General features: G+C 50.8%; 55 protein-coding genes (1 of these 55 running past the window's edge). 21 read left to right on the plus strand and 34 right to left on the minus strand.

Translation table 11 applies throughout. The features are described 5' to 3' along the window. Positions 1-206: 206 nt before the first annotated feature. The 3 genes from GOM71_RS13185 to GOM71_RS13195 all read right to left on the minus strand — a co-directional run bounded on the left by GOM71_RS13185 (position 207) and on the right by GOM71_RS13195 (position 2,404). Complete coding sequence (locus GOM71_RS13185; RefSeq protein ID WP_156281797.1) at positions 207-1,115, minus strand: hypothetical protein; 909 nt, start codon at positions 1,113-1,115, stop codon at positions 207-209. Then, positions 1,102-1,614: an RNA polymerase sigma factor gene (locus tag GOM71_RS13190; RefSeq protein WP_156281993.1), complete on the minus strand. Its 513-nt coding sequence runs from the start codon at positions 1,612-1,614 to the stop codon at positions 1,102-1,104. The genes GOM71_RS13185 and GOM71_RS13190 overlap by 14 nt, the downstream gene beginning before the upstream one ends. Positions 1,615-1,771: 157 nt before the next feature. Further along, positions 1,772-2,404, minus strand: a complete 633-nt coding sequence (locus tag GOM71_RS13195) for an O-methyltransferase (protein ID WP_156281995.1) — start codon at positions 2,402-2,404, stop codon at positions 1,772-1,774. A 127-nt stretch (positions 2,405-2,531) separates the two neighbouring features. Here GOM71_RS13195 and GOM71_RS13200 point away from each other — a divergent pair, with 127 nt between their 5' ends. Next, the gene (locus GOM71_RS13200; protein WP_156281799.1) at positions 2,532-3,668 is read left to right on the plus strand and encodes a THUMP domain-containing class I SAM-dependent RNA methyltransferase; all 1,137 of its coding nucleotides are present in this window, start codon (positions 2,532-2,534) and stop codon (positions 3,666-3,668) included. A 32-nt stretch (positions 3,669-3,700) separates the two neighbouring features. Then, on the plus strand, positions 3,701-5,749 hold the full coding sequence (locus tag GOM71_RS13205; RefSeq protein ID WP_156281801.1) for an LTA synthase family protein: 2,049 nt from the start codon (positions 3,701-3,703) through the stop codon (positions 5,747-5,749). Positions 5,750-5,837: 88 nt separating this feature from the next. Here GOM71_RS13205 and GOM71_RS13210 read toward each other — a convergent pair whose 3' ends face one another. The 11 genes from GOM71_RS13210 to GOM71_RS13260 all read right to left on the minus strand — a co-directional run bounded on the left by GOM71_RS13210 (position 5,838) and on the right by GOM71_RS13260 (position 13,354). After that, positions 5,838-6,533 (minus strand): DUF559 domain-containing protein, encoded by a 696-nt coding sequence (locus tag GOM71_RS13210; protein WP_253944831.1) that lies wholly within the window; start codon positions 6,531-6,533, stop codon positions 5,838-5,840. Between the two features lie 321 nt (positions 6,534-6,854). After that, entirely contained in the window at positions 6,855-8,303 is a 1,449-nt protein-coding gene (locus GOM71_RS13215) for a PDZ domain-containing protein (RefSeq protein WP_173275584.1), read from the minus strand. A 101-nt stretch (positions 8,304-8,404) separates the two neighbouring features. Continuing rightward, a complete protein-coding gene (locus tag GOM71_RS13220; protein ID WP_156281805.1) occupies positions 8,405-8,629 on the minus strand; it encodes a YuzB family protein in 225 nt (74 codons plus the stop codon). Between the two features lie 26 nt (positions 8,630-8,655). After that, entirely contained in the window at positions 8,656-8,958 is a 303-nt protein-coding gene (locus tag GOM71_RS13225) for an iron-sulfur cluster assembly accessory protein (RefSeq protein WP_156281807.1), read from the minus strand. 50 nt (positions 8,959-9,008) lie between these two features. Further along, positions 9,009-9,245, minus strand: a complete 237-nt coding sequence (locus GOM71_RS13230) for a hypothetical protein (RefSeq protein WP_367649594.1) — start codon at positions 9,243-9,245, stop codon at positions 9,009-9,011. Positions 9,246-9,385: 140 nt separating this feature from the next. Beyond that, entirely contained in the window at positions 9,386-10,333 is a 948-nt protein-coding gene (locus GOM71_RS13235) for a M14 family metallopeptidase (protein WP_253944832.1), read from the minus strand. 133 nt (positions 10,334-10,466) lie between these two features. Continuing rightward, entirely contained in the window at positions 10,467-11,276 is an 810-nt protein-coding gene (gene racE, locus GOM71_RS13240) for a glutamate racemase (protein ID WP_367649595.1), read from the minus strand. A gap of 180 nt (positions 11,277-11,456) precedes the next feature. Then, on the minus strand, positions 11,457-11,813 hold the full coding sequence (locus GOM71_RS13245) for a YtxH domain-containing protein (protein ID WP_156281813.1): 357 nt from the start codon (positions 11,811-11,813) through the stop codon (positions 11,457-11,459). A gap of 28 nt (positions 11,814-11,841) precedes the next feature. Continuing rightward, a complete protein-coding gene (locus tag GOM71_RS13250) occupies positions 11,842-12,306 on the minus strand; it encodes a hypothetical protein (protein ID WP_156281815.1) in 465 nt (154 codons plus the stop codon). A 190-nt stretch (positions 12,307-12,496) separates the two neighbouring features. Continuing rightward, on the minus strand, positions 12,497-12,922 hold the full coding sequence (locus tag GOM71_RS13255) for a DUF86 domain-containing protein (RefSeq protein WP_156281817.1): 426 nt from the start codon (positions 12,920-12,922) through the stop codon (positions 12,497-12,499). Between the two features lie 144 nt (positions 12,923-13,066). After that, a complete protein-coding gene (locus tag GOM71_RS13260) occupies positions 13,067-13,354 on the minus strand; it encodes a Dabb family protein (RefSeq protein ID WP_156281819.1) in 288 nt (95 codons plus the stop codon). 133 nt (positions 13,355-13,487) lie between these two features. Between GOM71_RS13260 and GOM71_RS13265 the strand changes: the two genes are divergently transcribed. Next, complete coding sequence (locus GOM71_RS13265) at positions 13,488-13,751, plus strand: hypothetical protein (protein ID WP_156281821.1); 264 nt, start codon at positions 13,488-13,490, stop codon at positions 13,749-13,751. A gap of 71 nt (positions 13,752-13,822) precedes the next feature. On the opposite strand, the gene GOM71_RS13270 is transcribed toward GOM71_RS13265, so the two are convergent. The 3 genes from GOM71_RS13270 to GOM71_RS13280 form a co-directional block, all read right to left on the minus strand. Beyond that, complete coding sequence (locus GOM71_RS13270; RefSeq protein WP_156281823.1) at positions 13,823-14,212, minus strand: cytochrome C oxidase subunit II; 390 nt, start codon at positions 14,210-14,212, stop codon at positions 13,823-13,825. A gap of 189 nt (positions 14,213-14,401) precedes the next feature. Further along, positions 14,402-14,797, minus strand: a complete 396-nt coding sequence (locus GOM71_RS13275) for a phage holin family protein (protein ID WP_156281825.1) — start codon at positions 14,795-14,797, stop codon at positions 14,402-14,404. Between the two features lie 103 nt (positions 14,798-14,900). Further along, entirely contained in the window at positions 14,901-15,734 is an 834-nt protein-coding gene (locus tag GOM71_RS13280) for a helix-turn-helix transcriptional regulator (RefSeq protein WP_156281827.1), read from the minus strand. 150 nt (positions 15,735-15,884) lie between these two features. On the opposite strand from GOM71_RS13280, the gene GOM71_RS13285 reads away from it, so the two are divergent. After that, a complete protein-coding gene (locus tag GOM71_RS13285) occupies positions 15,885-17,948 on the plus strand; it encodes a beta-galactosidase (RefSeq protein ID WP_156281829.1) in 2,064 nt (687 codons plus the stop codon). Here the strand turns inward: GOM71_RS13285 and GOM71_RS13290 are convergent. The 5 genes from GOM71_RS13290 to GOM71_RS13310 form a co-directional block, all read right to left on the minus strand. Further along, positions 17,945-18,169, minus strand: a complete 225-nt coding sequence (locus GOM71_RS13290; RefSeq protein WP_156281831.1) for a hypothetical protein — start codon at positions 18,167-18,169, stop codon at positions 17,945-17,947. The two genes, GOM71_RS13285 and GOM71_RS13290, sit on opposite strands and share 4 nt — an antisense overlap. Beyond that, positions 18,166-18,447: a DUF6171 family protein gene (locus GOM71_RS13295; protein WP_156281833.1), complete on the minus strand. Its 282-nt coding sequence runs from the start codon at positions 18,445-18,447 to the stop codon at positions 18,166-18,168. The genes GOM71_RS13290 and GOM71_RS13295 overlap by 4 nt, the downstream gene beginning before the upstream one ends. A 7-nt stretch (positions 18,448-18,454) precedes the next feature. Further along, entirely contained in the window at positions 18,455-19,945 is a 1,491-nt protein-coding gene (locus GOM71_RS13300) for an alpha-N-arabinofuranosidase (protein WP_367649596.1), read from the minus strand. 248 nt (positions 19,946-20,193) lie between these two features. Further along, positions 20,194-22,089, minus strand: coding sequence for an ABC transporter ATP-binding protein (locus GOM71_RS13305; protein WP_483311043.1), 1,896 nt, complete (start codon positions 22,087-22,089; stop codon positions 20,194-20,196). Continuing rightward, positions 22,086-23,813, minus strand: coding sequence for an ABC transporter ATP-binding protein (locus tag GOM71_RS13310; protein ID WP_367649597.1), 1,728 nt, complete (start codon positions 23,811-23,813; stop codon positions 22,086-22,088). The genes GOM71_RS13305 and GOM71_RS13310 overlap by 4 nt, the downstream gene beginning before the upstream one ends. Before the next feature lie 327 nt (positions 23,814-24,140). On the opposite strand from GOM71_RS13310, the gene GOM71_RS13315 reads away from it, so the two are divergent. Then, the gene (locus tag GOM71_RS13315; RefSeq protein WP_253944833.1) at positions 24,141-24,596 is read left to right on the plus strand and encodes a C40 family peptidase; all 456 of its coding nucleotides are present in this window, start codon (positions 24,141-24,143) and stop codon (positions 24,594-24,596) included. Positions 24,597-24,907: 311 nt separating this feature from the next. Here GOM71_RS13315 and GOM71_RS13320 read toward each other — a convergent pair whose 3' ends face one another. After that, complete coding sequence (locus tag GOM71_RS13320; protein WP_156281839.1) at positions 24,908-25,840, minus strand: manganese-dependent inorganic pyrophosphatase; 933 nt, start codon at positions 25,838-25,840, stop codon at positions 24,908-24,910. Between the two features lie 259 nt (positions 25,841-26,099). Here GOM71_RS13320 and GOM71_RS13325 point away from each other — a divergent pair, with 259 nt between their 5' ends. The 5 genes from GOM71_RS13325 to GOM71_RS13345 all read left to right on the plus strand — a co-directional run bounded on the left by GOM71_RS13325 (position 26,100) and on the right by GOM71_RS13345 (position 30,900). Continuing rightward, a complete protein-coding gene (locus tag GOM71_RS13325) occupies positions 26,100-26,876 on the plus strand; it encodes a Cof-type HAD-IIB family hydrolase (RefSeq protein ID WP_156281841.1) in 777 nt (258 codons plus the stop codon). A 147-nt stretch (positions 26,877-27,023) separates the two neighbouring features. Beyond that, positions 27,024-27,890 (plus strand): VOC family protein, encoded by an 867-nt coding sequence (locus GOM71_RS13330; protein ID WP_156281843.1) that lies wholly within the window; start codon positions 27,024-27,026, stop codon positions 27,888-27,890. A gap of 41 nt (positions 27,891-27,931) precedes the next feature. After that, the gene (locus GOM71_RS13335; protein ID WP_156281845.1) at positions 27,932-28,621 is read left to right on the plus strand and encodes a metal-dependent hydrolase; all 690 of its coding nucleotides are present in this window, start codon (positions 27,932-27,934) and stop codon (positions 28,619-28,621) included. A 24-nt stretch (positions 28,622-28,645) separates the two neighbouring features. Beyond that, positions 28,646-29,338 (plus strand): response regulator transcription factor, encoded by a 693-nt coding sequence (locus GOM71_RS13340; protein ID WP_367649598.1) that lies wholly within the window; start codon positions 28,646-28,648, stop codon positions 29,336-29,338. Continuing rightward, a complete protein-coding gene (locus tag GOM71_RS13345) occupies positions 29,335-30,900 on the plus strand; it encodes a sensor histidine kinase (protein ID WP_156281847.1) in 1,566 nt (521 codons plus the stop codon). The genes GOM71_RS13340 and GOM71_RS13345 overlap by 4 nt, the downstream gene beginning before the upstream one ends. A gap of 78 nt (positions 30,901-30,978) precedes the next feature. On the opposite strand, the gene GOM71_RS13350 is transcribed toward GOM71_RS13345, so the two are convergent. Then, the gene (locus GOM71_RS13350; protein WP_156281849.1) at positions 30,979-32,208 is read right to left on the minus strand and encodes a purple acid phosphatase family protein; all 1,230 of its coding nucleotides are present in this window, start codon (positions 32,206-32,208) and stop codon (positions 30,979-30,981) included. A gap of 242 nt (positions 32,209-32,450) precedes the next feature. Here GOM71_RS13350 and GOM71_RS13355 point away from each other — a divergent pair, with 242 nt between their 5' ends. Genes GOM71_RS13355 through GOM71_RS13365 form a run of 3 tightly spaced genes read left to right on the plus strand, consistent with a single transcriptional unit; the run spans position 32,451 to position 35,829 of the window. Continuing rightward, positions 32,451-33,164 (plus strand): polyphosphate polymerase domain-containing protein, encoded by a 714-nt coding sequence (locus tag GOM71_RS13355; RefSeq protein ID WP_156281851.1) that lies wholly within the window; start codon positions 32,451-32,453, stop codon positions 33,162-33,164. Positions 33,165-33,167: 3 nt separating this feature from the next. Continuing rightward, complete coding sequence (locus GOM71_RS13360; protein ID WP_156281853.1) at positions 33,168-33,878, plus strand: DUF4956 domain-containing protein; 711 nt, start codon at positions 33,168-33,170, stop codon at positions 33,876-33,878. Positions 33,879-33,897: 19 nt separating this feature from the next. Then, positions 33,898-35,829: a CotH kinase family protein gene (locus tag GOM71_RS13365; protein ID WP_156281855.1), complete on the plus strand. Its 1,932-nt coding sequence runs from the start codon at positions 33,898-33,900 to the stop codon at positions 35,827-35,829. A gap of 634 nt (positions 35,830-36,463) precedes the next feature. On the opposite strand, the gene GOM71_RS13370 is transcribed toward GOM71_RS13365, so the two are convergent. The 4 genes from GOM71_RS13370 to GOM71_RS13385 all read right to left on the minus strand — a co-directional run bounded on the left by GOM71_RS13370 (position 36,464) and on the right by GOM71_RS13385 (position 40,216). Then, positions 36,464-37,102, minus strand: a complete 639-nt coding sequence (locus GOM71_RS13370; protein ID WP_156281857.1) for an NAD(P)-dependent oxidoreductase — start codon at positions 37,100-37,102, stop codon at positions 36,464-36,466. 83 nt (positions 37,103-37,185) lie between these two features. Further along, positions 37,186-38,856, minus strand: coding sequence for an ABC1 kinase family protein (locus tag GOM71_RS13375; RefSeq protein ID WP_156281859.1), 1,671 nt, complete (start codon positions 38,854-38,856; stop codon positions 37,186-37,188). A 10-nt stretch (positions 38,857-38,866) separates the two neighbouring features. Beyond that, positions 38,867-39,169, minus strand: a complete 303-nt coding sequence (locus GOM71_RS13380; protein ID WP_156281861.1) for a phasin family protein — start codon at positions 39,167-39,169, stop codon at positions 38,867-38,869. A gap of 138 nt (positions 39,170-39,307) precedes the next feature. Beyond that, the gene (locus tag GOM71_RS13385) at positions 39,308-40,216 is read right to left on the minus strand and encodes an ATP-dependent DNA ligase (protein WP_156281863.1); all 909 of its coding nucleotides are present in this window, start codon (positions 40,214-40,216) and stop codon (positions 39,308-39,310) included. A 135-nt stretch (positions 40,217-40,351) separates the two neighbouring features. Here GOM71_RS13385 and GOM71_RS13390 point away from each other — a divergent pair, with 135 nt between their 5' ends. Both GOM71_RS13390 and fabV read left to right on the plus strand, forming a co-directional pair. Continuing rightward, the gene (locus GOM71_RS13390) at positions 40,352-40,561 is read left to right on the plus strand and encodes an alpha/beta-type small acid-soluble spore protein (protein ID WP_156281865.1); all 210 of its coding nucleotides are present in this window, start codon (positions 40,352-40,354) and stop codon (positions 40,559-40,561) included. A 238-nt stretch (positions 40,562-40,799) separates the two neighbouring features. Then, the gene (gene fabV, locus GOM71_RS13395) at positions 40,800-41,990 is read left to right on the plus strand and encodes an enoyl-ACP reductase FabV (RefSeq protein WP_156281867.1); all 1,191 of its coding nucleotides are present in this window, start codon (positions 40,800-40,802) and stop codon (positions 41,988-41,990) included. Positions 41,991-42,052: 62 nt separating this feature from the next. Here the strand turns inward: fabV and GOM71_RS13400 are convergent, their stop codons facing one another. Continuing rightward, on the minus strand, positions 42,053-44,392 hold the full coding sequence (locus tag GOM71_RS13400; RefSeq protein WP_156281869.1) for a glycoside hydrolase family 95 protein: 2,340 nt from the start codon (positions 44,390-44,392) through the stop codon (positions 42,053-42,055). Between the two features lie 84 nt (positions 44,393-44,476). On the opposite strand from GOM71_RS13400, the gene GOM71_RS13405 reads away from it, so the two are divergent. Then, positions 44,477-45,325: a helix-turn-helix domain-containing protein gene (locus tag GOM71_RS13405; protein WP_173275590.1), complete on the plus strand. Its 849-nt coding sequence runs from the start codon at positions 44,477-44,479 to the stop codon at positions 45,323-45,325. A gap of 248 nt (positions 45,326-45,573) precedes the next feature. Here the strand turns inward: GOM71_RS13405 and GOM71_RS13410 are convergent, their stop codons facing one another. From GOM71_RS13410 to GOM71_RS13420, 3 genes are all read right to left on the minus strand, one after another. Further along, positions 45,574-46,599, minus strand: coding sequence for an LLM class flavin-dependent oxidoreductase (locus GOM71_RS13410; RefSeq protein WP_156281873.1), 1,026 nt, complete (start codon positions 46,597-46,599; stop codon positions 45,574-45,576). Positions 46,600-46,709: 110 nt separating this feature from the next. Then, positions 46,710-47,030, minus strand: a complete 321-nt coding sequence (locus tag GOM71_RS13415) for an ArsR/SmtB family transcription factor (RefSeq protein WP_156281875.1) — start codon at positions 47,028-47,030, stop codon at positions 46,710-46,712. A gap of 354 nt (positions 47,031-47,384) precedes the next feature. Beyond that, positions 47,385-49,196, minus strand: coding sequence for a stalk domain-containing protein (locus GOM71_RS13420; RefSeq protein WP_156281877.1), 1,812 nt, complete (start codon positions 49,194-49,196; stop codon positions 47,385-47,387). Positions 49,197-49,450: 254 nt separating this feature from the next. Here GOM71_RS13420 and GOM71_RS13425 point away from each other — a divergent pair, with 254 nt between their 5' ends. Next, complete coding sequence (locus GOM71_RS13425; RefSeq protein ID WP_253944834.1) at positions 49,451-49,819, plus strand: globin domain-containing protein; 369 nt, start codon at positions 49,451-49,453, stop codon at positions 49,817-49,819. Positions 49,820-49,961: 142 nt separating this feature from the next. Continuing rightward, the gene (gene acnA, locus GOM71_RS13430; RefSeq protein WP_156281879.1) at positions 49,962-52,670 is read left to right on the plus strand and encodes an aconitate hydratase AcnA; all 2,709 of its coding nucleotides are present in this window, start codon (positions 49,962-49,964) and stop codon (positions 52,668-52,670) included. Positions 52,671-53,038: 368 nt separating this feature from the next. Here acnA and GOM71_RS13435 read toward each other — a convergent pair whose 3' ends face one another. Further along, positions 53,039-53,743, minus strand: a complete 705-nt coding sequence (locus GOM71_RS13435; RefSeq protein ID WP_156281881.1) for a TerC family protein — start codon at positions 53,741-53,743, stop codon at positions 53,039-53,041. Positions 53,744-53,814: 71 nt separating this feature from the next. Beyond that, positions 53,815-54,873 carry a chorismate synthase gene (aroC, locus tag GOM71_RS13440; protein WP_156281883.1) on the minus strand — a complete coding sequence of 353 codons (1,059 nt, stop codon included), beginning with the start codon at positions 54,871-54,873 and terminating at the stop codon, positions 53,815-53,817. Between the two features lie 116 nt (positions 54,874-54,989). Here aroC and GOM71_RS13445 point away from each other — a divergent pair, with 116 nt between their 5' ends. The 3 genes from GOM71_RS13445 to trhO all read left to right on the plus strand — a co-directional run. Continuing rightward, positions 54,990-55,871: a LysR family transcriptional regulator gene (locus tag GOM71_RS13445; protein ID WP_156281885.1), complete on the plus strand. Its 882-nt coding sequence runs from the start codon at positions 54,990-54,992 to the stop codon at positions 55,869-55,871. 81 nt (positions 55,872-55,952) lie between these two features. Further along, positions 55,953-56,585, plus strand: a complete 633-nt coding sequence (locus tag GOM71_RS13450; RefSeq protein ID WP_367649599.1) for a helix-turn-helix transcriptional regulator — start codon at positions 55,953-55,955, stop codon at positions 56,583-56,585. A gap of 154 nt (positions 56,586-56,739) precedes the next feature. Further along, on the plus strand, positions 56,740-57,671 hold the 5' portion of the coding sequence (trhO, locus tag GOM71_RS13455; protein WP_156281887.1) for an oxygen-dependent tRNA uridine(34) hydroxylase TrhO. Its footprint extends 1 nt past the window's final position; 932 of the gene's 933 nt are visible here — the first part of the coding sequence; it begins with the start codon at positions 56,740-56,742; its stop codon straddles the right edge of the window (only 2 of its three bases are visible, at positions 57,670-57,671).

The raw sequence follows: 57,671 nt of genomic DNA on the forward strand, positions 1-57,671 counted from the left end.
AGGGTAGACGGAGCATTTAAATGATTCTGGAGAAGCGTCAGCGTTCGTTTTTGTGAAGGGATCCCAACCTTACCTCGTTGATTCAAAGGAATCCCTGAGCAATGGCGATCGGAAGAACATTTAAATGAGCAGTTTACTGTTTAACCCAGATAAAAAAAGGGGTATCCCATCGTCATTTTCATGACTTATGGGACAGCCCCTTATTGTTAATCGATATCGGTATACAGCCCGCTGGAAAATGATTTAATCTCGGAGTAAATTACCTTTCCATCCGCATTCAGACCCTCAACGGTATAATCGTTCTGACGGATCAATTCAGCAAAGCAATACACATAACCGTACTCGTCTGTTACGAATTCCGCTGTCTTCATCGCGCCGTTCTCATCTACAATTCGAATCGAGGCAATTTGCGGATCATTGACAACGCCAAAATAAAACGAATTCGGATCAATATCATACCATTGTCCTTGAAGCGGCTGCTTGGACTCCCGCGGCTCGCCGATCGAATACGACAGCGATTGGCTCCATACCCATTGATTTTGCATATCGTCGAACCCGTCGACGCTTAACGAGATGCTTCTGTATCCATTCGACTCGTACAGCTTCCGGTAAAAGAGAAGCATTTTACTGTCGTCTATGCTTTTCTTTTCGATGATTGCAGTATCGGCATCCGGATATTTTAACTCCAGCACCTGCTCCCAGCTTCCATACGCCAACAGCTCAACCATTTGACCTTGTTCATTCAGCTGAGAATACGATTGGATATCAAACGCATTAACCTTGTTCCCGGAAGAAGGCATCAACAGCCATTCTTCTAGCGGAATGGCCGCAGAACCCCGATGCTTGGATTGATCTTCATTCGCCGCAGCTTGCATCGACTGGGCCTCATTTTCACTTATATTGTCATTTATCTTATGAGCCGCAAATAAACCGAATATAACCAGTACCGCCACGCTTGCGAACATTCCAATTGCAATTCGCCAATTCAAATGCGAACGACTGGATTTATGGAATGCTTGTTGTTTAATGCCAGCCCTAAGCTCATCCGTAAAACCTTGCCTGTTCAACGGATTCCCTCTCAGCGCATCATACCAAATCGGTTCAGATGATTTCATAGGCAATCCTCTCCTCCAGTAGTTTTGAAAGCTTTTTGCGCGCGCCGAACAGCCGCGATTTCACCGTTCCTACCGGCATCTGCAGCACATCGGCTATCTCTTGCAGCGAAAGCTCGTATTTCGCATGAAGAACAATGACTTCGCGCTGTTTAGTCCGCAAGCGGAACACTTGCCGCCATACCTCATTGCTTGCCTCCGTCTCCATAAAATCCTGTTCGGCCGATTGGCCCCAGCGCCCCGGATCTATTTCATTGACAAGCCATACTCTGCGAAAAAAAGCCGACCTCCGGTAGTTGATGCTAACATTTCGCGTAATTCTGAGCAGCCACGTCTTTACCGTCGACTCCCCCCGAAACGAATCGATGTGCTTAAACGCCTGTAAAAATACATCCTGCGAAATGTCATCGGAAAGGGTCCGATTTTGTGTCAGCGAATATGCGAAATTCCATACATCCTGGCCGAACTTTTTCATTAAGTCGTCAAGCACGTGTTCATCCATGTTCGTTAAATGTCGCAAATAGTCATCACTCAATTTGATCACCCCGAATTAATAGACAAAGGACAATTCATATAGGTTCAATAAATTGCACAAAAAAACCTCCTCTGCTGAATGTCATACATTCAAGCCCGAGGAGGCTAGTCATTTATTCCGTCTTTTACGATGACTTCACAATCGCTATAGCCAATCCGTCATAGCCCGGCAGCACCGTGCTCATAAGCCGCGGATCGTCGGCAATTTGCTGATTGAAAGCGCGCACCGCCTGCACTGCAGGACCTGCCTTATCCAGATTCGTCGTTCGGCCGCGCAGCAGCACATTGTCGCCGATGATGACGGCTCCCGGATTTGCAAGCGCAATCGCATAGTTGAGGTAAATCGGATAGCCTTCTTTGTCCGCATCGATAAAAAAGAAATCGAACCGGCGTCCCGCTTCCTTAAGCCGAGCCAAGCTTTCTCTCGCGTCGCCGATCATATAGTCTACCTTCTCGCCTAATCCGGCTGCTGTCATATGTAATTTCGCCAAGTCCGCATACTCCGCCTTCAGCTCCAGTGACGTTAACCGGCCGCCTTCAGCAAGGCCCCTTGCCAGGCAAATGCCGCTATAGCCGCCAAGCGCGCCAACCTCCAGAGCTTCCTTCGCTCCGTTCATTCGAACGAGCATCGTCAGCAGCCGTCCATAGCCGTCCGCAACAGAAATATCAGGCATACCTTGAGCTGCAATCCCCTGCTTCGCGCGCATTAAATCGGCATCCTCGCCGTAAAGGCTGTCCACATATTGCTCATCTATCATAATCATGCTATTCTCTCCAATTTTACAATTTGTAAAAGCATCCTGCTTTGCCCTATACTTGATTGTATGATTTTGTCCGTGAGGAAACAACTTTGTTTTTGACGAATTAAAGGGAGAATGAAAATCTATGACCAAGATTAACCTGATCGCGACTGCGCCGATGGGCCTTGAGGCCGTCGTTGCCCGCGAGCTGAAAGACCTCGGCTACGAAGACCTGCGAGTGGAGAACGGCCGCGTCCGTTTCACCGGAGAGCCGATCGATATTTGCCGCACCAATCTGTGGCTGCGTTCCGCCGGACGTATTCTCGTCAATATGGGAGAGTTCCGCGCGACTACGTTTGATGAGCTGTTTGAAGGCACGAAAGCGCTGGACTGGCCGGAATGGATTCCGGAGGACGGCGAATTCCCGGTGAACGGCCGTTCCCAGAAGTCGCAATTGACTAGCGTACCTGCATGCCAAGGCATCGTAAAAAAAGCGGTCGTCGAAAAAATGAAGGAACGTTACGGCACCGAATGGTTTCATGAGGACGGCGGAAAATATGTAATCGAAGTAACGCTGATGAACGACGAAGCGATGCTGACGCTCGATACGACAGGCTGGGGCCTGCATCAGCGCGGCTACCGTAAAGTATCGACCGAAGCGCCGCTGCGCGAGACGCTTGCCGCTTCGCTCGTACAGCTTAGCCGATGGCGCCCTGACCGTCCGCTTTACGATCCGTTTTGCGGATCCGGCACGATTCTGATCGAAGCGGCGATGATCGGCTGGAACATTGCGCCGGGGCTGCGCCGCAGCTTTAACAGCGAAGGCTGGCCGCTTGTGCAAGGCGAGCTGTGGGATAAAGCGCGCGAGGAAGCTTTTGACGCGGTGAAGGATGATATTCCACTGCAAATCGCAGGCTCCGACATCGATCCGTACGCGATCGAAATTGCTTCGGCGGCGGTTAAAAAGGCCGGCTTCGGCAAAGAAATAAAGCTCGAAGTGCTGCCGGTAGCCAAAATGAAACCGCAAGGCGACTACGGCGTCATCATCACGAATCCGCCATACGGCGAGCGGCTTGGCGACGACAAAGAAGCCGAAGCAGCCATTCGCCAGTTCGGTTTGGCATCGCTCCATTTGCCGACTTGGTCGTTTTTTGCGATTACGCCGACGAAGTCGCTCGAGCACTATTTTACCCGCCCTGCGGACAAAAAACGGAAGCTGTTCAATGGCCGAATCCAGACTGATTTCTATCAGTACTTCGGACCGCTTCCTCCGCGTAAATAGGACGGCAAGTTAGAAAGGGATGTAAGCAGGTTATGATTTCTAGACAAAGCGCCGCACGGCGCGGCATGCGACAAACGCTCGAATGGCTCGAGCGTTTGAAAGCCGCGGACGTGCTGTTGTTTTTTATCGGAATGCTTGGAAAAGTATTTTTATTCGATGCCATTATTAACGTACCGAATATCGACATGAACGGGTATGACCTCGTCGTAGCGATTGGCACGCTCGGACTCGTCTGTTTCTGGACCGTTTGGCTGCCTGCCCGCGGCCGGATCGTCGCACTCATATCATTAAACGTCCTGTTGTCTTCCATCATGTATGCGGACGTCGTATACTATCGTTATTTTCAAGATTTAATTTCCGTACCTGTTCTGATGCAGGCCAATCAAGTCGATTCGCTCGGCGCCAGCATCGGCACGCTGCTGCAAGCTCGCGATTTCATTTTGTTGGCCGATTGGATCGTCGTTATTCCGTTCGCCTTCTATACGCTGATCTACGGCGGTGCGGATTTGCGGGAGACGTTTGGCGAAAGACAACGCTTCGGCTATCGTGTTGGCAGACGATGGCCGCGTTTCGTTGCCCGCGTCGTTACTGGCATCGCGATTGCGCTCATCGGCCTATCCATGTCTGTCGGCAGCATAAATGAAGCGAGCCGCACCTGGGCGCAAGGGCTTTTCGTCAACAACTGGTGGAGCTTGTCGCTGTATAACGTTACCGGAGTCGTTGGCTTTCATGGTTATGACGTCTACCGGTACGCGAAAGAAAACTGGCTCGACTCCGGACAAGTATCCGCCGAAGCAGCAGCCGACATATACAATTGGACTTCGGAGCGCTCGAACAGCCGCAAGCTGCTTGAAGAAGACGAAACATTCGGCGCATACAAGGACAGCAATGTGCTGATGGTGCAAGTGGAAGCTTTGCAAAACTTTATGATCGGCAAGTCGATTGGCGGAGAGGAAATTACGCCGAACTTAAACAAGCTCATTCAAGAGAGCGCCTATTTCAGCCAGTTTTATCATCAAACCTCGCAAGGGCGGACATCCGACGCCGACTTCCTTGCGAACTGCTCGCTGCAGCCTATGGTCAGCGGTTCGGTCTTTATCCAATACGCCGGTCATACGTTTAATTGCTTGCCGCAAACGCTAAGCGATAATGGGTATACGACCGATGCTTTCCATGCGTATGACGGAGGTTTCTGGAACCGGAATACGATGTACGCGAACATGGGCTACGATCATTTTTACAGCAAAAAGCATTTTACGCTCGATGAGCCGATTGGCTGGTCGCTCGGGGATAAGTCTTTCTTCCAGCAGTCCGTCGACGTTCTTGTCGACCCTGATCGAGACAAGAATAAGCCGTTCTATTCCTTTATGATCTCACTGTCCAGCCATCATCCGTTCACGATGCCGCAGGAGCAGCAAAAGCTGTCGCTCGGCCAGCTTGAAGGGACGCTGATGGGAGATTACTTGCAGGCAGTTCATTATGCCGATGCCGCATTGGGCGAGCTCGTCGAACGTTTGAAAGCCGAAGGGCTATGGGAGAATACGATATTTGCCATGTATGGCGATCATGACAATTCGATCAAAGACTGGGAGCTGTTCGAGCAGTTTCTCGGCAAGCCGCTTAACGATTTGGATCGTCAAATGATACTGAAGCAAGTGCCGTTTATCGTGCATCTTCCGGACGGCGCATATGCTGGAACGCATGCTAATGTCGGCGGCCAGCTTGACGTAACGCCGACGCTGCTGCATCTGCTTGGCATTTCGACGGTTGGCGATACGCTGCTCGGAACACCGCTTATAACCGAAAAAGCGCTGAGCAGCGACAGCGGCAAGCTCGTCGTCCAGCGAAACGGCGCCTTTACCGACGGCACGGTCTACTTTATGCCGTCTGCCGATGGCATTGCTTCGAACGGAAAATGCTGGGATATTTCCTCCGGTAAATTTGGCGATATCGCGCCTTGCCTTGCCAATGCGGACGACGCGTCGAACGAACTGACGATGTCAGACGCAATCGTTACGCATGATCTCATCCCAATGTTCCAATCCACGGAGGCCGTCGAGGCCACCGCCGCGGTAAGATAGTAAAAACAGGAGCCCCGTCGAAATAGACGGGGCTCCTGTTTTTGTATATGATCATTCCGATTTCCAAACTAGAATCCATTTTAGCTAATTAAAGACACCTTGCAGCTTCACTCAACTGCGGATGAACGCGGTAGCTGCGGATTCTTTTCGCCCCCGACGCTGGAATAAGAAGGTTCTGGTCCGTCAGTGCTTTCAAAATAACTCTCGCCTGCTTGTCCGAACATCGAAGTTTCGCTGCCGCTTCAGCCGGTGTAATTGGCTGTGGAGCGCGAATTGCAATTCTTATCATCTCACGGTGACGCATCGATAGATCCAGATCTTTTAATAGCTCAGAAGACTTGCCGGATAGCTTCCCCAGTATCTGTTGAATATGCTGCTGACATCGTTTTGATTGATCTTCGATTGCATCATAAGAAAATCGAAGGACTTGCCATCCGTCAAGCACGAGCTCATTTTGCCGGAAACGGTCGTCTGCAAACTTGCGCCGGTCAATGTCTCTCGAATGCGCACCATATCCGTCAATTTCAATACCAACTTTATAAGGCGGCCTCACATATGCAAAATCAATGTACCGAGCCCCATTCCGAAAATCGTATATTTCATACTCCGCATGAAGATGATTAAAATGACCAATAGCCGGCCACCACACTTTTTCTAAAAATCGTTTCTCTGCGTGTGCATGACCTTCCTTCAATCTGCGTAACGCCTCACCAGACCTCTGTTTCATTTGCTCCGTCATCCACAGTTCATAGGCTTGCTCGTAAAGTACAGCATCTGGATTCATTCTAGTGGGACCACCTCTCTTTTCGAATAAAAAAACGCCCTTCCCCTATTTACAATAGGGAAAGAGCGGTGTGCTTCACTCGCAAATAATGTCTTCACTTAATTTTAGAATATAAGTTTTGTAAGTATTTGTCATCCACAATCCAATATGCCGCTTCGCGCTCGTCCACCGCCGAATAACGGAACTTTCTTCCGTTATTTCGGCTTCTCGTGCGAATTACCGCTCCATAGCGGAACTTTCTTCCGCTATTTCACTCCCAGACCTCGTTGACGCGCCGATTGAACCGCCGTCTCTGCTATCGCCCGCACTTCGCGCCTGCGCTCACGCGCCGCTTGAACTGCCGCTGCTATCGCCCTCGCTTCCGCGATGCTGCTTCAGCCAGCGCAGCACGTCGTCGATCGTCTCTACCGGGACGATCTGCAAGTTCGGAGCGCCCGATCTTGCATCCTGCTCGAGCGCCGCCGGAACAAAAAACACGTCAGCGTCTGTGCGGCTAACGGCGAACGCCTTCTGCGGCACGCCGCCAACGAGGCCGATTGAACCGTCGGCCTCGATCGTGCCGGTTCCGGCGACGCGAATGCCGCCCGTCACGCCGCCCGGCGTGAGCTGGTCGATGAGCGCGAGCGTCAGCATCGCGCCGTGCGACGGGCCGCCGATATGCGCGATATACGTGCGGTAATCGACCTTGCGCGGTATATCCGCGTGCAAGTCGTTGCCGACCGAGATGCCAAACACAGCGCGCTCCGGCAAATTTTCGCTAGCCTCGGCTTTCCCTGTAGGCGCCTCGACGACCAGCATCTCGCCGTTTCGGCGCAAGCCTACTTTAACAGTCGATCCAGGCTCCACGCGCTCAGCCATATAGGTAGTCATCGCCTCAATAGTAAGCACGGGCTCTCCATTCAAGCTTACGATAACATCGCCCGCCTCAAGCTGCTCTTTGGCTGCGCCGTCCTTTGCCACCCCAAGAACGACAACGCCTTTGCTTGATATGCCCTCGCCTATTCCTGCCTTTTGCATGGCTATGGCGCTGGCTACCTCATTCGCATTCGTCTTCATCGTCACGACTTGCGAATATTCCTCCGTAAGCGGCGGTTCGTCCGCTCGTTTGCGTTCGAATTCATATAACGGGAACAGTTTGGCATACAGCCAATCCGCTGCAACTGCCGGTCGTTCGAAGACGAGAACGCCGCTTATGCTTCCGCCGGCAGCTCCGCCTTCCGCATGCGCATACCGGTTCATCGCAATAGTCATTGCCGGATACGTTACCCGATAGGAGGTTGGATATACAAACAGGCCAAGCAGCGCTGCAATACAAATAAGCCATATTAAGCTGCGCACCGGTACAAACCGTCTCCAGCCGCGCTTGCCTGCCAGCTCCGAAACCATTAAATCAATGAACGCAACTAGAAAACCGGCTGCAATAAAGACGAGGTTGACGAGCAGCCGTTGTGGGTCCAAAAACACGAGCACTATTGCAGCTGCATTCACCGCGAACGCAAAGCCGCGCACCGCAATCGTCCAGCGAACGGCGCCGCTCTTTTTTCCGAGCGCTCCCAGCAGCCTGTACGTCCCAGCAGATGCACCAATCGCGAGCAATAACGGAAGAATCGCTAAACCATACAGCAGCCCGTCAATCATCTCAATCCATAAACGTCCGGAAGGCGTACGCAGCGGCGCCGGAAGCCAAATTAACTCGCAAAAAACAATGTATATAATCGACAGCACCAAACTCGCAGCATAATAGCGAAAATGCTTATTGTTTATGTGCAACAACGCCATTCCCCCGCTCTATTGTTCCATCATTTAAAAAGAGACCCAACATCGCTGTTGAGCCCCTCGTCATAAAATAGTCATGCTGAAGCCGAGCGGAATTACTTTTTCACATACGGCTTTATTTTCTCGATTGCTTCGTCCTCGCTTGCCGCTTTCACATAACGTCCATTAATAAAAATGAATGCATATCGGGCGCAAGGCCCGCAATAGGATTTGCAGCCGACACGGATCTCGGCGTCTGGCGCCAGCTTTTGAAGCTTCGGCACGATCGTTTTAATCCGGACATGATTGCATTTGTCGCATACGCGAATATCGTTAGCCATTCGTTATCGTCCTATCCGCTTGTCGATTAATGATCGCCGCTGTTGCCTTTGGACGGATTCGTAACGGCAAACCCTTCTTCGGGAACATAAAAATAATCGATGCGCACGCCGTCGAGGAAATCGTTGTCCTTCTCCAAAATAACGTCAATTTCCTTGTCTGTCGAAACGACGATATCTTTATCTGACGGCTCGTCAATTGCGAGTCCGTAGTGGGCATGGTCGCCATGAGCATGCGTCACATAAACGCGGAGCTTTTTGCCAGCGTTCTCCGGCTTGTCCAATTCAGCCTTTAATATTTTTGCGGCATTGCGCGTAATTTTGCAGTTCATTCAGATCCGCTCCTTAATAAAATAGCCGGATGCCTTAAAGGCATCGCGCTTCATATCAATTTATTATACTTCTTCTCCATAATTCGGGCAAACCATTCCGCCGCAATCATGGTTACAGCTATATCGTCAACCGGCAAATAAGGCAGCACATCCGGTAGGACCCAATAGAGAATAACCGGAATGATAAAAAACAGCTTGTCTCGCAAAAGGACCTCCTTAGACACAAGAAGACGATAGATTCGGACAAACGTATTTCGCCAATGTCTTAGCGACAGCAGCTTGCGCACAGGGCACACCACCTTTATGGCAGGTCTTGTCAATGACCTTTTTGCTATTATAGCACAGGCATGCCCCTGTCCCGCAAACGCCCCGCAAAAGTGTAATTACATACTGGCCGTTCATTTCTGACGCGATACGCCGGCTTCGGTTACCGATGCAGCTTTAACGCTTCGGTCAGCAACGGCTGCAGAGAGCGATAGATCGGTTCAAATTGCTCGACGGGAAGCGGATTCACGCCAAATCCCGCTTCAACGGTAAATCCGGGACGCCGGAATTGCTGAATGAACCAATCTTTGTAGCCGGCGTCGCTGCCGCTAAGCTTGACTGGCTTATAGCCGCTGGCGCGCCCAAGCCGTTTGGCCAGCTTCTCCGCTTGCTTAGGCTCGTAGCCCCGATAGTTCCAATAAATCTCTTCTCCTTGCGTATGGAGAGCGACGACGGCATCGAATTGCAGCGCATTCGTTAAATTGGCAATTGCCAGCGCCTCCGGCTCGCTTAGCGGATACGGCCCCGGAAAATCTCGCGGAGCCGGCCCCGTCGTGCCTCGTCGGGAACACTCCTCTTCCCAGTGGGCGGGAAACTGGTCATTCAAATCGACGCCGCGCGCATTCGCCTTCCATTGATCGAACTCTTCCGAGCCGTTGTTCCACTGGATCAGCTGCCCGCGGAACGGATTGTGCGGCTGAGCTCCCTCCAGAACGAGCTGCACGCCGTCCGCATTTATCATCGGCACAGCCCATAATGTAACTTCACGGTACAATCGGCATGCGCTTACGCCATTGATTTGTCCATCGCTTGCGCATGCCGCAGCCCAGTCGCTTACATACCTCATAAGCAGCGCTGATGTAATCCATTCGTTCGCATGGCAGCTTCCGTTCATATGAATGCGCCGTTCTCCCGTCCCGCATTTCAACGCGACAATCGGCCTGCCAAGCACCGTATGTCCGATGACATAGCCTTCGACGAATGGATAACGACGCATAAGCACGATACTGTCTTCAATAAATTCGTTATAGCCATATTGAGTGAAGCTTGTTTCCGAACGCATTGTTTCTTTCATTTCATCCCGCTCATTCATGCCTTTCGCTTCGTCCATAGATCCACCCCGCATTCGCGTTTCCGCGCCGCGCTTATATGCTGCACGGCGCAGAATAACTGCATCGTTACATGCTATTCGAGGAGGACAGTCGCCATTCCATCGCTAAGGCATCGTTTTGACAATATCATGCTTATATGCGCTGCAGCTCCTGCCAAACAATCGGAGTAAGCTCCAATTGTTCGCCAAGCCACTCCTGCGCGATCACTTTAAACATGCGCGGCTCGCCGCTGCTTATAAACTGATGCACCGGCACGACATAGCCTGGTGCAAGCATGCCGCTTTCATGCAATATCGCTCTTGCTTCGCGGGCGGTCTCATTCGCCGAGCTGATCAGCTTAATGTTGGAGCCCATAACCTCGCCGATCATCTCCGCCAGAAACGGATAATGCGTACAGCCTAGAATCAAACTGTCCATCGGATAGCGGCGCAAATGGCCGATGGATTGCGTAATGGTAAGATAAGTCTCGGAAGATCGGAAATTGCCGTTCTCCACCAGCGGAACGAAAGACGGGCAAGCTTCGCTAATAATCTGAATAGCTGGAGACAACTCTCTGAGCGCTTGTTCATAAGCGCCGCTTCTGATCGTCCCTTCGGTTCCGATTACGCCGACGCAGCCGGTTTCGGTATGCCCAATCGCCGCGCGCGCGCCCGGCTTAATAACGCCCACAACGGGAATTTTCACCCGGCTGCGGATATCCTCCAATGCGAATGCTGTGCTCGTATTGCACGCTATAATGATCATTTTCGGACTGAATTGAGCCAAATAATCGACAATTTCCCGTGTGAAAAGCGTAACTTCCTCGGGGGAACGCGGTCCATACGGCGCTCTGGCCGTATCCCCGAAGTATACGATTTTTTCGTGCGGCAGCTGGCGCATAACCTCTCTAGCGACAGTTAGGCCGCCTACGCCTGAGTCAAGAATCGCAATCGGTTGCTGCACAAACACACCGCTTTCTATAAACGATATTTTCCGCTTGCATTGTGAAGGATAAATGACCTGCGACTCCAATAGCATATGAGCAAAACAGCGGAAACGTACCACAATAGGTGGATACACGGCATTTTTCACGCAAAAAAACAGCGGATTCCGTCGACTGGAATCCGCCGCTTTCTTCGCTGTTTAATTAACCGTAAGCAGCTCTTTATCTTCCGATTCCGCCGCTTCAAGCTCGCTTGCTTCAACAGCTGCATCGTCATGGCGAAGCGACTTAACGCTTGTTACAACTGTAACTGCAGCATGCTTCGCTTTGTCTGCGAGCAGTACCGCCTGATCGCCGAGCTGGCGGGCAATGCGGCCTGTCGTATCGCCAACCTGGCCAGCGACGCGAACCGTAGTTTCCGAAACCTTCTGCGCGCCAACCGTAATATCTTGACGCAATTCCTTGCCTGCTTTAGGCGCAAGCAGCAATGCCGCAATCGAACCCACTACGCCTCCGGCCAATGCTCCCAGCAGAAAACCTTTCGTTTGCTTTGCCATCTGAATCGCTCCCTTCAAAATGATGACGCTATTCGCCCTGCTCTTCCGAATATGGCGCAGAATGGCGCTTGCGGTTAGTTTGCCATAGCTGCCAAGCTGCCATACCAAGTTCCGCCCATTCAAGCGCTTCACCGATTTGACGCTGCTTGGAAGCCCGTTCGGCGTGCTGAACCGCCGAATTTGCAAGCACCGAGGATACTTTGCTGACTGCCGACGTCGTATGTTCAACCGCATCGCCGATTTGCCCGGCTGCGGCGAACAGCTTTCCGGCCGATTGCAATTGATGTTGCGCTGTCCGAAGCGTTTGCTCTGCCGGCTCCGCTAGCGCGCCGAGCTTTAAAGAAGCTGCTTGCGCGTCTGCCAGCGCGAGCTCTGCCGCAGCTTGCAGCGCCGACAATCGTTTCAGCGCCGACCGCATGCCAAGCAATAGGCCAATCGCCAAACCAACAAATACTGCAGTTGTGATAGCCGCGCTCCATTCCATCACCGACATCCTCGTTCTCCTCCTTCGCCGACAGCCAAAGTTCTGTTTCGCCTTCCGCGAATAGGGCGAATGCCCATATCGTAATGCCATTATAAGCAGCATGGGCTCGTCTTGACACAAAGGACGGCCAGACAAAGCAAAAAAGCCGACTGGCTCAGGCTGCAAAGCAGCCCGAATCAGTCGGCATTCCAATCATTTATTAAAAATTTAACTCTCGCTCAATATACTGCTCTACCGAGGCTTTGAACAATAGCAGCTGCTCCGACAGCTCGCGGATTTGCGGATAAAGCTCGGCACGCTGCCAAGTGAAGTAGTCTTGAACAAGCGGTTTGCGCAATTGTACCAATTCAATGAATGTTTGCTTCAGCTCGTTCGGAAAAACGCCTTCTTCTCCTGTAATCTCGATAATATCCTCGTAGCTGCTTGCGTCCCGCATAATAAATCCGTCGATCAAATAGCTGCCGACGTCGGTAATGATCTCGATCGCCAGGTGCAGCGCTCTCTCCTGCGCCATCCCTTCAATTAAACTTCCCTGCCAGCTGTCCGCCAATGTATTCAATGCTTGAGCGATATCCGGCATTGCTTCAAGTCTGACGCCAATTTGCTCGCGATTCACATAATACATTTCAAATCTCTCGCTTTCAGTCCCGCTTTTTGGATTTTGCTTTAAGCTTTAACCATGCAAACATAACAATCATGCTGATGATAATAATCAGCAAATAAGTCATCATTTCATAAAGATCTGCCATTGTATTCTCTACGACCTTTCTTAGCTTTCGTAATCGACGGTGACCGACGCTTCGCGCACTTGCGACATATGCTCGATTACTTTTTGGTGGACCGGATGCACCTGGTACGCGTTCAGTCCGTCCATTGAATCAAATTTCGTCGTCAGAGCAATATGATAAGAGCGTTCGGAGTGCAGCACGTCGATGCCTACTTCGATAAACTTCAATACGTCAATTTTCCCTTCCATGTCACGAAGCACTTGAGCAGTACGCTCAACATTGTCCGGGCTGCCGTCTTTCAATTTAAATAAAACGATATGTGTAAGCATCGGTACCAATCTCCTCTTTGCTTTAGTAATGGAATGACAAGCATTCTTTTGTCACATAATAACCTAAGCAGCCGCAGCTCGGCAACAAGCTTAACTGCAAGCCACTAAGTCCCGCTTAGAAAGGTGGATCGTCATGCGATATACCGTAACAATTGCAACGACCATTATCGGGCTGGCTCTTTGCGCGTACAACGCAACCGGCTATGACCCGCATAATTTCGTATTTTTCATGTTCAGCATTCCGGCATGGTTTGTCGATTTATTCGTCGATGTGCATGATGTCAGCGTCATGCTTATGTACGTGTTGACTGTGGCCAGCTGGGCGCTCCTCGGCTTTATTGCCGATTACTTCATCGCCCGCAACAGAGGCCGCGAACGCAGTAGGAGCAATCTGTGAGCTTTCAATAAAGCTCCTTCTCAGCAATAACGCGCAAAGAGGAGCCTATTCGGCTCCTCTTTATTGTTTGATTAAGCAGCTTCGACAATCAGCTTCGTTTTCATTTCAACGTGACCGGTGCCGCATGGAACCGAACAATGAACGATGTATTCGCCTGGTTTATCTGCTTTAAATTCGGTTTCCAGGTTTTCACCTGTGAGGTCGATGTTCAACTCTTCGATTTTGGCGCCGTGGATGCCGCTTTTATTTTGAAGCTTCAAAATAACGTTGTCGCCGACTTTCACTTTGTACTCTTCTTCGCTAAATGTAAAGTCGCTGTTTGCTACCAATTTAACAAGCACTGTGCCAGGAGGCAGCTCCGCTGTCTCGTCAACAGGCTTCGGCGGCAAGCCGAAAGTCAGCAAATAAACTCCAAGAAGTGAGGCTGCTGATAATAATACGAACATGATCCACTTATGCATTACTCCGTGCTCCCCTTTTCGAACGATGTGTTTACTTCTTATATTACATAAGATCGTCCGAAGTTCTCAACCTTAAACTTCTTAAAGAGGAAAAGTTTTTGCACGAATATGACAAAACCATGAACATTATGCGATCACGCTTGAAAATAGAGCAAAAACACCCTTCTGTAGTCTATTTGCACAAATTTATTATGATTTTTTCTCTTTCAGCACTTCAATTAACTTGCGGATATAGTCCGGCATCGGCAATCCCATTCGGCCATAGTTTTCCGTAACCGAGATCAATTCGTTCGCCAAGTAGAAATAAGTGGCCGCTCCCATCGTCGCATTATGCAGATCAAGCAAAATGTCAATGCGATGCGCAAGAAGGATGACGAGCAGCATTAGCCCTTTTTTTGCAAGCCCCCATACGCCGAACAAGCTGTTCAACCCTCTTCCCTCTTTAATGGACGCCAACACGCCGGAAATATAGTCGATGCCCATTGCAATGACTAATACCGTGAGTGATTCCGGCCAACCTCCAAACGCGAATGTAATGATCGATCCGATTACGGCGCTTACTGAACATACTTTAACCAACGGCAAACCCCGCCACCCCTCTCTGTTCGAAATTGTCTTCTTCGATAAGATATGACGGGGGTCTACAGGTTGTCCTGAGCGTTCGCACAACAGACCTCTAATTGGACAGTTAACCGAACAGTTCCCGATAAGCCTTGGGCGAGAAACCTGCCTCACGGCGGAAAACGCGAATAAAGTAGCTAGCCTGCGAGAAGCCGACTCTTTCCGCCACCTGTCCGATCGTCATCCGAGACGTAATCAGCAGGCTCTTCGCTGCCGCTATCCGGCAGTCGGTTAAATATTGATTTGGCGTTTTGCCGATGATGGTCTGGAAGATGCGTACAAAATAATAGGTGCTGTAGCCGCTCAGCTCCGCCATCGCGGCAAGCGTCCACGGTTCGCCGCAGCGGGACAAAATTTGGTCGGCAGCCACGCGAATCGATTCCTTCTTCTCCCGCGAGATCGCATATTGCTCCAACGGCTCGGCGTTATGCGCGAGCTCGGCAAGCACTTCATACAGAAGCGCTGACATGCGCGGCTCCTCTCTCGTCTCGAACGGTTCGCAAAGCTTATACATCGCATTCATCACTTGAGCGCACCGTTCCAGATCGGCAGATGTGAACAGCTTAAGCCCTTGATTGCCTTCGCCGGCAACAAGCGGCAGCCCGGCTGCTGCTTTGAAATGGATCCAGCGGACGTCCCACGGCAAATCCGGATCGGTTCCGTATCGCTGCTCGGCTTTTCTCGAATAAAGAAATCCGTCGCCGGCCTGAAGAATGGTCCTGCCTCTTTCGTGCTCGACATATCCTTGTCCGCTAAAGACAAGATGCAAATTGTAATAGTCCATCATCCCCTCCGGACGATGCTCGCGATGCTGCGGAAACTCGCTGTAACGGCCAAACGATTCCGGATAGCAAATATATTTGGTTATGGCAGGCTCCGGCAAGTAATAGTGAGTTCGCATGATGCTTCCTCCATTTTGAAAGAATCGCAATATTTTATTATTTAAACGCAATATTCGATTATTTACGGATGAATACGACCATTTTACAATAATAGTGGAACTAATAAAATCGCAAAATATTATTATATAAATCGAAAGCGAGGACTAACGATGCCACTTACTGCCGATCAATTCCATTTGGGAGCCTGCTACTATCCGGAGCATTGGGACCCATCCTTGTGGGAAGACGATTTGCGCCGCATGAAGGAGCTTCATTTCTCAGTCATTCGGATCGCCGAATTTGCCTGGTCGATATTTGAGCCGGAGGAGGGCGTATTCAGCTTCGAGCTGTTCGACCGTTTTCTCGACGAGGCTGTCAAGCAGGATGTGAAAGTCATTCTTGGCACACCAACGGCAACGCCTCCTGCTTGGCTGACGCAAAAATATCCGGAGGTGCTGAACGTCAGCTTCGAGGGCGTAACGCTGCAGCACGGCTTGCGTCGCCATTACAATTACAGCAGTCCGAAATATCGGGAGCTGTCAGCCCGTATTACGCTTGAAATGGCCAAACATTACTGCGACCATCCCGCCGTTGTCGGCTGGCAGCTGGACAACGAGTTCAACTGTGAAATCGGCGTCTATTACGCTGATGCCGACCATCTCGCGTTTCGGGAATGGCTCAAAGCGAAATATGGCACGCTGGAGAAGCTGAATGCCGCTTGGGGCGCCGTTTTTTGGAATCAGACCTACTCCGACTGGGAGCAAGTGTTTCTGCCGCGCCCAACGCCTGGAGGCTATCAGCCAAATCCGCATCAAGCGCTCGATGAAAAACGATTTATCTCGGACAACACGATTTCCTATGCCAAATTGCAGGCTGACATCTTGCGCAAGCATGCGCCAAACCAATGGGTAACGACAAACGGCTTGTTCGGTCACTTGGATAATCATCGAATGACAGATGAGCTGCTTGATTTTTTCAGCTATGATTCCTATCCGCAATTTTCTTCAATTAGCAGCGATCCGAATGAAAGCAATCCGCTCGCAGATCGCGGCTGGAGCTTGAGCCTGAGTACCGTGCGTTCCATTTCGCCGAATTTCTGCATTATGGAGCAGCAGTCCGGACCGGGGGGCTGGGTCGGCAAGATGGACATGCCGTCTCCGAAGCCGGGGCAAATGCGCCTCTGGACGTATCAATCGATTGCGCACGGCGCAGATATGGTGCTCTTCTTCCGCTGGCGCACCGCAACGTTCGGCAATGAAATTTACTGGCACGGCATTAACGACTACCACAATCGTCCGAACCGCCGGGTACGCGAGGCCGGGCGCATCGGAGCCGAGCTGTCGGCTGCTGGCAATGCTATAATCGGCTCCCGATATCAAGCGGAAGTTGCGATCGTGCGCGATTACGATAATGAATGGGACGGCGAATACGATGTATGGCATGGACCGGGGGGCTGGAAGAGCGGCAGGGAATGGTTCAAGGCGCTGCAAAGACGCCACATTCCAAGCGATGTTTGCTATATGCAACGAGATACGACAGTAGCGGATCTGCAGCGTTACTCGACGCTTATTTACCCGCACCCGGCCATTCTGCGCGATGAAACGGCAGCGCTTCTGGAACAATATGTGCAAGGGGGCGGAACGGTTATTTTTGGCTGCCGAACCGGCTACAAGGATGAGAACGGCCATTGCTATATGCGGCCTTTTCCAGGAGCTGCGGCCCAATTGTGCGGTATAACGGTTGAAGAGTTTACGAAAATAAAAGGAAACCGCAAGCCAACGCTTATGAAGTGGAACGACGGCGTTGCAGAGCTGACGTCAGCGGAAGATTTCAACGATATTTTGGCGATTGAAAGCGAGTCCGTTGAAATTGTTGCCGAATATGCGACCGACTACTATTCGGGCAAACCTGCCGTAACGCGCAACCGTTTCGGCAAAGGTTCGGCATGGTACTTCGGCGCGGTATTTACAGAAGCCGCCGCAGCTCGCATCATCGGAATGCTCGGCTTAGAGTCGCCGGTTGCTGCTTGGGCGGAATTGCCTCCGTCGGTCGAGCTTGCGATTCGCGAGGGAGAAGCCGGCAAGCTCGCTTTCCTGCTGAACTATAGTGAAGAACCGGCTTCCATTCACTTAAAGCAGGATAAGACGGATCTGCTGTCCGGCGAAAAATTAAGCGGCGTTACGGAGCTGGAGCCTTTCGGGGTTGTTGTACTGCAAGTTGAACCGCTGTCCTAACGGATGAACGCAGCAAGAAAGAGCGTCCCGATCGTCATTGTCAATGACGGACGGGACGCTCTTTCTTTATAACAAATGATGCGTTTGATTGTCGGGCTGCAGCTTCGGCTGATCAAGCAGAAGGCCGTTCGGCTCCCTGCCTGCCAATGGAAAAGATCGCCGCTGTCTGCGGCATACGTATGCGAACCGATTGGATCGCGAAACAATGGTGCCGCGGTCACGCTTCTGCCGCCTCCTCTGCGTGCCATCGCCGGTCATTTGCGTTCGGGCAGCTGCGATTGCGGTATTTCGCCGCGACTCGGACGATACAGCCGCAAACGAGGCAAGTCGTCCCGTCCATCAATTTCGGACAGGCGCTGCACTCGCTAAGCCGCGCTTCATATACATCATCCGAAACGCTAACCGGATATTGGAACATCGGAGCAGCCAGTATGCGCTGAATTTGCTCCTCTGTCACTTTATAGCTGTCGCTGCAGCCTTTGCAGCCTCGATTTTTCATCTGAGGCTTAAGCTTCTACAATCTCAAGCACTGTGACCGACATCGGCGAAAGCTTCACCGAAAGCGTTCCGCCCTGTACAGTGAAGGCGCTGAATGGTTTCGGCTGAACGCTGTTTGGCGACTCGAAGCTGTTATGCGCGTCAAGCTGATCCGCTGTAAGCTCTGTGCCAAGCACTTTGAAGCTGCCGCCAGATAGTCCGCGAAGTTCGACGCTGACGTCCGCTCCGTTCTGATGATGAAGATTGCACAAACTTACGTGAAGCTTGCCTTCGCTGTCGCGGGAGGCCGATACGGACAGCTGATCGATTTGCTCGCCGTTCAATTCATAAAGGTCGCTTTCATAGTTCGTTTGCACAAGCGTCGCGTCCTGATGCACTTTGTACATGTCGAGGACATGATACGTAGGCGTCAGAATCATTTTCTCGCCTTCCGTCAGGATGACCGATTGCAGCACGTTGACGATTTGCGCGAGGTTCGCCATTACGACACGGTCGCTATGCTCGTGGAAAATGTTCAAATTGATGCCGGCTACCAGCGCATCGCGAATCGTATTTTGCTGATATAGAAATCCTGGATTTGTGCCTGGCTCCACATCGTACCAAGTGCCCCACTCATCGATAATCATACCGACGCGCTTGTCCGGATCGTACTTATCCATAATAGCGGAATGTTTCGTAATGAGCTCTTCCATGCGAAGCGTATTTTTGAGCGTGGAGAACCACTTGCTGTCGTCAAAGCCCAACGCTGGGCCTTTATCTTCCCAGCTGCCAGGGAATGTGTAGTTGTGAAGGCTGATTGCGTCCATATGTTTATGAGCAATGCTCATGACGACATCCATCCAATTGTAATCGTCGACGTTCGGACCGCATGCGATTTTATAAATTTTGTTGTCGCCATAGTTGCGGACAAACGTTTGATATTGACGGTAGAGATCCGCATAAAACTCAGGACGCATGTTGCCGCCGCAGCCCCAATTCTCGTTGCCTACGCCGAAATATTTCAGCTTCCACGGCTTCTCGCGGCCGTTTTCTTTACGCAAGTCGGCCATTGGAGATACGCCGTCGAATGTCAAATATTCCACCCATTCCGACATTTCTTGAACGGTTCCGCTGCCAACATTGCCGGAAATATAAGGTTCGCAGCCTAGCAGCTCGCAAAGCAGCATAAATTCATGTGTGCCGAAATGGTTGTTCTCCAGCACGCCGCCCCAGTGCGTGTTAATCATCCGCTTGCGTCCTTCACGCGGACCGATGCCGTCTTTCCAGTGATACTCGTCTGCGAAACAGCCTCCCGGCCAGCGAAGAACCGGAATTTGCAGGTTTCGAAGCGCTTCCACGACATCGTTGCGAATGCCTTGCGTGTTTGGAATAACCGAATCCTCGCCTACCCAGAAACCCTCGTAAATACAGCGTCCCAAATGCTCAGAGAAATGACCGTAAATGTTGCGATTGATTTTAGATTTTGCGATGTCCGCATTAATTGTCACTTTATTGGCCACAATGGAGTCCTCCAAACGAATATGTTGAATTTATAATATCATTAATCAGTAATCAATAATATTAATTTAGTTTTATCATAACGAATCCGGGCGGCAGAATCAACCTTTAAATCGGCTGCAAGCCGAATGCTCCGTTTGGCATCAACCTTATCAAAATAACTAAAGTGCATAAAAAAGAAGCCTTCACCTTTTTCGAATAGGCTTTCAGCCAGCCATTCGAAAAAAGAGAGGCTTCTTATACAGTTTCACTACACCGCATTCGTATCCGCTTGGATTGACTTTCCTGTAAACTGGCTGTTATAGAGGTCGGCGTAGAAGCCATGACGGGAAAGCAGCTCCGTGTGTGTGCCTTGCTCGATAATCGTCCCTTTATCCATGACAAGAATAAGATCGGCATCGCGAATTGTGGAGAGCCGATGGGCGATTACAAAGCTCGTTCGGCCCTGCATCAGATCATTCATCGCTTTTTGAATATAAACTTCGGTACGCGTATCGACGCTGCTCGTCGCTTCGTCGAGGATGAGAATAGACGGATCGGCCAGTATCGCCCGGGCAATCGTCAACAACTGCTTCTGCCCTTGCGAAATGTTCGACGCCTCCTCGTTCAGAATGGTATCGTAGCCGTCTGGAAGCGTGCGGATGAAATGGTCTGCATGCGCCGCTTTCGCAGCCTCCACAATTTCCTCCTCGCTGGCGCCTTCCCGTCCGTAGCCGATATTGTCGCGAATCGTGCCGTTAAATAACCATGTATCCTGAAGCACCATGCCGAACATGCGGCGCAAGCCGCTTCTTTGCATCGCGGTAATCGGCACGCCGTCAATCGCAATTTGTCCATCCTGCAGCTCATAGAACCTCATCAGCAAATTGATGAGCGTCGTTTTCCCTGCCCCTGTCGGACCGACAATCGCCACGGTTTGCCCAGACTTCACATCGATATTCATATTATCAATAAGCGCTTTCTCCGGGCTGTAGCCGAATTTGACCCGTTCAAACCGCACATTCCCCTTCGGCGCGGCAATCGTCTTCGCATCGCTCGCTTCCGGCTCCTCTTCCTCCTCGTCCAGCAGCTCAAACACCCTTTCAGCCGAAGCAATCGTCGACTGAATAACGTTCGAGATCGTTGCGAGCTGCGTAATCGGCATTGTGAACTGTCTCGTATATGTGATAAAAGCCAAAATATCGCCGAGCTCAATCGCCCGTTTCGTCACTAGAACACCGCCGACAATGCTGACAAAAACGTAACCGATATTGCCGATCAAGGTCATAATCGGCATAATAATTCCCGAAACAAACTGCGCGCGCCAGCCCGACTCATAAAGCTTTTCATTCATTTCGTTGAACTGCTCGAGCGATTTCCGCTCATGCCCGAATGCTTTAACGATTTTATGGCCGGTGTACATTTCCTCGACATGGCCGTTCAGCTTGCCAAGCTCCGCTTGCTGCCGGACAAACTGCACTTGCGATTTTTTGGCGATAACGCCTGCGGCGACGAGGCTGACCGGAATGGTTAGAAACACGATCAACGTCATTAGCGGACTTATGGTCAGCATCATGATGATTACGCCAACGAGAGTAATAAACGAAGTAATAAATTGGGTCAAGCTTTGCTGCAGCGTCGTGCTTATATTGTCCACATCATTCACGACGCGGCTTAATATTTCCCCGTTTGTCCGCGAGTCGTAAAACTTCAACGGCAGGCGCGCGAACTTCTCGTTCACCTGCTTGCGCAAATCATAGACGGTACGCTGGGCGACTCCAGCCATCATATATTGCTGCAAATAGCTGAACAATGAACTGATGACATAGAGCGCCGCCAGTTTGATCAGAATGATGTTAACGACGTCAAAATCGATTTTTGCGCCGATCAGCCCCTTGGACAGCTCCGTCACTGCCTTGCCTGTTACATCAGGACTGTAAATGCTGAATAAGGTGCTCAGCGCCGCAGCCAGTACGACAAATACCAGCTTGAAGCGATGCGGCTTCAAATACGCGATAAGCCGTACAAGCGTCTGGCGAAAGTTTTTCGCCTTTTGCACCGGCATGCCCATGCCGCCAAACCCCGGAGGCCCCATGCCAGGCCCGCGCATCGGACCGCCAGGCGCTGGGCGGCCGGTTCCTCCGCCCGATCGTGTATGCTCGCTCATGCAATCTCCTCCTCTGACAGCTGCGAAGCTACGATTTCGCGGTAAACCTCGGATGTATCCAGCAGCTCGCGATGGCTCCCGATGCCAGCGATTCGGCCATCCTCCAATACAATGATACGATCCGCATCCATAACGGTACTGACACGCTGCGCGACGATCAATACCGTCGCTTCGGAAATCTCCGAACGGAGTGCCGCCCGCAGCTTCGCGTCGGTCTTGAAATCAAGCGCCGAGAAACTGTCGTCGAACAAATAAATCTCAGGCCGGCGCACGAGCGCGCGCGCAATGGAAAGCCGTTGCTTCTGCCCTCCCGATACGTTGCTGCCGCCCTGCGCAATGACCGCGGCGTAACCGTTCTCCATCCCTGCGATAAACTCCGTCGCTTGCGCAATTTCGGCTGCCTGACGAACCTCTTCGTCCGTTGCATTTTCCTTGCCAAATCGAATATTGTCCGATACTGTGCCCGTAAAAAGAACCGCCTTTTGCGGCACGAAGCCGATTCGCGAACGCAGACTGTGCTGCGACATCTCCTTCACATCGATGCCATCGACAAGCACTTGTCCTTTTTCCGCATCATAGAAACGCGGAATAAGACTGACGAGTGTTGACTTTCCAGATCCGGTTCCTCCTATAATCGCCGTCACCTCTCCCGGTCCGGCGCTGAATGAAATGCCGGAAATAGCCGGCTCCTCTGCACCCGGGTAGCTGAACGACACGTCGACGAATTCGACGTAGCCTTGCTTGGCACTCGCCTCGACTGCACCCGGACGATCTGTCAAGCTAGGCTCAAGCTCCAGCACTTCATTAATGCGGGCCGCAGACGCTTGAGCGCGCGGAACCATGACGAGCAGCATCGAGAGCATGAGCAGGGAAAACATAATTTGCATCGCATATTGGATAAAAGCCATTAACGAGCCGATCTCCATGTCGCCGCTGTCAATCCGCAATCCACCAAACGCCAGTATGGCAATTGTCGCGAGATTCATCACAAGCATCATTAAAGGCATCATAACCGCCATTATTTTATTTACTTTGACTGCCGTTTCCGTTACATCAGCATTAGCCGCGTCGAAGCGGCGATTCTCATGGTCGATCCGGTTAAACGAACGAATAACTCGAATGCCGGTTAAGCTTTCGCGGAGCACGAGATTAAGCCTGTCGATCTTCTTCTGCATTGCTTTGAAAAGCGGTGTCGCCCGGCCGACAACAAGAAGAATCGCGCCGGCAAGCACGGGAAGCACAACGACCAGCACAAGCGAAAGCTTGGCGTCCTTCGAAACGGCCATAATAATGCCGCCAATGCACATCATCGGCGCCATAATCATCATTCGCATCATCATGATAAGCACTTGCTGAACTTGCGTAATATCATTAGTCGTGCGTGTAATGAGCGAAGCCGTACCGAGCTTATCGAATTCCTGAAGCGAGTAATGCTCAACCTGTGTAAAAACATTGCGGCGTAAAAGCTTGCCAAAGCCTGACGCCGCTTTTGCCGAGAAATAGCTGGCTACAATAGAACAGGCACCGCCGGCTGCCGCAATAAGCAGCATAATTCCGCCGACCTTCCATATGTACGGCGTGTCGCCTTTCGTAACACCAATGTCAACAATATCCGCCATCAGCGTCGGCAAATATAAATCAGCCAGTGTTTGCAAGAACACAAAAAACAATACGAATGCGACAAAAAGACGGTACGGCTTCAAAAAACGGAACAGCTTTAACACGGCATCATCTCCACCTATTTTAATTCATTTAACCTTAATTAATTTAGTTCTAAAACAATGAGCAATCTGATTATAATTGTCCGCATTTCTCGAGTCAACGCAAAATGAGATTAATAAGTTGCTTTCATGAGTGAATTCTCATTTAAATCTCATAAAGCAGAAAATGGCTATGTAAACGTAGTTATTTTCTCTAATTGTGCCAATTTGCCCATTTTTGAATGTGGTATAGTAGATTTTGTCGAGATGAACCTCAAATTCGAAATGAATAATAAGAATGCGAAAGGACACCTTACATCTATGAAAAACACTAAATCCTTCAATAATATAATGAAACTGACGTTATGCGCTGCAATCGGCATTTCCGCATTTGCTTTTGGCTTCTCCGCGAACAAAGCGGAAGCGGCAACACCCGAGACTCTTGAATTGATCAGCAACGGCAAAGACTTTATTGGAACGCCTTATAAATACGGCGCTCCCGCAGGCGTTACATATGCTTTCGACTGTTCTTCCTTCACGCAATACATGTTCAACGGTTTGGACGTTGACTTGCCGCGCTCCAGCAGCGCGCAAGCTAAGGTCGGCGTCAAAGTTCCAAAGACGGAGCTTAGCGTAGGCGATCTTGTTTTCTTTAAAACAAACGGCACCTCGATCAGCCATGTTGCCATTTACGCGGGCTCGAGCAAAATTTTGCACAGCTCCAGCAGCAAAGGCGTTACGATCTCCAACATGGACAGCGCCTACTGGAAAAAATATTACGTGACGGCACGGCGCGTCTTTAATTAAAGATTACCAAATAATGGGCAGCTCCATTCATGGGGTTGCCCTTATTATGTTGCAGTGCTCCGTCTCGCCTCCAGCGAACCTATTCGCAATATACGGAAGCAAATTTCGCTGTCCAGCTTCTTAACTCGGCGTTTCCCCCGATTAACGAGCCTAGCTTCGCTTTCCAGGAACACTAGTTCGCTATTAACGCAAAAGAATTCGCTATTGTCCGGATTCAGCTCAACAAATCAAAGTCGAACGAACGCGCGCACCCGACATAATAAAAGCCCTCTCGCTTCATTAATAAGATGCGGAGGGCTTTCACTTTACTTTTACAGGCTGCTCAACGTTTCAGTCAGAACAGGCACGATTTGCGATTTGCGCGATACAACGCCTTTCAAAACCGCTTTGTTGTCAACAAGCGTTACGTTGTAAGCTTTTTCTACTGCTTCTGTTTTGCTGCCAAGCGTCAGAGCAACGGAATCGCTGTTCAGGATATCCGTTACGACAAACACAAACAGGTCAAGGCCTTTAGCTGCGATAATGCCGTTCAGCGCTTGCTCCAGTTCAGCTTGGCGAACGAGCACGTCGTTCACGTCAATTGCGTTTACTTGCGCGATTTCAACTTTGCAGCTGCCCATTTGGAACTCTTTCGCGTCGAGGGAAATAAGCTGCTCGATTGTTTTGTCGCTCAGGTTAGCGCCTGCTTTCAGCATTTCCAGACCGTAAACGTCAGCGTCAACGCCAGCGATCGCTGCAAGCTCTTTAGCTGCTGCAACGTCTTGCTCTGTGCAAGTCGGCGATTTGAACAGCAAGGAATCGGAAATGATTGCGGAAAGCATCAGGCCGGCCATTTCTTTGCCGATCGCTACGCCGTTTTCTTTGTACATTTTATTAAGAATCGTTGCTGTGCAGCCAACCGGCTCAGCACGGAAGTATAGCGGGCCGGCCGTCTCGAAATTAGCGATACGGTGGTGGTCGATAACTTCGGCAACGCGAACTTTTTCGATATCGGAAACGCTTTGCTGACGCTCGTTGTGGTCAACGAGAATAACTTGATTTACCTCGTTTGCAACCGTCTCAACAAGACGCGGCGCAGCCGTATTAAAGTAATCGAGCGCATATTGCGTTTCGCCGTTAACTTCGCCAAGTCGAACCGGTTCAACGTCAAAGCCCAATTTTGTTTTCAAATCCGCGTAGGCGATCGCAGAACAGATTGTATCTGTGTCCGGATTTTTATGCCCGAAAATCAACGTTTTTTCCATCGTGTATTCTCCTTATAACTCATATATTGGCGGGAATCCGTTCGAACGAGTCTCGTTCGCGTAAAGCTCAGCCTTCATTATAGCGTATAATTAAATTTATTCCTATTCCATTACAGAGAATAGTGTTAAATGTTAGTGAAAATGCCGCTCCAGCCTTGCCTAATCCGCATTTTAGATGGTATAGTACGACAAAACAAGCATGTGCGGCACAAAACTTTTTGGAGATTTGCAGCACTTGAACAGAACAGGAGATTTCAAGATGACTTATAAAATAGCTTTCTTTGATATCGACGGCACTCTTCTTGACGAAGAAAAACAAATTCCGCAGGACACGATCGAAGCGATCCGCGAGCTTCAAGCAAACGGCGTTGAAGCTGTAATCGCTACCGGCCGCGCGCCTTACTTTTTTGCCCCAATCGCTGAAAAGCTCGGCATCGATTCCTACGTCAGCCTGAACGGCGCATACGTTCAATATAAAGGCAAGCCGATTTACAAACGTCCGATTCCGCGCGCAAGCCTGGAATCGTTTGTCAGCCATGCAGACAAACACGGACACAAGCTGGTGTTCGAAGGCCATGCGGCTTTTTATGCAAACACAGAAGATCATCCGCACATGTTGGATTCGGTTAAGTCGCTGCGGGTCGATCTGCCTGGCTACGACCCTGATTTCTGGAAGTCCGAAGACGTCTATCAAGTGTTCCTCCACTGCACGGAAGAAGAAGAGCATCTCTATGAAGGCGCTGTGCCGGAATTGCGTCTTATCCGCTGGCACAAAACGGCTATGGACGTTTTGAACAGCGACGGCTCCAAGGCGCTTGGCATCGAAGCGCTGCTGAAAGAGCTCGGCATCGCCTCGGAAGAAGCGATCGCCTTCGGCGACGGTCTAAACGATAAAGAAATGCTCGAAGCAGTCGGCCTTGGCGTCGCAATGGGCAACTCGCACGAAGAACTGAAGCCGTTCGCCAACTACATTACGACGCATGTCAGCGAAGGCGGCATCCGAAACGGTCTGCGCTACGCTGGACTCATTAAATAAGCTCATTTATTCCAAATCAAAAAGTCCGCTTATGGAATCACGCCTATGTGATCATAAGCGGACTTTTTAAATGTCGGACTATGTATCTCCTCCGTCATTTTATATTAGAATAGAATCATAGAAACAAACTTGAGGAGGGTCTGCTCAATGTCCTATCGACTTCACCAAGATACCGCTTTAGGCGCAGTAAAACTGAAAATCAGCGAGCTCGACCGTTCCATCGCTTTTTATGAAAAAGTGGTCGGATTAACCGTAACGGAACGTACGGCATATTCGGCAACCTTGTCCGTCCACGAATCGGAACCGCTCGTCCTCCTTGAGCAGATTCCAAATGCAGTCGTTGCACCGCAGCGCAGAAGGACTGCGGGCCTTTATCATTTTGCACTATTGCTCCCGACGCGCGAAGCGCTCGGCCAGACGCTTAAACGGCTAATCGCCGCAGAAATTCCGATCGGACAAGCCGATCATCTCGTCAGCGAGGCGCTATACATATCCGATCCCGACAATAACGGCATCGAGCTTTACGCGGATCGCCCCCGCTCCGACTGGAGAAGAGACGCCAACGGTGACTACGTGATGGCATCCGATCCGATCGATTGGGACGGCTTGCTGGACGCCGCAGGCAGCGATACTTCGCCAATACTGCCTTCCGGCACGATAATCGGCCACGTTCACTTCCACACTGTCGGCCTTGCAGAATCTCGAGCATTTTACACCGATCAGTTAGGCTTCGACATCGTTGGCGACTATGCGCAAATGCGCGCGTTATTTGTTTCTGCAGGCGGTTATCATCACCACATCGGCTTAAACATATGGGCTGGCGCAGGCGCGCCCGCCGCTCAACCAAACGATACCGGACTCGCTTACTTTACAATCCAGTACCCGGATGCGCATGAACTGGCTAAAGCCATCGCTCATTTACGCAGCAAAGGCACAGCCGTTGAAGAAAGCGATGGCACCGCATACACGACCGACCCGTCGAGCATTCGGATCAAGCTCGTTTCCAAATCTTAATCCCGGATTACCCCAATCGACTTCGAGGAGAAATAATTAATATGAAAATAACGTTTCACGGCCATTCATGCATTCAATTGACTGACGGCGGCAACTCGCTCGTCGTTGACCCATTCTTGCGAGGCAATCCGTTAGCCGTCTCCAAACCTGAAGATATTAAAGTAAGCCATATTTTGCTTACGCACGCTCATACGGACCACATTCTCGACGCTGAGCCTATTGCTCGAGCAAACAACGCTTCTGTTATCGCCAATGTCGAGCTTGCTTCCTATATGTCCTGGAAGGGTCTCGAAACGGTCGGCATGAATATCGGCGGAACGCTCGATCTTGGCTTTGCAAAAGTCAAAATGATCCAAGCTTTTCACAGTTCGGGCATTACGATCGCTGAAGAGCAACGGATCATATACGGCGGCATGCCTGCCGGATATATCGTATTCTCCGAAGGCAAAACGATTTTGCATGCCGGCGACACGGCGCTGTTCAGCGATATGAAGATGATCGGAGAACGCCATCCGATTGACGTTGCCTTTATTCCGATCGGCGACCATTTCACAATGGGGCCAGGCGATGCGCTTCAAGCTGCGGAATGGTTTGGCGCCAAGCTCACGATTCCGATGCACTACAACTCTTTTCCGATTATTCGTCAGGATGCAGAGCTTTTTGTTCAACAACTGAAGTCGAACGGCCTCAAGGGACAAGTGCTCGAGCCTGGTGAATCCATTACGATCTAGTTCATTACAGAGGAGAAATGACGAGTGTCTTCCAAGTCAAGCAATGGGATTAAAATATTAATTGCCGATGACGAACCGAGCATTATCCAGTTTCTGGAGCTTGGCCTGTTGGGCGAAGGCTTTGCGGTTCAGACGGCGGCCGATGGAGCCGAAGCGATTCGAATGGCGCAGCATTTCAAACCGCATGTGGCGATTCTCGATGTGATGATGCCCGAACGAAACGGCTTTGAGGTATGCGAGGAGCTGCGCAAAGGCGGCGATCAAGTCGCTGTAATCATGCTAACGGCTAAAGATGAGGTTGAAGACCGCATACGAGGGCTGACGATTGGCGCAGACGACTATGTCGTAAAGCCTTTCAGTTTCGAAGAGCTGCTTGCGCGCATTCAAGCCAGGCTGCGCAACCAGTTTCCATACTTGCTTGGCGACGCGGCGTACGGCCCGTTCCGAATCGACGATCGGCGCAAGGAGCTTTCTTACGATAATCAAATTCTCGAGCTTTCGCCAACCGAGTATGAGCTGCTGAAATTTCTCGTCATACATAATGGCGTCGTCGTCAGCAAGCCGTTTATATTGGAGAAAGTTTGGGGCTATCAATTTGGCGGCGAAGACAACATTGTAGAGGTTTACATCCGTTCGCTGCGCGATAAGCTCAATGACAAGGAGCACCGGCTTATTCGCACGCTGCGGGGAGCCGGCTACCGGCTGGATCTGCCATGAGAAAGGATCGTTCAAAGACATCCAAAGACGGAAGAAAGCCGCGCTCCGGCTCGTTGAAGCTTGAGCTGCTGCGGAGAACCTTGCTCGTCATGGCTGTTCTCTTTCTTATGGTCGGCGCGCTGCAATATGTATTAATGAAGGACTTCATTTATAAAAATAAAGCCGAATCGCTTCAAGCGCAGCTCATGTCCATGCCGCGAGACTGGTTTGGGCACAGCGGGTATGATGCCGGCCCTATGGAGGATGCCGCGTTTCGCAAATTCAGCGTCCCATCGGACTTCGGACCTGACGGAGCGGACAATGCCTCAGACACTTATAGGTTCCCCCCGCCGCAAGCGCCTAATTTGTATCAGCCGGGCATGTCGCTCGCGTTTGTCGATAACGAAGGGAACGTTTACGACCTGTCTCCGGCGAACGGTACGTCAGCGCCACAGCTTTCCAAAGCGCAATATGAACGTATTCGTCAAAAACTTCGCAGCCGCAATGACCGGTTGAGCTATGAAATTGCCAATAACAGCGAAGGCGTGGAACAGCTCCTCGTATTTAAGCAGGCAGGCATGCCGAATAACCCGAACGGCATTTCCCAAGCTGGAACGGAAACGAGCTCCCTTAAGCAAGTGCTGCTGACGCAGCTTGCTATTTTTGCCGGATTGTCCGTGCTCGCGCTAGCCGGGGGACTATCGCTCTACATGCCGATACTTCGCAAAGCGCTTCATCCGTTATCGCGAATTGTCGATGCCGTAGGCCGTACAGATGCGGGAAACTTGACGGACAGGCTGCCTGAGCACCAGGGACAACAGGAAATCGATCAGCTGGCCGTTGCGTTCAACGGCATGCTCGAGCGGCTTGACGACTCCTTTGAGTCGGAGAGAAGAACGACTGAGAGGATGCGCCGCTTTATTGCCGACGCTTCGCACGAGCTGCGAACGCCGCTCACTTCCATTCAAGGCTTTCTGGAAGTTTTGCTGCGCGGCGCTGCCGACAATCCCGAGCAGCTAAAGCGTGCGCTTGGCAGCATGCAGACGGAATCGCGCCGCATCAACAAGCTCGTTGAAGATTTGCTTACGCTTGCCAAGCTCGACCAAGCTCCCGAGCTAAAGCTGTCATCCGTCCAGCTTGACTCTTTGCTGCAAGAAATGGAGCCGCAGCTCCACATCCTTGCCGGCAGCCGTGCCGTCAAGCTGGAGTTGGCGGAGCCTGTATCGGCCGTTTGCCAGCCTGACCAGCTCAAGCAAATTGTGCTAAATCTGTTTCTAAACGCCGTACAGCATACGGATGAGCAGAGCGGCTCCATTGAAGTTGCCCTGCGATATACGGCTGATCGCGAAAGCGTCCAGCTAACGATTGCCGACAATGGCCCAGGAATTCCGCCCGAGCATTTGCCTCATCTGTTCGAACGGTTTTACCGCAGCGAATCATCGCGTACGCGCAAAGCCGGCGGCGCCGGCCTTGGTCTTTCCATATCGAAATCAATCGTCGACGCCCATAACGGGTCAATCGAAGCATATAACAATGGCACAAGCGGCGCCGTATTCCTCGTCCGCATCCCTTGCACACGCTAACTAGAATGAAGTGCCGGCTCCAACAAAAAGCGATCCTTATGCGAAGCTCCATCCGCATAAAGATCGCTTTTAAACGTTTTAATGTTTTAATGTAAATTGATCCAACAGTCCCCCGTCGATGTCATAGGCTTTAAAGCTCAACGTATCGTCTTTGACCGTAATGCCGGCAAACATCGGCTTCCCCTTCTGAAAATGCGCCCGATGGTAAAATTGATCCTCTTTCTTCTCATTCAATTTCGGCCCGGATGCATTTGTCGTGACATATACCGTCCCTTCGCCGTCCCTTACAATGTCGCCGCCTCTTAATGGAAATGAGCGAGAATACTCGTGATTATGCCCTTGAAGCACAAGATCGACGCCGTACTCGTCAAATATTTTTACCCACTCCTTAATTTTTTTGTACATGTTGCCGCCATATGCTCCGCGATGGATCGAGACGATCGTCCACTGCTTGTCGCTCCTGGACAAATTTTGTCTCAGCCACTCCGTTTGTCCCTTTATATTCGATTCTGTATTCAGCATGACAAAATGCACATTGCCGTAATCAAACGAATAGGTTGTCCCTTCGTTCGAGCCTTCCGCACCGTTCGCCGGGACGTTGAAGTGGGAAGAGAAGATCGACGAATCCCCGTCGACTTCATCATGGTTGCCTGTGACAGGCATGAGCGGAACGCTGGTTAGCCATTTTTGCGGCTGCTCAAAAAATGCGGTCCAGCTTTCTTCTCTAATCGGGTCCTCTGTTAAATCGCCGTTATGAACGATAAACGCCGCATCGGGAAATAATTGAAACGCTTTATTCAGCGTGTTTCCCCAAAGCTTGAAGTCATGACGCGTCGTTCCTTGCGAATCGGTCACATTGATAAAAGTTACAGCCTCATTGGCAGATAAGGCCGACGCGGTTCGGAAAGTCGCCGCCTTGCTCCATCCGCCCTCTTTCCCGTCGCCAACCCGGTAAGTATACTCCGTACCGGGCTTTAGCCCTGTCGCCTCCGCGCGATGAACGCCGCGTATGCTGCCTTTCTCGATTCTAACCTCGCTCGATTGGCCGTAAAACATCAGCACTTCATTGCTGTTCTCAAAGGTCGGCTCGTTGCCTTTAACGAGTTGAACGACGGTTTCCAAGCCCGCCCATCTCGTATGCCAAGTAAAGGCGCGCGATGTTGCCGGATCGCTTTTTATAGTTGTGACGATGCTTATCGGTTTATCGGCCTTCACTGCATCGGCATTTTCCAGCCAGATGATTGCTCCCGCTAGCGCCAAGCAGACGGCGGCGATCCCAAACGTTATAATTTTACGATTTATTAACATTTCGTCGCCTCCTAAAAGTTTTGCGAAGCAAAACTTGCTTCGTAAGCATCAGCTTAGTTTTGCGAAGCAAAACTTGCTATGTAAGCATCTAAATTTACCATAAATGCGAGTGGATTGTGAAGTCAAATTACATTCAGCGTACTTTCAGCCAGCGTTAAGTTAAGAATCAGTAAAGACATTTACAATAGCATTTGTAAGCAGCACATGATGCAGATTAGTTGAACTAGAAATGAGGTGTAACGATGAACACAAATTTGAAGTATCGGCATGAGCTGAAGTTTTTTATTAATCATCATCAATATTTCACAATAAAGCAACGATTAAAAAATTTAATGAATCAAGATAAAAATGTCGGCCCAAACGGCGAGTACCATATTCGCAGCCTCTATTTCGACGACATCGGAAACAAAGCGCTTCACGAAAAGCTCGGCGGCATACGCGACCGTTCCAAATACCGGATTCGAATCTATAACGTTCAGGACAACGTGATCCATTTTGAGAAAAAAATTAAATACCGCGATTATATCGCCAAATTGAAGGAGTCGCTTACTCGCGGCATGTACGACCGCATAATGGCAGGCGATTACGAGGTGCTGAACATGCCGGACAAGCCGCTAATGATGGAGCTGTACAACGAAATGAAGCATAAGCTTCTGCGGCCGAAAGTCATTGTCGATTATGTCCGCGAGCCTTATGTGTGCGAGAACGGCAACGTCCGCATTACATTCGACAAGGAGCTGCGGACCGGACTGCATGCTACCGACATTTTCGATCCGAAATTGGATCCAGTGCGGGCGATCGACGAGAATTTAATCATTTTGGAAGTCAAGTTCGACGAGTATATTCCAGCTTACATTCAGACTGCGCTGCAGCTGCAAGGACTGAATCGGCAATCGGCTTCGAAATACGTCATTTGCCGCAAATTTTTGAAATACAACACATGGGAGGATTTTTAAAATATGGAGACAACAACTCAAACCGCGGACACTACCGCAACAAGCTTTACGGACATGCTGAAAAATTCGGTGATCGACAATTTCACATCCGACATCAACATCGCCAAAATGCTTATTTCACTTGGCGTTGCATTTCTCATCGGCTTTTTCATCTACACGCTGTATAAACGGATTTTCAGCGGCGTTCTTTATTCCAAAAGCTTCAACGTCTCGCTGATCGGCATGACCATGGTTACGGCAATGGTCATTCTCGCCGTCAACTCTAACCTTGTGCTGTCGCTCGGTATGGTCGGTGCCCTGTCGATCGTTCGTTTCAGAACGCCGATCAAAGATCCGACTGACCTCATCTTCCTGTTCTGGGCAGCCGCAGCAGGCATCGTTTCGGGCGCTGGCTTCTACTCGCTTGCCATTATCGGCTCGGTCATCGTAGGCCTTATCTTGTTCTTCTTCGTAAAAGGCGGCACAGTCGAAACGCCTTACCTGCTGGTTGTGAACTGTGACAGCGACGCAAGTGAAAAAGCAGTCCACGACCATGTCAACAAAATGGTGAAACGCTACAACGTCAAGCAAAAAACGGTTGCCGGCGGCAATATCGAGATGACGCTTGAAGTGCGTCTTCGCGAGCAGGAAGGCCATTTCATCAATCAGCTTTCCGGTCTTGCCGGAGTAAAAAATGCAGTACTCATCAGCTATAGCGGAGATTATGTATCCTAACGATCGGATGGTGATAGTTATGAAAGCAAAGAAAGGTGTCGCCTTTCTTAGCCTTTGCTCCATCCTCATCGTAGCGGCATTGTCCGGATGCTCGTCGCAGACGGTTTCTTCGGGAGGGGAAACCGCAGGCGGCGCTTCGGATGCGGCGGGCGTTCAAACGGCTTCAGCTACTGTAACCGGTTCGACGTCGAAGGAGGAGCAGTTTTTAGACGAAACGGTATTTCCAAAAGATAAAGTGGTCGATGTCAAAATTACGATCGACGAGGATGAGTTCCAAGATATGCTCGATAATGCAAGCGCTGAGGAAATGAAGCCTGCATCTGTCGAATACAACGGACAAAAATTCGATAATGTCGGCATACGGACAAAAGGCAATCTCAGTTTGCGAAGCGTTGTCCAAATGTCTGACTCCGACCGGTACAGCTTCAAAATTTCGTTTGACGAATATGTCAATCAGCAGCTGGGCGGCATCAGCAAAATCAATCTCAACAATAATTACAGCGACGCATCCTACATGCGGGAGTTTTTGAGCTACGAGCTGGCTGACTCAATGGGTCTGCCAACGCCTAAATTTTCATATGTGAACGTTTATGTAAACGGTGAGCTTTGGGGATTCTACCTCGCAGTAGAGCAAATCGGCGATGCCTACCTCGAACGCAACTTCGGCAACGCTTACGGCGCGCTGTACAAAGCGAACGGCGGCAACGGCAGCGAGTTGAACTGGCTGGAGACGTTGGACTCCTATGCCGGACTCACGCTGAAATCAGAATCGGACAACGGCGGCGTTCTGCTCGATATGCTCGATGAGCTGAACAACGGCACCGATTATGAAAGCGTGCTTGATGTAGAGGAAGCGTTGAAATTTATTGCTCTAAATACGGTTGCAGGCAATTCGGACAGCTATTTGTCTCAGTTGAAGCACAATTACTACTTGTACGAGGACGATGGCATATTCTCTGTTCTGCCATGGGACTATAACATGAGCTTTGGCGGCTTTGGCGGTTCCGGCATCTTAATTGACGAACCTACGTCCGGCGCATTGGCTGATCGGCCGTTAATTGCGAAGCTGCTGGCAGTGGACGAATACAAAGAGAAATATCATCAAATCATTTCCGATATGCTTGAAGGCTACCTTTCCGAAGAAAGCTTTGCCGAACGGACGGAAGAGTTAAAAGCGCTCATATCGGACTACGTGAAAAACGATCCTTCATCGTTCTATACTTATGAACAGTATGAAGAAGGCGTAACTCAAGTCATCTCCTTTAATAAGACGCAAACGGAGAGCATCGCCAAGCAATTGGACGGCTCTTCCCCATCCTCCGGGGACGGCTCTGGCAGCGGTAGTATGGGCGGCTTTGGCGGTATGGGCGGTATGGGCGGTATGGGAATGGGCGGCGGCAACCGCGGCGGACAAGGACAAAACGGCGCCCAGGTCGGCCGTGGCGGCAATATGGGCGGCGCCGCTCCGCAAGGCGGACAAGGCAGCGGCAATGGCGCGGCGGCATTTGATGCGTCGCAGAACGGCAATGTCGTGTTAGCCGCTGCTGCGGCGGAAGGCCAAGCTGACGCCGGCAGCCCGGCGCCGGCTACGCAAGGCGGCGCGGCTGAACAGGGCAGCGATACAGCGCCAAATGCGCAGAACGGCGTACCTGCTCAAGACGACAATGCCGTTCAGGGCGGACAAGGCGGGCGGCAAATGCCAGAGGGCATGGTTCCGCCTGAGGGCAATTTCGGCGGGATGGCGCCTCCGGAGGGCGACTTCCAGGGCGGGCCTGGCGGATTTGGCGGCGGCGGTATGCAAGGCGGACCTGGCGGCGGCTTCGGCGGCTTTGGCAACCAAACGGCCCAGCCACAAGGCAGCGCCAAAGAAGCGGCAACTGCAGGCATCGCAGCCATCCTGCTGCTCGCTTCCGCAGCCTTTATCGCTCTCTACAAGCGGAAACGGCTGTAAACGATAAAGCAAACTCGACCGAACAAACAGCGAGCCTGCTTCGTAATTATGCGAAGCAGGCTCGCTGTTTTGTTCTTTTGCGAAGCATCCCAGCCTCCATCTCTCCCAACGGAACGGCAGGCCGTTACACGTGCGACTTCACGTTGCATCAGCAGCTCTAACGGATCGAAAGGCAGTTAGGAATCGCCGAGAGGGTAATTAGAGGCTTCTTTTAGATAAGAAGCGACATTCCTAACGGAACGGCGAGCCGTTACAGTTCAGATTTCACGTTCCAGCAGCAGCTCTAACGGATCGAAAGGCAGTTAGAAATCATCACTTGGACGAGCAATTAGGTACTGGCCGCAGAGGGAGCCGCATTAGCGAACCTGTTTCGCTTTATTGCGAAACAAAGTTCGCTATTCCAGTTAGTGTGGAGCAGACTTCAACCGCCTGCGAACCGATTTACGCTATCCGTGAACCTGAGTTCGTTAATTGCGCAATCCGGTTCGTTAATGATGTGGAACGGTGGCGTTATGAGCTCCATTAGCGAAAATCGGTTCGCTTTTTTGCGAATCAGGTTCGCTCGGGACCGACGACGGGCCCACCAGCAACAAAAAGCGCCGTCCCGCTAAGCCGGGGGACGACGCTTTTTCCATTACTCTTTTTCCGAAGCGACAGTAAACCGTTCGTTCAAATGCTGCGGATTTTCGATTTCGTCTACAATAGCAATCGCATAATCCTCATAACTGACGTAGCTGTGACCTTTGCTGTTCACAAGCAAAAATTCTGTTCCTTTCATATAGCTGCCCGTTCTTTTGCCAAGCGCGAACTCTGCCGACGGGCTTACAAACGTCCATTTGATGCTGCTTCCGCGGAGAATCTCCAAGTTTTTGCCTTGGTTTGCCGCCGTCGGTTTAACGAAGTCCGGGAATCCCGGCGTATCGATCACGCGAGTCGTTTTGTCAGGGTCGACGTAAAGGCTGCCTGCGCCGCCAACCACGATCAAACGCGGATGGCCGTTCCCTTTCTCGAGCGCTTGAATGAGTACATTGCCCGCATCGACATGCAAATGCTCTTGGCCAAATGGCGCGGCGAACGCATTGACAACTGCATCGAACGGATTCAAATCGTCCGCCGTCAGAGCAAACACGTCCTTCTCAATAACGGCTGCGCCGCTTCCTGCAGCTTTTGAAGCGTCGCGGACGATTGCCGTTACTTCATGGCCTCTATCCAATGCTTCTTTCACAATATTGCTGCCTGCTTTGCCGCTTGCGCCGATTACTGCTATTTTCATCATCATCATCCTCCATAAATGAATTAAATCGTGTGCACTACATGTAACTATAATAGTTACAGGATGCCCGTTTTGTCAACCCCTCAAAATCGGCCCGAGCGAAAAATGGCATAAATGAGCCAAATAAACAGCAATGCCGCTATGCCAAAGCCGATTTCAATCGCCGGTATATTCCATAGCACCGTATTTTGATGACGCAGCGACGAGCCGATAATCAAGCCGACCATGATGATGCTAAACGATAGAAGCACGATGCTTAGGGAGAGCCGGTTGCTGATTTGGTCCATTTTGCGCAAAAACTCGCCAAGCTCGGGGACGGTAATTTCCAGCCCGAATTTCCCCTTTTGCAAGGAGCCCAGCAGCTTGCGCAAACTAACCGGAACCTCGGCGGCAATAGAAGCATATTCGGGCAGCTCCTCCAGCCACTTCTTCGATAGATTGCGGATATTGAAACGATTTTTAAACAGCTTACGGCCGATCGGCTCGGCAACGTCTACGACGCTGAATGAGGGATCAAGCGAGGTAACAACGCCTTCCATGGTCAGAAAGGTTTTGCCAAGCAGCGTCAGCTCTGAAGGGATGTTAAACTGATGGCGCCGAGCAAGCGCAAACAGATCATTTACCATTTCGCTTATTCGCAGCTGGCTGAGAGGCACGTTGTAATATTTATCGCGGAGCTCCTCAACATCGGCCCGCAGTACGTCTATGTCGGTCTGTTCAGGAATGAAACCCATGCCAGAAATCGCCCGAATAACGCCGCTCGTGCTTTGATTGCGCAAAGCGATTACGAGCGAGGCAAAATAACGCTTTCGCTCCGGCGGAAGCCTGCCCACCATGCCGAAATCAAGAAAAGCCAACGCCCCTTCGGGGAGCACCAGAACATTGCCGGGATGCGGATCGCCATGAAAAAAACCGTCGATCAGCACCTGCTGCAAAATCGAAAGCGCGTATTTTTCAGCGATCGCCTTTCGATTGTAGCCTGCCTCCTCCAGCTTTTCCCGGTCGGACAGACGTATGCCGCGTATGTATTCCATCGTCAAAACTTTCGCCGACGAATGGCCCCGAAATACGACAGGAATGCGGATGCCGCCGACTTTTCCGGCATATGCCGCAAATCGTTCCGCATTCCGCGCTTCTTGGCTGTAATCCAGCTCATGGCGTATCGCCGATGCCAATTGTTCGATCATGTCTCGCACCCGGTATTGCTTGGCAATTTCCAGCCGGTTTTCCGCAAGACCGGCTAATTCTGATAATATGCCAAGATCGGTTGCAATTTGCCGGTCGATGTGCGGCCGCTGCACTTTGACAGCGACAGAGGTTCCGTCATGAAGAACGGCCCGATAGACTTGCCCGATCGAAGCAGACGCAATCGGTTCCTCTTCAAAAGAAGCAAAAAGCACGCCTATTGGCGCACCTAGCTCTTCCTCAATAATATTTACGGCTTCAGCATAAGCGAACGGCGCCACATGATCCTGCAGCCTTTCCAGCTCCGCAATAACGCTTGCCGGAAATAAATCCGGCCTCGTGCTTGCTAATTGGCCCAGTTTAACGAATGTGGGACCAAGCTCTTCCAGCAGCGAACGCAGCCGTTCGCCAAATGTTCTTCTGCGCGGCTGATGCTCCGTGTTTCCGCGCGCCAATATCATTTCGGGAAGACCCAAATCTTTCGCGATATAACCGAATCCGTTCCGTACGAAAGCAAGCCCGATTTCCCGATAACGCTTCAAGCGGCGAAGCTTGCTGACAACACTCATAGAAGCAGCCTCAGCTATCCGCGAATTCGCGGCGTTCCAGAGCCTCCAAACGGCGCTCTAACCGGTTGATTTCTTCTTGGTCTGCGTAGGAGCGGTCGCCAACGAAAGACTGTACTTTGTCACGAACAGCCGTCTCCAGCTGCTTTCTCGCATCGTCGCCTTTTTGCACCAGTCGATCCATATAAGCCGAGGACTCCGACTTGGCCTCCTCCCCTTTTCTTGTCCATTCGCCTACAAACTTCTCTACTTGTTCCTTGCCGGCTACCGCCATCCCGATTCCAAGCGATAGTGCCTTATCCAATTTATCTCTCATCGCAGCCATCTCCTTGCTGTCGGTTTAGGAACAGTTTGCGCAATTTGACCACATAAAAGTCACGTTTCGCGAAAAAAAGAAAGCTGCGCAACGGCCCAAACGGGCAGCGGCGCAGCAGCACAGTCGGCAAGCAACCGGTCAGGCTTGCAGGAGCCTTAAAGGTTTTGCCGAATTATCGGTTATTTCGTTATTAGATGTATGAGTTATAAGCTTTATAAGTTCCGCACCCTTCAAACGTCCGTCCTTCATTAGATATGCATATTTAATGCTAGCGGATAGTCCCGGCGCAACGCGAACGATATCCCGCTCTTCGGCTATCGGCTCTGTTAAGGCTTGAAGCCTCTTGTCCGTTAGCCTGTCGATCCCATGGTCGACCATGACATCATGCCCGCCTAACGGATGCTGAACAAGCCAGCCCGGCGCACTTTTACGCCAACCGACAATCGACAGCTCGGCAAACTGATAATGGAGCACCTTCACCCAATCGTCGCTTCTTCCTTCCGTATATACGCTGTTCTTCTCTTTGCACGCAACGCCTTCAAGCTTGAGCTGGCGAACGATCTCGAACATTTTGCCGCCTTCTTTCTCGATGAAAGGAAGCTTTCGGTAAACGTCATTGTTCTGCAATATTTCACCCAGCAGCTGCTTCCGCTCCAACAAAGGACGATCGCGCAAATCCGTCCCATTATAGTAAAGCACGTCAAAAACAAAAAAACGAAGCGGCATCGTTTTAACCGCATCGCGAATTCGCGGCGCTTTAGTCATTCTGTAACGTTCAATTAACGTATCGAATTGCACCTCGCCTGTCGCTGGATTAACATATACCACTTCTCCGTCCAGCACAACGTCCGCCGGCTTATGCAGCGGGACGTTCAGCAGTTCTGGGTACTGGCTCGTAACTTCATACTGATGCCGCGTGAACAGCCGGGCTTTGTTATCGATGAAACTGATTTGCAATCGCTGGCCGTCCAGCATCGGTTCGAATATGTAGTTCGAATCGTCAAAAATATGTTCGCGCCGCACCATCAGCATCGGTTCCATAAACATCGCGACGAGCACCTCCCCTATGCTCTAATTTTAACATGGCTATGCGCGGATTTTCGGCGGTAAATTAAGGTCCATTTAACGAATAATACTTTTTGAGACGACGCATATTAACAGCAAGAAGGAGGTCGAGAAGAGATGGCAAAAAGTCAAAATCAATTGCTTGTTCCAGGAGCGCGCGCCGCATTGGAGCAAATGAAATTCGAAATTGCCCAAGAGCTTGGCATTCAGCTTCCTGCTGACGGCTACTACGGCAACATGACGACTCGCGACATGGGCTCCATCGGCGGTTCCATTACAAAACGGCTCGTTCAAATCGCAGAACAACAGCTTACAGGACGCAGATAACAGCGATACGCCATACTTAGGAGCACAGCAGCAATTGGCAGAACACAACAACATAAGCAGCTCAAGGGCTGTCCCGCAGCGGAATGTTCCGCTTCAAGGGAGCAGCCCTATTATTTTGTTTGCAGAACGTTCGCCTTACTTCCCTTTAACAGTAAAAATCGGTAAAATGGGATAGAGTTGTCCTCATCAAGCGTTTACATACGAAATCAAAATTTCATTTCAGAAAGGAATCTCCCATATGATCATTCAACCGAAAACACGCGGATTTATTTGCACGACAGCACATCCGGAAGGCTGCGCGCTGCAAGTACAGCGTCAAATCGATTATGTAAAATCGCAGCCGGCAATTACCGGACCGAAAAATGTGCTCGTCGTCGGCGCATCGACCGGTTACGGTCTTGCTTCCCGCATCGTATCCTCCTTCGCTTCAGGCGCTAATACGGTTGGCGTTTATTTCGACAAAGCGGCAGAAGGCGCACGCACCGCTTCTGCAGGCTGGTATAACTCCGCTGCATTCGAGCAAGCGGCGCAGGAAGCCGGCGTGAAATCGTTCAGCATCGTTGGCGATGCTTTCTCCGACGAGATTAAAGCGAAAACGATCGACCTGATCCGCACCGAGCTGGGCCAAATCGACCTGGTTGTGTACAGCGTTGCTTCGCCTCGCCGCACGCATCCGAAAACGGGCGAGACTTTCTCCTCGGTTATTAAACCGCTGGGCGAAACCTATACAAACAAAACCGTTAACTTCCATTCGGGCGAAGTAACGACGGCCGTTATTGAACCGGCTACAGAGGATGAGCTCCGTCAAACGATTGCCGTCATGGGCGGCGAAGACTGGCAAATGTGGATCGATGAGCTGCAGCAAGCAGGCGTTCTCGCTGAAACAGCGACAACGGTCGCTTACTCGTACATCGGACCGGAAATTACGCATGCCGTATATCGCGAAGGCACAATCGGCGCTGCGAAAAACGATCTGGAAGCTACGGCACAGCGGCTGAACAAGCAGCTTGGCACAGCGGGCGGCCGCGCGTACGTATCGGTTAACAAAGCGCTCGTTACGCAATCGAGCTCCGCGATTCCGGTCGTACCGCTTTACATTTCCGCTCTTTATAAAGTGATGAAAGAAAAAGGCATTCACGAGGGCTGCATCGAGCAAATGTACCGCCTGTTCTCCGAGCGTCTCTATGGCGGAGGCGAAACAGCAGTTGATGCGAAAGGGCTCATTCGCGTCGACGATTGGGAAATGCGCGCCGATGTACAAGCTGAAGTTACACAATTGTGGGCTAATCTAGCTACAGAAAACGTATACGAGCTTTCCGACCTTGAAGGCTACCGCCGCGAGTTTTTCCAACTGTTCGGCTTTGAAACGGAAGGCGTCGATTATGAGGCTGAAGCCGATCCGATCGTTGATATTCCGAACCTGCGCTAATCAGAATAACAAAAAGCTGGGCCAAATTTTGGCTCAGCTTTTTTAATTTCAATGCTCTGCTGCTAGATAGCAATTACACGATAAACGATGCTTGCACGTGCCTTCCATTGTACTGCTCCATCTTGCTGTATCGAAACTTCCACGGCATTCCCTTCCTGATCGACAATTTTCACATCTGCCGCGACTCGAAGCTTGCACACTTGATCGATGGCGGAATGTATCTCCGCTTCCATCAACTTGCCTTCCGACCAGCGCATGCTGACCTCATAACCGCCTCTGGCCCTTACGCCTGTCAGCTCGCCATTTTCCCAAGCATTCGGCAAGGCGGGGAGCAAATGAATTTCGCCCGTATGGCTTTGAAGCAGAATCTCGGTAATACCGGCAGCGCCGCCGAAGTTTCCGTCGATTTGAAACGGCGGGTGATTGTCAAACAGATTAGGCAGTGTGGAGTGCGACAACAGCGCATGCACATTGTCATGGGCCTTCTCCGCATCCTCGAGACGAGCCCAGAAGTTAATGATCCAAGCCCGGCTCCAGCCCGTATGGCCGCCGCCATTGGAAAGACGCCGCTCCAGTGTTACTCGCGATGCCAAAGCCAGTTCCGGCGTCTCTCTTACCGTAAATCTTTTGCCCGGATATAGCGCAAATAGATGCGAAATATGCCGATGCCCCAGCTCCGTCTCCTCGTAATCCTCCATCCATTCTTGAATTTGGCCGTTTTTGCCGATCGCCGGCTGAGGAAGCCGTTCCTTCAAGCTTTGCCAAGTGATGCGAAGCTCCGGATCGGCATCAAGCGTATTTGCCGCTTCAATACAAGCTGTGAACAGCTCAAACAAAATCTGGCTGTCCATCGACGGACCGATGCAAAGCGCGCCTGTCTCTCCGTTCGGCAGCCGGTAAATATTTTCCGGCGAAACGGAAGGGCTTGTGACGACGAAACCGTTCTCCGTTTCAACGAGGAAATCGACGAAAAACGCCGCTGCTTCCTTCAATGTCGGATATGCCCGAGCGAGAAAATCCCGATCCAGCCCGTATTCATAATGCTCCCATAAATGAAGACAGAGCCAAGCCGCTCCCATCGGCCAATAAGAGGCCGGCAGCCATATATCCTGCGGAGCCGTATCGCCCCAAATATCCGTATTGTGATGGGCAACAAAACCTTCACAGCCATACATCATTTTCGCTGTGCGGGCGCCCGGTTCACGCATCCGTTCGATCAGCTCAAACAGCGGCTCGTGGCATTCTGCAAGATTAGCCGATTCCGCGCACCAATAATTCATCTGCGCATTAATGTTGATCGTATATTTGCTGTCCCATGGCGGCAGGAAATGTTCATTCCAGATGCCCTGCAAGTTGGCGGCCAGCGAGCCCGGCCGGCTGCTTGAAATGAGCAAATAGCGTCCGAACTCATAATAAAGCGCTATAAATGCCGGGTCGTCTCCGCCGTCTTGAATCCGCTTGAGCCGTTCATCTGTAGACAGCTGATCTAGATCTGAGCGATCAGAATCGCGGCTGCTTAATTTGAGAGATACCCGTGTTGACAAGGAACGAAAGTCGGCGATATGCCGTTCTTTTAACTGCTCATAAGGGATGGACGCGGCTTGCTTCGCTTGATGGAGCGTTTCGCTCTCCGGATCGGCATGACGGAAAGATGTCGCTGAAGTAAGCACTAACGTTACTCGATCCGCTTTATCCACGACCAGATGCTCGCCGACTATGCGTACCGAACCGCCTTCAGCTTCCACTTGCAAAGCCGCGCGGAAATCGGATCCGCCAACACCGCCGCAGCTGCCGCGCATTACGATCGTCTTTTCATTCGCTTTGACGATTTGCTCGTAATATCGATTGTTTCCGCGGGTCAATCTTGCAGAAAACGAGACGCCGCCCGGGCGATCCGATGCGATGCGGGTAATGATCGCTTGATCGGGAAAGCTAGCGAACGTTTCTCTCTCGTACCTCGTATGTCCTACATCGTAATGTACGGAGGCGACGCCATCGATCAAATCGAGGCTTCGCTCATAGCGATGGACGCCAAGCTTCGCATCGGCTTCATCGTAACGGAATGCAAGCCGCAAATCGCCTAACGGCATATAGTGCCGCTGAGACTCGGGAATGCCTGATAACGCCATGGCAGCGAGCTCTTCCGCTTCTTTCAGCCGCCCTTCGCTAAGCAGCCGGCGGATTTCCGGCAAGTTAGGCAGCGCATCCGGATTGTTGCGGTCACGCGGCCCCCCGTACCAGACGCTGTCCTCATTCAGCGCAATACGCTCCTGTTCAGGATCGCCGAAAACCATCCCGCCAAGCTTGCCATTGCCAACGGGTAAAGCCTCCTCCCATTTTTTCGCATGCGTTTTATACCAAAGCCGGCTGCTATTGTTTGTTGTTGTATGAACGACCGTCATAACGCTCACTCCTTTCGCTTTATAATCGTTTCGTTTTGCCTTATGATAGGGTAAAAATCAAATCGATTTGGAGTTATGAACCTAATGAATGTGACGCCAAATTCTCGCGATCATGCTTTTTACGAACTATTGCAATCCCTGCAGCTGACGCTTCATGCCGCGTATCAAACCCAAGTAACCGTAAACTGGGGCGAGACGGACACTGTCGCGCCGTTCAATAAGCTGTATTTCATTACGGAAGGAGCCGGCTGGATCCGAATTGACGGCGAAGACTACCGGCCAAAGCCCGGTCAGATGCTGCTCGTTCCCGCCAATTCCCGGCACTCTTTTTCCCCTATCGAGGGGAGAAAGCCATTTCTAAAAAATTGGTGCCATTTCAACGTCATGGTCGGCCCGTTTGATCTGTTCCAATGGATTCACGTTCCGCTTTGCATCGATATCGAAGATGTTGAAGGCATGAATCGCAAATTTACCGAAATGATCGGCCACTTCCACTCCAAAGACAGCTTTTTCGCGAGATTGCGGGAAAAACAAATGCTGCTAGATATCGTTGCCGCCTTCCTTGATCTCGTCCCAATTAGCGTGATGCAGCACCGTTCGGAAGAGATGAACCGGCTCGGCATTATTCAACGGTTCGTCGAGTCCCGGCTGGATTGCGGAATTAGCGTGGAGCAGATGGCCGAGGCCGTCCACTTGCATCCAAACTATTTCATCTCCTATTTCAAGAAACATTTCGGCATGCCGCCGCTTAAGTATGTCAACCGCAAACGAGCGGACCATGCTAAACAGCTGTTAACAACTACATCGCTTAGCATTAAGGAAATTGCCGACAGAACCGGCTTTAAGGAAACGGGACATTTTACAAAGTTTTTCCGCAAGGAGACGAGCTTTACGCCAACCGATTACCGCGCTGCATTTACCTATACGCAATAATTTGATTATAGAAGTCCTCATGCTTTGCATCGATGGCAGAAACTAAGCTAGACATGCAAAAAACTAAGCTTGTTTTAGGAGATTGCGAACCTGCTTCGCAAATATCCAAGTAGAAACAAAAAGAAAACGATGCCTCAAGGCATCGTTTTCTTTTTAATGTCGAGAAAGTCCGTCCGTCTGAGGACGACAAGTCGATCGACTCCATAGGATGAATTCGAATAACGCTGCGGCACAGCTCTATTCATGAACTAGCTTCCTTTAGCCATTTGTCCGATGATCTCATACGAGCGCAGACGCTCTTGATGGTCGAAAACGGTGGAGTTGATAATGACCTCGTCAGCTTGCGTTTTGGCGATAAATTTGTTCATCTTCACCCGGAACGTATCTGGACTGCCTGTAATGCTGGAACGAAGCGTCTTTTGAACGGCAGCCTTCTCATACTCGCTCCAAACCGTCTCCATATCAACCGGCGGCTTGATCTGGCTTGGCGCGCCTCCTCGGATGATATTTAAAAATTGCTGCTGCATCGACGAGGCAAGATATGCCGCTCGTTCGTCTGTATCCGCAGCAATTGCGTTAACCCCGACCATCGTATACGGCTTATCCAGAAAAGGCGACGGAACGAAGCTGCTATGGTAAGCATGCAAGGCAGGAAGCGTATAGTCCGGCGAAAAATGGCTGGCAAACGCAAACGGCAAGCCGAGCTGACCGGCCAATCTTGCGCTGAAGTCACTGGAACCGAGCAGCCAGATCGGGATGTTCAGTCCCTCTCCCGGTACCGCTCGAACCTGCTGTCCAGGAGCGGCTTCGCTGAAATAGTGAAACAGCTCATCCAATTGGTCAGAAAAATTTTCGCCATGGCTCAAGTCTCTGCGCAGCGCCATCGCTGTCAACCGATCGCTGCCCGGAGCACGGCCGAGTCCAAGATCGATTCGGCCCGGGTACAAAGATTCCAGCGTGCCAAATTGTTCGGCGATGACGAGCGGCGAGTGGTTCGGCAGCATAATGCCACCCGACCCGACGCGAATTGTCGACGTACCGCCGGCAATATGGCCGATAACAACCGCTGTTGCCGAGCTGGCAATACCCGGCATATTATGATGCTCGGCGAGCCAATACCGGTTGAAGCCCCATTTTTCCGTATGCTGCGCCAGATCGAGACTGTTGCGCAGAGCGTCGGCCGCCGTTGCGCCGATCACGACAGGGGCAAGATCCAGAACGGACAGCGGAACGGTGCCAAGTTGCTTTTTTACAGTTGCGTTTGAAGTAGTCATCGTTGAATGCTCCTTTGTTTCTTTTATACATATATCTGAATAAATAGATTAATAAAGTATAAAAAATAAACGGTTCTCCTCTAGATGAGGTGATTTCGGCCGTTTATTTTTTACAACTCACGATTGACGTATTCGCAAAACTTCCGAATGTTTTCTTCGTTTCTGCGGTAATACGTCCACTGTCCAACCCGCTTCGATTCGAGCAGCCCGGCTTTCTGCAGCGTCTTCAAGTAGCTTGAAATGACCGATTGTGCAAGACCTGATTTCTCCTGAATGAAGCCGACGCAAACGCCGTTCTGCAAATCGCATTTGAGCGGCAGCTCGCTGTTCATGGCTAAATAGCCCAAATGCTTCGCCGGATCGCGCAGCCATTCCAAAATTTGCATCCTCGTTTCATTCGATAACGCTTTGTAAATGAGTAAAGGTTCCATAGCCGTCATTATATATCTATAAAAATAGATATGCAACCCTTTTGATGCCGTCTGACTTCGTTAGGTTCATCTGTTTTAGTTCCTTTTGCGATTAAAAACGTTCTGAACACTTACGCAATACGCTTATTAAGCTCATTTGTGCCTAACACCGCCAGCCAAACTCTTTGATACTAGGCTATTCTCGTGTTTTAGTTCCATATGGAACTAAAAATGTTCTGCACACCGCGCTTTGCCTATTATTAAACTCATTTGAGTCTAATAAAGCATCCACCTATGGTTGCTCCCCTCACCTGCGTCTCGATTCCTTCCACATAAGAAAACCGGACAATCTGCGATTGTCCGGTCAGAATAGTGCTAATTCAATGGTAAGAACAGCATATTAATCGGCAAATTGCTGCCCGACGCCGGCGAGAATTCAATCGTCACCGTTTCCTCCGTATTGCCGGTACGGTACAGGACGCCCGCCTCTCCCGCATTGCTCAAAATGTTCGCATTCGTCATATACGTCAGCTTCCCGTTCACAAGAAATGCCCCGCCGTAATGTCCTCCTCTTGCATTCAACGCGATAAGCGTGTTCGGCTGCACGCGCTGCAGTACAAGCTTATAATTAACGCCGTAGTTGCCGCTATTCTGCTGGGCAAAACCGGATAACGCGTCATACCCTTGCTGATACTTATCATACGTTTGGTCGCCGAGCACCATCCGCGACGCTGTTGCGCCGAGCGGCTCCGAGATCGTGATCGAACGGTCGCCATGCTCGAACGTGCCTCGGGCATGCTTTTCGTCCCAAGGCAATGCGGGCAACAGCGGCATAGAAGCAATAGGGTCCTTGTCCGCATCAACAACAATGACGGACAGCCGAACCGCTGACGAAGCATACAAGTCCGCATGTGCCGTAATAACTTTGCCTGTCGCCAGAACGGCATCGCTGACAGGCGCAAGCGTTGTCCGGCTTTCGCCTGCCGGCAATACAATCGTATTTCCTTGCGGAGAAGATTCCAAATATCTGGCAAGCGCCATTTTGCCGGTGGCGGATACGTATGTCGAAGGCCCGCCGATCCCGATTTTGCCAGTCGTAATGGTCACTGGCGTGCCGTCCGCATTCTCGTTAGTTGCAACGATATATATACGAACCGGCGAGGTCCGGTTGTTCTGATTATGAATGAGGAAACGGACGTTGCCCGATACGGTATCGCTGTAGTAAACGCCTTCCTCCCCTATCGTTTCGGGGCTGTTAGCGCGAATAAGCGTCTGCTGCCCCGTTTCTTCAATCTCATAAGTATGTACCGGAAGCTTAAGTACGTTTGCCGATTGAATCGCAAACTTGTCGCCAACAGGCGTAAAGCGCAGATCATACTGCTCTTTCGTGTACATGACCTCATTGCGGATCGTAATCGTTCGTGTCGCAACGGATGTCAGCCCTTCTTTATCCGTCACCTTCAACGATATCGTCTGCTCGCCCGAAGTAAAGAATACATCTTTGCTATTCGTCCATTCTGCCTTCACAATGCCTTTATCGTCGGTGCTTAGATCGGTAAAACGGATCGGTTCGCCAACATAATACTCCGTTTTATCTGTCGTAAAGGCAGCTTTCGGCGCTTCATTTATCGGAACAGGCGCAGGCGGCTGCACCACGATTGAACCGCTTCGCGTCAAGACGATCTGCTTCAAATTACGGTTAACGCTAAGCGTAAACTTAAACGGTGCAACGAAGGAACGCAGCGGAACCATCAAAGTGCCATTTTTCACATATACCGCCGCGCCTGCACTCGCCTTCGCTCCATTCATCGTATAAGTCGAACTGTTGAGCTTAAAGCGAATCCTCATTCCTGTCGCAGCTTCTATAAATTCATATTCTTTCGTCGCCGAAAAATAGCTTATCCTTAGCCCTAAACTTCTTCCGAGCGAACGGGCGGCAACAAACGTAACGCCATTCTTCTCGGTTGTCGGCTGTGTTGCTAAAAACAGCTTGCCGCCGTTGTCATACATATTGCTGCTTTGCTGCATAATAATCCATTGATCGAACTGTTTCGCCGCTGTCGCCGCGACGTCAGCAGCCATTGTATCTGCTGCCGTTTCTCCTTCCGCATGCGCCAATCCGGAGGGACCGGCGAGCGAAACGGCAATGACCGCGGATAACGCCGCAATAGTTGCTTGTCGTAACATAGATTGCTCCTCATTATGTCTAATCTAGTTGTGCAAAACTACTTCATTAAACGTCGTTCATATGCCAAAAGTTGCGAAACGGGCAAATGGAAAAAGCAGACATCGCAACGATTTAAGCCCGAGCGTCCGCATTTATTATCAGCCGGGATATATTGACATCGACAGGCAATTCATCGAACATAGAAATGGTATCCAGCCTGGATAGCACCGATTTCCATACAATTCAGAACCATTTCGAAAGGATGCGGGATGATATGACGATGACGATATATGAAGCGCTTGGCGGCAAAGCGGGAATTCGAAATTTAGTTGAGGCATTTTATCCGAAAGTAGTGGCGGATCCATTGCTCGGGCCGTTGTTTCCCGAAGATATCGAGCCTGTAATGGACAAGCAGGAGCTTTTTCTAACGCAGTTTTTTGGCGGGGAGCCCTTATATACCGAACAGTATGGGCATCCTAGGATGCGTGCGCGCCATATGCACATTCCGATTACGAACGATCACGCGGCGGCGTGGCTTCGTTGCATGGAGCAGGCATTGGCGGAAAATGTGCCGGATGTGGAGCTGCGCCAGTTCGTACTTGAACGGCTGAGCGGCAGCGCTTATTTCTTTGTAAACTCATAAAAATTCCATCTTTAGTACTGTCGTTTTCGCTTTACGATGGCAGGTTTACACGTTATAATAAAAGCATAAGATTTTGAAATAGTGTTTCACAGAATGAAACAACTACTTTGAATCATTCCATTTAAGGGGGAGCTTCAAGAAAATGGCCAACCAAAACCATTACTCTGTTCGTTCCAGCCTTGAGGTCGGAGGCAAACAGTACAACTACTACAGCCTTCAAGGCCTTCAAGAGCAAGGATTGGGCGACATCTCCAAACTTCCATTCTCGATTAAAGTATTGCTCGAGGGCGCTGTACGTCAATTCGACGGCCGCGCTATTACGAAAGAGCATGTTAAACAACTGGCAGACTGGGCTGTTAGCCGCGATGACAAAGAAATTCCTTTTATTCCTGCGCGTATCGTACTGCAGGACTTGACCGGCGTACCGGTTGTCGTAGACCTTGCGGCAATGCGCGAAACGGTTAAAAAAGCAGGCGGCGATCCTAAAAAAATCAACCCGCTCGTTCCAGTCGATCTCGTTATCGACCACTCTGTCATGGTTGACGCATTCGGTTCCCCGGACGCGCTTGAAATCAACCAACGCATCGAATTTGAACGTAACGCTGAACGTTACCGCTTCTTCCGTTGGGCGCAAACCGCGTTTGACAACTTCCGTGCGGTACCGCCGGATACAGGCATCGTTCACCAAGTTAACCTTGAATATTTGGCATCCGTTGCCGCTACGAAAACAATCGACGGCGAAACCTTCGTTTTCCCTGATTCGCTCGTAGGCACGGACTCGCATACAACGATGATCAACGGCCTCGGCATCGTTGGCTGGGGCGTTGGCGGCATCGAGGCGGAAGCCGGCATGCTCGGACAACCGCTTTACTTCGTAACGCCTGAAGTTATCGGCTTCAAACTGACTGGCAGCCTTGCTGAAGGCGCTACGGCAACTGACCTTGCTTTGACCATTACGCAATTGCTTCGTAAAAAAGGCGTTGTCGGCAAATTCGTCGAGTTCTTCGGTTCCGGCCTGTCCAACATCAGCTTGCCTGACCGCGCGACAGTTGCCAACATGGCTCCTGAGTACGGCGCGACGATCGGTTTCTTCCCTGTCGATGCTACGACATTGGAATTCTTGCGCCAAACTGGCCGCACAGAAGAGCAAATCGAGCTGGTTGAAGCTTACTACAAAGCACAAAACATGTTCCGTACAGACGCTACGCCAGACCCTACGTTTACTGAAGTTGTTGAACTGGATCTGTCGACAGTCGTGCCTTCCCTTGCTGGTCCTAAACGTCCGCAAGACCGCATCGAGCTGACGAACATGAAAGAATCGTGGAACACGATCGCTCGCCAACCGGTTGACAAAGGCGGCTACGGCCTCTCTGACAGCAAGCTGGACGAAGTCGTTGAAGTGAAACACGGCAACGGCAAAGTGAGCCAAATGAAAGACGGCGCTGTTGTACTGGCAGCTATCACTTCGTGTACGAACACTTCCAACCCAAGCGTTATGGTTGGCGCAGGTCTCGTAGCGAAGAAAGCCGTTGAACTGGGCCTCGTTAAGCCAGAATATGTAAAGAGCTCGCTGACTCCAGGTTCCCTGGTCGTTACCGAGTACCTGAAAAAAGCGAACCTGCTGGAATCGCTCGAGGCAATCGGATTCCACGTTGCAGGCTACGGCTGCGCAACATGTATCGGCAACTCCGGTCCGCTTCCTGAGGACGTTAGCCAAGCAATCGCTGACAACGACATGACAGTTGCGGCTGTTCTTTCCGGCAACCGGAACTTCGAAGGCCGTATCCATGCGCAAATTAAAGCGAACTACCTGGCTTCGCCGCCGCTCGTTGTTGCTTATGCCCTCGCAGGCACAGTGAACATCGATTTCGCAAGCGAGCCAATTGGCACTGGCAAGGACGGCCAACCTGTCTTCTTGAAAGACATCTGGCCTACGAACCAAGAAATCACTGACGCAATGAACGCTTCGCTTTCGGCTGAAATGTTCCGCGCGAAATACGAAAATGTGTACACGCAAAACGAACGCTGGAACCAAATTCCAGTACCGGAAGGCGAACTGTACGAGTGGGATCCTAAATCCACGTACATCGCTAATCCTCCGTTCTTCGATAAATTGGCTGACGGCATCCGCGATGTTGAAGACATCAAAGCGGCTAAAACGTTGCTCGCGCTTGGCGATTCGGTTACGACCGACCATATCTCGCCTGCAGGCAGCATCCGTCCAGACGCTCCTGGCGGCAAATACTTGATCGCAAACGGCGTTGAGAAGAAAGACTTCAACTCCTACGGTTCCCGTCGCGGTCATCATGAAGTTATGGTACGCGGCACGTTCGCTAACATCCGGATCAAGAACCAAATCGCTCCGGGCACTGAAGGCGGCTTCTCGACTTACCAGCCGACTGGCGAAGTAACGTCCGTATACGAAGCTTCGATGAAATACCAAGCAGACGGCACGAACCTTGTCGTACTGGGCGGTAAAGAGTACGGTACTGGTTCTTCCCGTGACTGGGCGGCTAAAGGCACGTTCCTTCTGGGCGTTAAAGCCGTTATTACGGAAAGCTTCGAGCGTATTCACCGTTCCAACCTCGTCGGCATGGGCGTTCTGCCATTGCAATTCCTGCCTGGCGAAGGCTGGAAACAGCTTGGCCTGACTGGCTTCGAAACGTTCGACATCGTTGGTCTTTCGAATGATGTTCAACCTGGCGACAAAGTAAAAGTTGTTGCAACGAAAGAAGACGGCACGACTACTGAATTCCAAGTAATCGTACGCCTCGACTCCCTCGTTGACGTCGACTACTACCGGAACGGCGGCATTCTGCAAACCGTTCTCCGCCAAATGATCAGCAACTAATCCTTAACATGAAAGACTGAGCGAGGGCCATCCGGCCTCCGCTCAGTCTTTTTTTGTTGAAGGGAGTGAATGTTCCGCCTCACTGGCATCAATTAGCGAAGCTGCTTCGCAATTTTGCGAAGCCAACTTCGCTAATTGAATGACTTTTCACTGTCGCTCTGCCACCCAGCGAATTCAAATTCCCTAATTTGGACGCTCTGTTCGCCAATAGCGAAGTTAGATTCGTTAATGGCTTCGATTTCGTTTCTCAGCAGGCTGTATAGCGAAGTTTGCTTCGTTATTCAGCGAATCAGCTTCGCTAATGAGCAAATAAAAAAGCTTGTCTCCCTCCGTCCGCATTCGGACCTTGTGAGACAAGCTTTACTTATTTACGCCGAGGCGCTTTCGCCTTCGCGAACCGCTTCTGTTTTTTTCTTCGTCATATTGCTCCACAAACCGGCTGCAATAACGAGAATCACAGCAATGATGATAAAGGACCAACGAAGCAACTCGCCCTCTTTGAACCAACTTTCCAAAGCAGGCTCATGCGTAATCATTTTGGCCGCCGTATATGCCAGCATAGCAGACCCTACATATACGATCCATGGGAATTTGTCCAACAATTTAATGAACAGCGTGCTGCCCCATACGACGATTGGAATACTAATGACTAGGCCCAATGCAACGAGAATAATGCTGCCATGTGCCGCGCCGGCTACCGCAATGACGTTGTCCAGTCCCATCGCCGCGTCCGCAATAATAATGGTGCGAACCGACGCCCAAATCGTATTTCCTGCTTTAATGTCGCCATGCTCTTCCTCTTGTACGAGCAGCTTATATGCAATCCAAATAAGCAATAAACCGCCAACAGCAAGCAAATACGGCACCTTAAGCAAATAAACGACCAATATTGTAGCTAAAATGCGAATAGCCACCGCTCCTGCGGTTCCCCACAATATAGCATGCTTCTGTTGCTCCTTCGGCAGCTTGCGCGCCGACATGCCAATGACAACAGCGTTATCTCCTGCCAAAACCAAGTCAATAAAAACGATCGACAGCAGCGTCGACCAAAAATCGAGTGATAAAATATCCAATCAAGTTCCCCTCTTTTCAGATCACTATAAAGGAGCGAAGGATCTCCCTCCGCTCCATTCACACTGCCAGTCTAAGCGTGCAGCGCCGCTTGGCGTTTGTACAGGTCTTCAAGCACCATGCATACCATCGCTTCCACAACTGGAATAACGCGAGGGCAAATACAAGGATCATGACGGCCGATTGTCTCGATAATATGCTCATCTCCAGACTGATCTACCGTCTTCTGCGGTTTAGAGATCGACGAAGTTGGCTTAACCGCAATACGGAACACGATATCCTGTCCCGTGCTGATGCCGCCGATAATGCCGCCGGCATTGTTGCTCAGGAAGCCGTCTTTGTCCATTTGGTCGTTATGCTCGCTGCCGAGCATTTCCGCCGCGTCGAAGCCTGCGCCGAACTCAATCCCTTTGACAGCGCCGATCGACAGCATCGCTTTAGCCAATTCCGCATCGAGCTTGTCGAACGTAGGCTCGCCGATGCCCGGCTTCACGCCGCGAATGATGCACTCGACAATCCCGCCGCAGCTGTCGCCGATGCTAGCCAGATGCTCGATTTTCTCAACCATCTTTGCTGCCGCTGCCGGATCGGCTGCGCGAACCGGGTTTTTCTCGATGAAGCTCTCGTCTACCGTTTGGCCTTCAATGCCGCCAACGGCTTTGGTGTATGCCGTTACCGAAACGCCGCGCAGCGACAAAATCTTGCGGGCTACTGCGCCTGCTGCAACACGGCCTGCCGTTTCGCGGCCAGAAGCGCGACCGCTTCCGCGATGGTCGCGGTGAACATACTTTTGCACATACGTAAAGTCGGCATGGCCGGGACGGAACAAAAGCTTGTTTTTCTCGTATGCGGAAGGCCGCATATCGGTGTTGTTGAGCATGACTGCGAGCGGTGCTCCCGTCGTTTTGCCTTCAAACACGCCAGACAGAATGCGAATCGTGTCCGATTCCTTGCGCGGCGTCGTAACCGAAGACTGTCCCGGCTTGCGGCGGTCCATTTGAAACTGAATTTCTTGCTCCGTAATTTCCACGCCCGGCGTCACGCCGTCAATAATAACGCCAACCGCCTCGCCGTGCGATTCGCCAAAAGTCGTCATCGTAAACACTTTGCCAAAGCTGCTGCTTCCTGACATCTATACTCATCCTTTCAAAACGGAAACTGTTTTCTAATCTAGTTCTCATTATAAAGCGGATCGTGATATAATTGAAATAACAATTACATCGTCATGCGATAGAGAGGATCTATATCATGATTCCCAATTTAGAAAATTACCGCATTTTTTTGTATACCGCACAGTCCGGCAATTTTACAAAGGCTGCGCAAATGCTCCATATTACGCAGCCGTCCGTCAGCTATGCGATTAAACAGCTTGAAGAACAGACCGGCGCCAAGCTGTTCGACCGGCTGTCGAAAGGCGTTCGGTTAACTGCTGAAGGAAAAGCGCTGTACGACTATGTGGAGCAATCGTTTACGCTGCTCGTCCGCGGCGAGAAAAAGCTGCGCGAGCTCGTCAATATGGATGCCGGCGAGCTGAAAATCGGCGCAAGCGGCCCGATTATTAAACATGTGCTGCTTCCGTATTTAGAAAAATTCCATGAACAATATCCGCACATCCGAATCCGACTGCTGCAAATTAAAACGAGCGAAGTGGCGCGCCAGCTTCAGGAGGAGCTGATCGACCTCGGACTCGTCCACCTCCCTCTTGCGGATGAAGCGCTGGACGTTACGCCGCTGCTGGAGATCGAGGACCGTTTCGTCGTCGGAAATGCTTACAAGCAATACGCCGGGCAGCCGATTACAGCAAAGCAGCTGTGCGAAATTCCGCTGCTGATGCCGACCTCCGGAAGCAGCACCCGCGTTTTTGTGGAACAGTGGCTTGCGCGGCAAGGCGTGCATAAAGAGCCGGATATTGAGCTGACAAGCACCGAAATGATTATGGAATTTGCTGAACGCGGCTACGGGGCCGCATTTATCGCGCGTCAATTCGCAAGCAAAGAATTTGCGAACGGCACGCTCCATGAGCTAACGCTGACCGAACCTATTCCTTCGCGAATGATCGGCATCGTTACGAGAAAAGGCGCTTCGCTGCCAAGCGCATCAGCCTTTTTTCTCGAAAAGCTGCGGCCTTAGTTTTACCAGACAGACTTATGAGACATTTTTGTTGAAAAATGATATAGTTGTATCTAGCTATTCGAATAGGCGGTGAAAAACGTGAAGCAAGTCAATGGGCTGTCGACTCGCGAAACCATATTGCAATTGCTGAAAACAAACGGCGAGCTCAGCGCCAAGGACTTGACGGAGCAGCTCGGCATTACGGGCATGGCGATCCGTCGACATCTTGAAGGCTTTGAGAAAAACGGATTGCTCAAAACGAGATTGATCCGCCAGGCAATGGGCAGACCGACGGCTTTATACAGCTTGACCGAACAAGCGGAGCAGTTCTTTCCGAAAAAATACAATACGCTGGCGCTTGATCTGCTTAGCGAGCTGGCTGCGGAATCCGGCGAAGATACGATTCATGTGCTGTTCGACCGCCGCAAGGAGACGCTGCTGAGCAAATATGCGCCTGCGCTTGAGAATAAACAGCTGTCCGAGAAAGTGGCTGCGCTGGCGCAGCTTCAGAACGACAACGGCTATATGGTGCAATGGGAGCAGCAAAACGAGGACGAATTTGTGCTCAAAGAGCATAACTGTCCGATTGCCGACGTTGCCAACAAGTATAACCATGCATGCCAATGCGAGCTTCAACTGTTCCAATCGCTGCTGAACGCGGATGTGACGCGAACTGAATGTCTAGCCAAGGGCGACATGAAATGCGAGTACCAAATTAAACGAACCCGCTAAAAATGATTAGCGTTTGCTTGCGAAGCAAGTTTTGCTTCGCAAAACTTTTAAGGCGTATGCTTGCGAAGCAAGTTTTGCTTCGCAAAACTTTTAAGGCGTATGCTTGCGAAGCAAGTTTTGCTTCGCAAAACTTTTAAGGAGAAGTGATTAAGAAATGAATGAATCGCAACAAGCAAAGCCATACCGTATTTTGCTGTACTACAAGTATGTAAAAATCGAAAATCATGAGCTGGTTGCCGCCGAGCATCTGCAATTTTGCAAAGATTTGGGCGTAAAGGGCCGTATTTTGATCGCAGAGCAAGGCATTAACGGCACGCTGTCCGGCACGGTTGAGCAAACGGATGCATACATCGCGCATATGCGCAGCAATCCGCTTTTTGCTGATATGGTGTACAAAATCGACGAATCGGATGCGCATGTGTTCAAGAAGATTTTTGTCCGTCCGAAAAAAGAGCTTGTGACGCTGCGCTACGAAAAGCCGCTTGATCCGAATGTTCGTACCGGCGAGCATTTGTCGCCTAAAGAATTCTATGAGCAGCTTCAGCGGGACGATGTCGTCATTATTGACGGCCGCAATGATTATGAGTATGATATCGGCCATTTCCGCGGCGCTATCCGTCCGACTGTCGAGTCGTTCCGTGAATTCCCGAAATGGATCCGCAACAACCTGCAGGACGTGAAGGATAAGAAAATTTTGACCTACTGCACAGGCGGCATCCGCTGCGAAACACTGACTGCTGTACTGTTAGAGGAAGGCTTTAATGACGTTGCCCAGCTGGACGGCGGTATCGTCACTTACGGCAAAGACGAAGAAGTGCAGGGCCGCCTGTTTGACGGCAAATGCTACGTATTTGACGAGCGCATTTCCGTTCGCGTCAACAATACGGATGAAGATGTCGTCGTCGGCACTTGCTACCATTGTGGCAAGCCGGAAGACCGCTACATCAACTGCGCGGACGATCTTTGCCATCGCCAGCACATTTGCTGCGAGGACTGCGAAGAAGAGCATGCAAGCTATTGCTCGGAAGCTTGCGAGGACAACGACGCGCCGAAGCGCCAGCTTAAGGTGCTCCAGTCGATTCGATA

Source organism: Paenibacillus sp. NEAU-GSW1, from assembly GCF_009737085.1.
GTDB lineage: Bacteria > Bacillota > Bacilli > Paenibacillales > Paenibacillaceae > Pristimantibacillus.

What these genes read in the sequence shown, in the direction of transcription:
- GOM71_RS13265 (WP_156281821.1), top strand. Translation starts at nt 13,488, where the DNA reads ATGCGATATACCGTAACAATTGCAACGACCATTATCGGGCTGGCTCTT.
- GOM71_RS13225 (WP_156281807.1), bottom strand. Translation starts at nt 8,958, where the DNA reads ATGAACTGCAAAATTACGCGCAATGCCGCAAAAATATTAAAGGCTGAA.
- GOM71_RS13235 (WP_253944832.1), bottom strand. Translation starts at nt 10,333, where the DNA reads ATGGACGAAGCGAAAGGCATGAATGAGCGGGATGAAATGAAAGAAACA.
- GOM71_RS13325 (WP_156281841.1), top strand. Translation starts at nt 26,100, where the DNA reads ATGACTTATAAAATAGCTTTCTTTGATATCGACGGCACTCTTCTTGAC.
- GOM71_RS13390 (WP_156281865.1), top strand. Translation starts at nt 40,352, where the DNA reads ATGGCAAAAAGTCAAAATCAATTGCTTGTTCCAGGAGCGCGCGCCGCA.
- GOM71_RS13185 (WP_156281797.1), bottom strand. Translation starts at nt 1,115, where the DNA reads ATGAAATCATCTGAACCGATTTGGTATGATGCGCTGAGAGGGAATCCG.
- GOM71_RS13200 (WP_156281799.1), top strand. Translation starts at nt 2,532, where the DNA reads ATGACCAAGATTAACCTGATCGCGACTGCGCCGATGGGCCTTGAGGCC.
- fabV (WP_156281867.1), top strand. Translation starts at nt 40,800, where the DNA reads ATGATCATTCAACCGAAAACACGCGGATTTATTTGCACGACAGCACAT.
- GOM71_RS13260 (WP_156281819.1), bottom strand. Translation starts at nt 13,354, where the DNA reads ATGCTTACACATATCGTTTTATTTAAATTGAAAGACGGCAGCCCGGAC.
- GOM71_RS13195 (WP_156281995.1), bottom strand. Translation starts at nt 2,404, where the DNA reads ATGATAGATGAGCAATATGTGGACAGCCTTTACGGCGAGGATGCCGAT.
- GOM71_RS13445 (WP_156281885.1), top strand. Translation starts at nt 54,990, where the DNA reads ATGATTCCCAATTTAGAAAATTACCGCATTTTTTTGTATACCGCACAG.
- aroC (WP_156281883.1), bottom strand. Translation starts at nt 54,873, where the DNA reads ATGTCAGGAAGCAGCAGCTTTGGCAAAGTGTTTACGATGACGACTTTT.
- GOM71_RS13285 (WP_156281829.1), top strand. Translation starts at nt 15,885, where the DNA reads ATGCCACTTACTGCCGATCAATTCCATTTGGGAGCCTGCTACTATCCG.
- GOM71_RS13315 (WP_253944833.1), top strand. Translation starts at nt 24,141, where the DNA reads ATGAAACTGACGTTATGCGCTGCAATCGGCATTTCCGCATTTGCTTTT.
- GOM71_RS13270 (WP_156281823.1), bottom strand. Translation starts at nt 14,212, where the DNA reads ATGCATAAGTGGATCATGTTCGTATTATTATCAGCAGCCTCACTTCTT.
- GOM71_RS13420 (WP_156281877.1), bottom strand. Translation starts at nt 49,196, where the DNA reads ATGTTACGACAAGCAACTATTGCGGCGTTATCCGCGGTCATTGCCGTT.
- GOM71_RS13400 (WP_156281869.1), bottom strand. Translation starts at nt 44,392, where the DNA reads ATGACGGTCGTTCATACAACAACAAACAATAGCAGCCGGCTTTGGTAT.
- GOM71_RS13220 (WP_156281805.1), bottom strand. Translation starts at nt 8,629, where the DNA reads ATGGCTAACGATATTCGCGTATGCGACAAATGCAATCATGTCCGGATT.
- GOM71_RS13415 (WP_156281875.1), bottom strand. Translation starts at nt 47,030, where the DNA reads ATGGAACCTTTACTCATTTACAAAGCGTTATCGAATGAAACGAGGATG.
- GOM71_RS13345 (WP_156281847.1), top strand. Translation starts at nt 29,335, where the DNA reads ATGAGAAAGGATCGTTCAAAGACATCCAAAGACGGAAGAAAGCCGCGC.
- GOM71_RS13295 (WP_156281833.1), bottom strand. Translation starts at nt 18,447, where the DNA reads ATGAAAAATCGAGGCTGCAAAGGCTGCAGCGACAGCTATAAAGTGACA.
- GOM71_RS13425 (WP_253944834.1), top strand. Translation starts at nt 49,451, where the DNA reads ATGACGATGACGATATATGAAGCGCTTGGCGGCAAAGCGGGAATTCGA.
- acnA (WP_156281879.1), top strand. Translation starts at nt 49,962, where the DNA reads ATGGCCAACCAAAACCATTACTCTGTTCGTTCCAGCCTTGAGGTCGGA.
- GOM71_RS13330 (WP_156281843.1), top strand. Translation starts at nt 27,024, where the DNA reads ATGTCCTATCGACTTCACCAAGATACCGCTTTAGGCGCAGTAAAACTG.
- GOM71_RS13410 (WP_156281873.1), bottom strand. Translation starts at nt 46,599, where the DNA reads ATGACTACTTCAAACGCAACTGTAAAAAAGCAACTTGGCACCGTTCCG.
- GOM71_RS13320 (WP_156281839.1), bottom strand. Translation starts at nt 25,840, where the DNA reads ATGGAAAAAACGTTGATTTTCGGGCATAAAAATCCGGACACAGATACA.
- GOM71_RS13255 (WP_156281817.1), bottom strand. Translation starts at nt 12,922, where the DNA reads ATGTATTATGTGAATCGCGAGCAAATTGGCGTCAGACTTGAAGCAATG.
- GOM71_RS13355 (WP_156281851.1), top strand. Translation starts at nt 32,451, where the DNA reads ATGAACACAAATTTGAAGTATCGGCATGAGCTGAAGTTTTTTATTAAT.
- GOM71_RS13210 (WP_253944831.1), bottom strand. Translation starts at nt 6,533, where the DNA reads ATGAATCCAGATGCTGTACTTTACGAGCAAGCCTATGAACTGTGGATG.
- GOM71_RS13370 (WP_156281857.1), bottom strand. Translation starts at nt 37,102, where the DNA reads ATGAAAATAGCAGTAATCGGCGCAAGCGGCAAAGCAGGCAGCAATATT.
- GOM71_RS13405 (WP_173275590.1), top strand. Translation starts at nt 44,477, where the DNA reads ATGAATGTGACGCCAAATTCTCGCGATCATGCTTTTTACGAACTATTG.
- GOM71_RS13385 (WP_156281863.1), bottom strand. Translation starts at nt 40,216, where the DNA reads ATGTTTATGGAACCGATGCTGATGGTGCGGCGCGAACATATTTTTGAC.
- GOM71_RS13250 (WP_156281815.1), bottom strand. Translation starts at nt 12,306, where the DNA reads ATGTCGGTGATGGAATGGAGCGCGGCTATCACAACTGCAGTATTTGTT.
- GOM71_RS13335 (WP_156281845.1), top strand. Translation starts at nt 27,932, where the DNA reads ATGAAAATAACGTTTCACGGCCATTCATGCATTCAATTGACTGACGGC.
- GOM71_RS13305 (WP_483311043.1), bottom strand. Translation starts at nt 22,089, where the DNA reads ATGAGCGAGCATACACGATCGGGCGGAGGAACCGGCCGCCCAGCGCCT.
- GOM71_RS13375 (WP_156281859.1), bottom strand. Translation starts at nt 38,856, where the DNA reads ATGAGTGTTGTCAGCAAGCTTCGCCGCTTGAAGCGTTATCGGGAAATC.
- GOM71_RS13245 (WP_156281813.1), bottom strand. Translation starts at nt 11,813, where the DNA reads ATGGCAAAGCAAACGAAAGGTTTTCTGCTGGGAGCATTGGCCGGAGGC.
- GOM71_RS13350 (WP_156281849.1), bottom strand. Translation starts at nt 32,208, where the DNA reads ATGTTAATAAATCGTAAAATTATAACGTTTGGGATCGCCGCCGTCTGC.
- GOM71_RS13190 (WP_156281993.1), bottom strand. Translation starts at nt 1,614, where the DNA reads ATGGATGAACACGTGCTTGACGACTTAATGAAAAAGTTCGGCCAGGAT.
- GOM71_RS13280 (WP_156281827.1), bottom strand. Translation starts at nt 15,734, where the DNA reads ATGCGAACTCACTATTACTTGCCGGAGCCTGCCATAACCAAATATATT.
- GOM71_RS13205 (WP_156281801.1), top strand. Translation starts at nt 3,701, where the DNA reads ATGATTTCTAGACAAAGCGCCGCACGGCGCGGCATGCGACAAACGCTC.
- GOM71_RS13380 (WP_156281861.1), bottom strand. Translation starts at nt 39,169, where the DNA reads ATGAGAGATAAATTGGATAAGGCACTATCGCTTGGAATCGGGATGGCG.
- GOM71_RS13360 (WP_156281853.1), top strand. Translation starts at nt 33,168, where the DNA reads ATGGAGACAACAACTCAAACCGCGGACACTACCGCAACAAGCTTTACG.
- GOM71_RS13365 (WP_156281855.1), top strand. Translation starts at nt 33,898, where the DNA reads ATGAAAGCAAAGAAAGGTGTCGCCTTTCTTAGCCTTTGCTCCATCCTC.